General features: G+C 70.8%; 54 protein-coding genes (2 of these 54 only partly in view). 26 read left to right on the plus strand and 28 right to left on the minus strand.

Annotation, left to right across the window (positions count from 1 at the left end):
- A protein-coding gene (locus E4T13_RS05270; protein ID WP_137177154.1) for a UPF0262 family protein crosses the window boundary here: on the plus strand, positions 1-212 show its 3' portion. Its footprint begins 256 nt before the window's first position; 212 of the gene's 468 nt are visible here — the last part of the coding sequence; its start codon lies beyond the left edge, outside the window; it ends in the stop codon at positions 210-212.
- A gap of 17 nt (positions 213-229) precedes the next feature.
- On the opposite strand, the gene E4T13_RS05275 is transcribed toward E4T13_RS05270, so the two are convergent.
- Positions 230-484, minus strand: coding sequence for a PepSY domain-containing protein (locus E4T13_RS05275; protein ID WP_137177155.1), 255 nt, complete (start codon positions 482-484; stop codon positions 230-232).
- 82 nt (positions 485-566) lie between these two features.
- Between E4T13_RS05275 and mtnA the strand changes: the two genes are divergently transcribed.
- Together mtnA and E4T13_RS05285 are read left to right on the plus strand one after the other, a co-directional pair.
- A complete protein-coding gene (gene mtnA / locus E4T13_RS05280) occupies positions 567-1,664 on the plus strand; it encodes an S-methyl-5-thioribose-1-phosphate isomerase (RefSeq protein WP_137177156.1) in 1,098 nt (365 codons plus the stop codon).
- A gap of 47 nt (positions 1,665-1,711) precedes the next feature.
- A complete protein-coding gene (locus tag E4T13_RS05285; protein ID WP_137177157.1) occupies positions 1,712-2,392 on the plus strand; it encodes a hypothetical protein in 681 nt (226 codons plus the stop codon).
- On the opposite strand, the gene E4T13_RS05290 is transcribed toward E4T13_RS05285, so the two are convergent.
- Positions 2,354-2,596, minus strand: a complete 243-nt coding sequence (locus tag E4T13_RS05290; protein ID WP_137177158.1) for a hypothetical protein — start codon at positions 2,594-2,596, stop codon at positions 2,354-2,356. The two genes, E4T13_RS05285 and E4T13_RS05290, sit on opposite strands and share 39 nt — an antisense overlap.
- Before the next feature lie 178 nt (positions 2,597-2,774).
- Here E4T13_RS05290 and E4T13_RS05295 point away from each other — a divergent pair, with 178 nt between their 5' ends.
- The 3 genes from E4T13_RS05295 (at position 2,775) to E4T13_RS05305 (ending at position 5,244) form a co-directional block, all read left to right on the plus strand.
- Positions 2,775-3,611, plus strand: coding sequence for a transporter substrate-binding domain-containing protein (locus tag E4T13_RS05295; protein WP_137177159.1), 837 nt, complete (start codon positions 2,775-2,777; stop codon positions 3,609-3,611).
- Between the two features lie 274 nt (positions 3,612-3,885).
- Positions 3,886-4,566: an amino acid ABC transporter permease gene (locus E4T13_RS05300; protein WP_137177160.1), complete on the plus strand. Its 681-nt coding sequence runs from the start codon at positions 3,886-3,888 to the stop codon at positions 4,564-4,566.
- 3 nt (positions 4,567-4,569) lie between these two features.
- Positions 4,570-5,244: an amino acid ABC transporter permease gene (locus E4T13_RS05305; RefSeq protein WP_137177161.1), complete on the plus strand. Its 675-nt coding sequence runs from the start codon at positions 4,570-4,572 to the stop codon at positions 5,242-5,244.
- 9 nt (positions 5,245-5,253) lie between these two features.
- Here the strand turns inward: E4T13_RS05305 and radC are convergent, their stop codons facing one another.
- The 3 genes from radC to E4T13_RS05320 form a co-directional block, all read right to left on the minus strand.
- On the minus strand, positions 5,254-6,012 hold the full coding sequence (gene radC / locus E4T13_RS05310; protein ID WP_408906388.1) for a DNA repair protein RadC: 759 nt from the start codon (positions 6,010-6,012) through the stop codon (positions 5,254-5,256).
- 231 nt (positions 6,013-6,243) lie between these two features.
- Positions 6,244-6,708: a DUF3237 domain-containing protein gene (locus E4T13_RS05315; protein WP_137177162.1), complete on the minus strand. Its 465-nt coding sequence runs from the start codon at positions 6,706-6,708 to the stop codon at positions 6,244-6,246.
- Positions 6,708-7,124 carry a rhodanese-like domain-containing protein gene (locus tag E4T13_RS05320; RefSeq protein ID WP_137177163.1) on the minus strand — a complete coding sequence of 139 codons (417 nt, stop codon included), beginning with the start codon at positions 7,122-7,124 and terminating at the stop codon, positions 6,708-6,710. The genes E4T13_RS05315 and E4T13_RS05320 overlap by 1 nt, the downstream gene beginning before the upstream one ends.
- A 119-nt stretch (positions 7,125-7,243) precedes the next feature.
- On the opposite strand from E4T13_RS05320, the gene E4T13_RS05325 reads away from it, so the two are divergent.
- On the plus strand, positions 7,244-7,681 hold the full coding sequence (locus E4T13_RS05325) for a hypothetical protein (RefSeq protein WP_137177164.1): 438 nt from the start codon (positions 7,244-7,246) through the stop codon (positions 7,679-7,681).
- 1 nt (position 7,682) lies between these two features.
- Here the strand turns inward: E4T13_RS05325 and E4T13_RS05330 are convergent, their stop codons facing one another.
- From E4T13_RS05330 to E4T13_RS05375, 10 genes are all read right to left on the minus strand, one after another.
- The gene (locus tag E4T13_RS05330) at positions 7,683-8,855 is read right to left on the minus strand and encodes an isovaleryl-CoA dehydrogenase (protein WP_137177165.1); all 1,173 of its coding nucleotides are present in this window, start codon (positions 8,853-8,855) and stop codon (positions 7,683-7,685) included.
- Positions 8,856-8,857: 2 nt separating this feature from the next.
- Positions 8,858-10,465, minus strand: coding sequence for an acyl-CoA synthetase (locus tag E4T13_RS05335; RefSeq protein ID WP_137177166.1), 1,608 nt, complete (start codon positions 10,463-10,465; stop codon positions 8,858-8,860).
- Between the two features lie 145 nt (positions 10,466-10,610).
- Positions 10,611-11,840, minus strand: a complete 1,230-nt coding sequence (locus E4T13_RS05340; RefSeq protein WP_137177167.1) for a phenylacetate--CoA ligase family protein — start codon at positions 11,838-11,840, stop codon at positions 10,611-10,613.
- Positions 11,837-12,676, minus strand: coding sequence for an ABC transporter ATP-binding protein (locus E4T13_RS05345; RefSeq protein WP_137177168.1), 840 nt, complete (start codon positions 12,674-12,676; stop codon positions 11,837-11,839). Before E4T13_RS05345 ends, E4T13_RS05340 begins: the two co-directional genes overlap by 4 nt.
- Entirely contained in the window at positions 12,673-13,959 is a 1,287-nt protein-coding gene (locus E4T13_RS05350; protein ID WP_137177169.1) for an ABC transporter substrate-binding protein, read from the minus strand. The genes E4T13_RS05345 and E4T13_RS05350 overlap by 4 nt, the downstream gene beginning before the upstream one ends.
- A gap of 23 nt (positions 13,960-13,982) precedes the next feature.
- The gene (locus tag E4T13_RS05355; protein ID WP_137177170.1) at positions 13,983-15,056 is read right to left on the minus strand and encodes a branched-chain amino acid ABC transporter permease; all 1,074 of its coding nucleotides are present in this window, start codon (positions 15,054-15,056) and stop codon (positions 13,983-13,985) included.
- Positions 15,056-15,949 (minus strand): branched-chain amino acid ABC transporter permease, encoded by an 894-nt coding sequence (locus tag E4T13_RS05360; protein WP_137177171.1) that lies wholly within the window; start codon positions 15,947-15,949, stop codon positions 15,056-15,058. The genes E4T13_RS05355 and E4T13_RS05360 overlap by 1 nt, the downstream gene beginning before the upstream one ends.
- Positions 15,950-15,958: 9 nt before the next feature.
- Entirely contained in the window at positions 15,959-17,863 is a 1,905-nt protein-coding gene (locus tag E4T13_RS05365) for an AMP-binding protein (protein WP_137177172.1), read from the minus strand.
- Positions 17,860-18,669 carry an ABC transporter ATP-binding protein gene (locus E4T13_RS05370; protein ID WP_137177173.1) on the minus strand — a complete coding sequence of 270 codons (810 nt, stop codon included), beginning with the start codon at positions 18,667-18,669 and terminating at the stop codon, positions 17,860-17,862. The genes E4T13_RS05365 and E4T13_RS05370 overlap by 4 nt, the downstream gene beginning before the upstream one ends.
- Before the next feature lie 79 nt (positions 18,670-18,748).
- Positions 18,749-19,486: a glycerophosphodiester phosphodiesterase family protein gene (locus E4T13_RS05375; protein ID WP_137177174.1), complete on the minus strand. Its 738-nt coding sequence runs from the start codon at positions 19,484-19,486 to the stop codon at positions 18,749-18,751.
- A 103-nt stretch (positions 19,487-19,589) separates the two neighbouring features.
- Between E4T13_RS05375 and E4T13_RS05380 the strand changes: the two genes are divergently transcribed.
- Positions 19,590-19,889, plus strand: coding sequence for a hypothetical protein (locus E4T13_RS05380; RefSeq protein ID WP_137177175.1), 300 nt, complete (start codon positions 19,590-19,592; stop codon positions 19,887-19,889).
- 14 nt (positions 19,890-19,903) lie between these two features.
- On the opposite strand, the gene E4T13_RS05385 is transcribed toward E4T13_RS05380, so the two are convergent.
- The 13 genes from E4T13_RS05385 to E4T13_RS05445 form a co-directional block, all read right to left on the minus strand.
- Positions 19,904-20,875 (minus strand): ABC transporter ATP-binding protein, encoded by a 972-nt coding sequence (locus E4T13_RS05385; RefSeq protein WP_137177176.1) that lies wholly within the window; start codon positions 20,873-20,875, stop codon positions 19,904-19,906.
- On the minus strand, positions 20,872-21,768 hold the full coding sequence (locus E4T13_RS05390) for an ABC transporter permease (protein WP_137177177.1): 897 nt from the start codon (positions 21,766-21,768) through the stop codon (positions 20,872-20,874). The genes E4T13_RS05385 and E4T13_RS05390 overlap by 4 nt, the downstream gene beginning before the upstream one ends.
- On the minus strand, positions 21,765-22,706 hold the full coding sequence (locus E4T13_RS05395) for an ABC transporter permease (RefSeq protein WP_137177178.1): 942 nt from the start codon (positions 22,704-22,706) through the stop codon (positions 21,765-21,767). Before E4T13_RS05395 ends, E4T13_RS05390 begins: the two co-directional genes overlap by 4 nt.
- Positions 22,707-22,860: 154 nt before the next feature.
- Positions 22,861-24,414 carry an ABC transporter substrate-binding protein gene (locus E4T13_RS05400; protein WP_137177179.1) on the minus strand — a complete coding sequence of 518 codons (1,554 nt, stop codon included), beginning with the start codon at positions 24,412-24,414 and terminating at the stop codon, positions 22,861-22,863.
- Positions 24,411-25,568 (minus strand): FAD-binding oxidoreductase, encoded by a 1,158-nt coding sequence (locus tag E4T13_RS05405; RefSeq protein WP_137177180.1) that lies wholly within the window; start codon positions 25,566-25,568, stop codon positions 24,411-24,413. Before E4T13_RS05405 ends, E4T13_RS05400 begins: the two co-directional genes overlap by 4 nt.
- Positions 25,568-26,926, minus strand: a complete 1,359-nt coding sequence (locus tag E4T13_RS05410; protein WP_137177181.1) for an FAD-dependent oxidoreductase — start codon at positions 26,924-26,926, stop codon at positions 25,568-25,570. The genes E4T13_RS05405 and E4T13_RS05410 overlap by 1 nt, the downstream gene beginning before the upstream one ends.
- A complete protein-coding gene (locus tag E4T13_RS05415) occupies positions 26,923-27,195 on the minus strand; it encodes a (2Fe-2S)-binding protein (protein ID WP_137177182.1) in 273 nt (90 codons plus the stop codon). The genes E4T13_RS05410 and E4T13_RS05415 overlap by 4 nt, the downstream gene beginning before the upstream one ends.
- A complete protein-coding gene (locus E4T13_RS05420; protein WP_137177183.1) occupies positions 27,195-27,887 on the minus strand; it encodes an SDR family NAD(P)-dependent oxidoreductase in 693 nt (230 codons plus the stop codon). Before E4T13_RS05420 ends, E4T13_RS05415 begins: the two co-directional genes overlap by 1 nt.
- Complete coding sequence (locus tag E4T13_RS05425) at positions 27,880-28,860, minus strand: ABC transporter ATP-binding protein (RefSeq protein ID WP_137177184.1); 981 nt, start codon at positions 28,858-28,860, stop codon at positions 27,880-27,882. The genes E4T13_RS05420 and E4T13_RS05425 overlap by 8 nt, the downstream gene beginning before the upstream one ends.
- On the minus strand, positions 28,857-29,966 hold the full coding sequence (locus tag E4T13_RS05430; RefSeq protein ID WP_137177185.1) for an FAD-binding oxidoreductase: 1,110 nt from the start codon (positions 29,964-29,966) through the stop codon (positions 28,857-28,859). The genes E4T13_RS05425 and E4T13_RS05430 overlap by 4 nt, the downstream gene beginning before the upstream one ends.
- Positions 29,963-31,309 carry an NAD(P)/FAD-dependent oxidoreductase gene (locus tag E4T13_RS05435; RefSeq protein WP_240790992.1) on the minus strand — a complete coding sequence of 449 codons (1,347 nt, stop codon included), beginning with the start codon at positions 31,307-31,309 and terminating at the stop codon, positions 29,963-29,965. Before E4T13_RS05435 ends, E4T13_RS05430 begins: the two co-directional genes overlap by 4 nt.
- On the minus strand, positions 31,306-31,605 hold the full coding sequence (locus E4T13_RS05440; RefSeq protein ID WP_137177186.1) for a (2Fe-2S)-binding protein: 300 nt from the start codon (positions 31,603-31,605) through the stop codon (positions 31,306-31,308). Before E4T13_RS05440 ends, E4T13_RS05435 begins: the two co-directional genes overlap by 4 nt.
- Positions 31,589-32,722, minus strand: a complete 1,134-nt coding sequence (locus E4T13_RS05445) for an FAD-binding oxidoreductase (RefSeq protein WP_137177187.1) — start codon at positions 32,720-32,722, stop codon at positions 31,589-31,591. The genes E4T13_RS05440 and E4T13_RS05445 overlap by 17 nt, the downstream gene beginning before the upstream one ends.
- A 59-nt stretch (positions 32,723-32,781) precedes the next feature.
- On the opposite strand from E4T13_RS05445, the gene E4T13_RS05450 reads away from it, so the two are divergent.
- The 18 genes from E4T13_RS05450 to E4T13_RS05530 all read left to right on the plus strand — a co-directional run.
- A complete protein-coding gene (locus tag E4T13_RS05450) occupies positions 32,782-34,290 on the plus strand; it encodes an ABC transporter substrate-binding protein (RefSeq protein WP_240790993.1) in 1,509 nt (502 codons plus the stop codon).
- A 293-nt stretch (positions 34,291-34,583) separates the two neighbouring features.
- Complete coding sequence (locus E4T13_RS05455) at positions 34,584-35,153, plus strand: DUF4255 domain-containing protein (protein ID WP_170984816.1); 570 nt, start codon at positions 34,584-34,586, stop codon at positions 35,151-35,153.
- Positions 35,150-35,992: a carboxypeptidase-like regulatory domain-containing protein gene (locus tag E4T13_RS05460; protein WP_137177189.1), complete on the plus strand. Its 843-nt coding sequence runs from the start codon at positions 35,150-35,152 to the stop codon at positions 35,990-35,992. The genes E4T13_RS05455 and E4T13_RS05460 overlap by 4 nt, the downstream gene beginning before the upstream one ends.
- Before the next feature lie 12 nt (positions 35,993-36,004).
- Entirely contained in the window at positions 36,005-37,852 is a 1,848-nt protein-coding gene (locus tag E4T13_RS05465) for a phage tail sheath subtilisin-like domain-containing protein (RefSeq protein WP_137177190.1), read from the plus strand.
- A gap of 83 nt (positions 37,853-37,935) precedes the next feature.
- Positions 37,936-38,391 carry a phage tail protein gene (locus tag E4T13_RS05470; RefSeq protein WP_137177191.1) on the plus strand — a complete coding sequence of 152 codons (456 nt, stop codon included), beginning with the start codon at positions 37,936-37,938 and terminating at the stop codon, positions 38,389-38,391.
- 7 nt (positions 38,392-38,398) lie between these two features.
- Complete coding sequence (locus E4T13_RS05475; protein WP_137177192.1) at positions 38,399-40,555, plus strand: phage tail sheath C-terminal domain-containing protein; 2,157 nt, start codon at positions 38,399-38,401, stop codon at positions 40,553-40,555.
- Positions 40,552-41,046 (plus strand): phage tail protein, encoded by a 495-nt coding sequence (locus E4T13_RS05480; RefSeq protein WP_137177193.1) that lies wholly within the window; start codon positions 40,552-40,554, stop codon positions 41,044-41,046. The genes E4T13_RS05475 and E4T13_RS05480 overlap by 4 nt, the downstream gene beginning before the upstream one ends.
- Complete coding sequence (locus E4T13_RS05485) at positions 41,043-42,347, plus strand: hypothetical protein (RefSeq protein WP_137177194.1); 1,305 nt, start codon at positions 41,043-41,045, stop codon at positions 42,345-42,347. Before E4T13_RS05480 ends, E4T13_RS05485 begins: the two co-directional genes overlap by 4 nt.
- 3 nt (positions 42,348-42,350) lie before the next feature.
- Positions 42,351-42,548 (plus strand): hypothetical protein, encoded by a 198-nt coding sequence (locus tag E4T13_RS05490; RefSeq protein ID WP_137177195.1) that lies wholly within the window; start codon positions 42,351-42,353, stop codon positions 42,546-42,548.
- Positions 42,545-43,633: a phage late control D family protein gene (locus E4T13_RS05495; RefSeq protein WP_137177196.1), complete on the plus strand. Its 1,089-nt coding sequence runs from the start codon at positions 42,545-42,547 to the stop codon at positions 43,631-43,633. Before E4T13_RS05490 ends, E4T13_RS05495 begins: the two co-directional genes overlap by 4 nt.
- The gene (locus tag E4T13_RS05500) at positions 43,630-44,319 is read left to right on the plus strand and encodes a phage baseplate assembly protein V (RefSeq protein WP_137177197.1); all 690 of its coding nucleotides are present in this window, start codon (positions 43,630-43,632) and stop codon (positions 44,317-44,319) included. The genes E4T13_RS05495 and E4T13_RS05500 overlap by 4 nt, the downstream gene beginning before the upstream one ends.
- Entirely contained in the window at positions 44,319-46,799 is a 2,481-nt protein-coding gene (locus tag E4T13_RS29765; protein ID WP_170984817.1) for a hypothetical protein, read from the plus strand. Before E4T13_RS05500 ends, E4T13_RS29765 begins: the two co-directional genes overlap by 1 nt.
- The gene (locus E4T13_RS29770) at positions 46,796-47,191 is read left to right on the plus strand and encodes a GPW/gp25 family protein (protein ID WP_170984818.1); all 396 of its coding nucleotides are present in this window, start codon (positions 46,796-46,798) and stop codon (positions 47,189-47,191) included. The genes E4T13_RS29765 and E4T13_RS29770 overlap by 4 nt, the downstream gene beginning before the upstream one ends.
- Positions 47,192-47,194: 3 nt before the next feature.
- A complete protein-coding gene (locus E4T13_RS05510; protein ID WP_137177199.1) occupies positions 47,195-49,462 on the plus strand; it encodes a putative baseplate assembly protein in 2,268 nt (755 codons plus the stop codon).
- A gap of 2 nt (positions 49,463-49,464) precedes the next feature.
- On the plus strand, positions 49,465-51,942 hold the full coding sequence (locus E4T13_RS05515; RefSeq protein WP_137177200.1) for a phage tail protein: 2,478 nt from the start codon (positions 49,465-49,467) through the stop codon (positions 51,940-51,942).
- Positions 51,939-53,306 (plus strand): hypothetical protein, encoded by a 1,368-nt coding sequence (locus tag E4T13_RS05520; protein ID WP_137177201.1) that lies wholly within the window; start codon positions 51,939-51,941, stop codon positions 53,304-53,306. The genes E4T13_RS05515 and E4T13_RS05520 overlap by 4 nt, the downstream gene beginning before the upstream one ends.
- 13 nt (positions 53,307-53,319) lie before the next feature.
- Positions 53,320-56,139: a hypothetical protein gene (locus E4T13_RS05525; RefSeq protein WP_137177202.1), complete on the plus strand. Its 2,820-nt coding sequence runs from the start codon at positions 53,320-53,322 to the stop codon at positions 56,137-56,139.
- 7 nt (positions 56,140-56,146) lie between these two features.
- On the plus strand, positions 56,147-56,201 hold the 5' portion of the coding sequence (locus E4T13_RS05530) for a contractile injection system tape measure protein (RefSeq protein WP_137177203.1). Its footprint extends 1,466 nt past the window's final position; 55 of the gene's 1,521 nt are visible here — the first part of the coding sequence; it begins with the start codon at positions 56,147-56,149; the stop codon falls past the right edge of the window.

Raw genomic sequence — 56,201 nt, forward strand, 5'->3', positions numbered from 1 at the left:
AGGACTATCACCTCGTGGTGGAAAGCCACGAGAAGGCCGTCGCGGAAGGCGCCAACGAGGCGCGCATCCAGGCGATCGACATGGGCCGTCGCGGCCTGCACAACGAAGGTGCCACGGTGCTGATGGAGCGCCTGGCAGGGCGGGTGGAACTGGATTTCGAGACGGCGCGGCGGCTTTTCACGCTGGTCTGCGCGCTGCATCAGCGGATCTGACGCAGCGCGCATGCGCGTTACCGCCGCGGGCGCGGCTCGCCGCTGCGGGGATCGAGGCGCAACTCCACGCGACCGCCGTCCCGCGTGGCGTATTCCACCTCCCAGTAGCCATCCTCATCCCATTCGAACTCGCGCACATGCCCGAAATCCGGTCGCTGCTCGACGGCGCGCAGGATCTCGGAGGCGGGCCGCGCATCCGGCGGCGGGGCAGCGAAGGCAGGCATCGCCATCATCAGGGCAGTGGCGGCGGTGGCCAGCAGGGTGCGAGGCATGGCATGGGCTCCCGGATCGTTCGTTGTCGCCCAACAACCGGCCAAGGCGGGCAGGGTTGCCCAGGCCTGACAGGAGCCCCGGATGAAGATCGACGGCATCCACTACCGCAGTGTCTGGGTGGACAAGGATGACGGCTGGTCCGTCCGGATCTTCGACCAGACCAGGCTGCCCTGGGCCATCGACATCCTGCGCCTGACGGATGTGGATCAGGCCGCCCATGCCATCCGTTCCATGCAGACGCGCGGCGCCCCGCTGATCGGCGCCGTCGCGGCCTATGGCGTGGCACTGGCGATGCGCGCGGATGCCTCGACCGCGCATCTGGATCGCGTGGTGGAGATGCTGGGGAAGACCCGTCCGACCGCGATCAACCTGCGCTGGGCGCTGGATCGCATGCGGGCCGTGCTGCACAACATGGCGCCGGCCGACCGCGTCGCGGCGGCGTACGCCGAGGCTGCGGCGATCTGCGACGACGATGTCGAGACCTGCCGGAAGATCGGCGAGAACGGCCTGGCCCTGCTGCAGGAGATCGCCGCGCGCAAGGGCCCGGATCAGCGCGTGAACGTGCTGACCCACTGCAATGCGGGCTGGCTCGCGACGGTGGATTACGGCACGGCGCTCAGCCCGATCTTCCAGGCGCATGATGCCGGGATGAAGGTGCATGTGTGGGTGGACGAGACGCGGCCGCGCAACCAGGGCGCCGCGCTGACCGCCTTCGAACTGGTCAAGCACGGCGTGCCGCACACGGTGGTGGCCGATAATGCCGGCGGGCACCTGATGCAGCATGGCGAGGTCGATATCTGCATCGTCGGCACCGACCGCGTCACCCGCCAGGGCGACGTCGCCAACAAGATCGGCACCTATCTTAAGGCGCTGGCGGCGCGCGACAACGGCGTGCCCTTCTGGGTGGCTCTGCCGCATTCGACCCTCGACATGCGCGTGCGCGACGGGGTCGCGGAGATCCCGATCGAAGAGCGCGCCGGGGCCGAGGTGACCGACCTGACCGGCCGCACTGCCGATGGCCGGATCGAGACGATCCGCGTCGTCGCCGAAGGCAGCCCGGCCGCCAACCCGGCCTTCGATGTCACGCCGGCACGCCTCGTCACCGGCCTGATCACCGAGCGCGGCCGCACGGAGGCAAGCGAGGCGGCCCTGCTGGCGCTCTATCCGGAGAAGGCGTGACGCCCGGCGCGCGCCAGGCATAATCGGCGCGGATGCCGGAGGAGCGGATGTCGGGTGCGTTGCTGACCCTGGAAGGGCTCGCGGCGATCGTGCGCCAGACGAGCGGGCTCGTCACCGGCCTGGTCGACGGCGTGGCGCATGCAACGCGCACGGGCCTGGCGGGCTACGACGCGCTAAGGGCGCGGCAGCTCCGCTCCCGCCTGCTCGACCTGCATGCCGAGGTCGCGCGCTTCCAGATGCTGATGAACAGCTCCGTACGCCGCAGCCTGGCGGACTACCTGCGCGAATGGGCGGAGACGGCGCGGCTGCATTCGCGCTCCGACCTGCTGGACGCCGCGGCGCGGGACGCGGCCCTTCACAAGGCCTTCGCCGCGAATCGCAGCCGCGGATTGCCGGTGCCGAGCCAGGCCGACTTCGACGCGCGCCTCGATGCCGCCTGGGGAAGGCTTCGCAAGGCCATGGCCGAGGCCGGCGCAGAGGCCGCGGCAATCCTGAAGGACATGGAGGCCGAGCGGAGCGACGCGATCCTGGATGCGAGCTGGACGGCGCTGATGCGTGGCTTCCACCAGCGCATCGGGATCTATGAGGAGCTCGCCGCCCTGCCCCCGCCCGTCACCAAGGCCGAGATCGGACGGCTGACCGAGGTGGCCGAGGCCTATGAGGCGCTGATCGCCAATCTCGAATCCGCCTCAGCCCGGCTGACCGCGCTGCTGCGCGAGGCCGGGTGAGAGATCCCGCCGACGCGGCTCGAGCAGCCAGAGGCCGCAGACCAGGGAGATGCCGCCGGCACCGGCGAGCAGCGCCGCAGCGAACAGCGGCAGGCCGCCCGGGAGGGTGGCATCCCCCATCACCAGGATCACGGTGAGAAGGATCGAGGCCAGGCCAAGGACGACGAGGCCGAGGGCGAAACGGGGCATTCCGGCGAATTCCATGGCAGTGGCTTCCTGCGATGCTCTGCCTTCTACGCAGGCAGGCTGGCGCCGAAGCGACGCGGAAAAGGCCGGATTGTGGCGCGTCGCGGGTGAATTCTCTGTAATTTCCACCCTGGGCGCGTGGCGCCCGGCCGGGCGGGGTGGAATCGTGCCGCACCGTTCGAACAGGGAGACAACGATGCGGCAGACACTCACCGCGGCCCTTCTGTCCATGGCCCTCGCCGGCCCCGCCTTCGCCCAGGGGCAGGCGCCGCTGCGCTGCGCGGTGGACGGCACCTTCGCACCGCACGCCTTCCCGACGCTGCAGGGCGGCGTGCAAGGCTTCAACGTGGATCTGTTCCGCGAGGCGGCGAAGCGCATGGGGCGCGAGCTCACCATCGACAGCGCCAGCTTCTCGGGCCTGATCCCCGCGATGAATGCCGGCCGCTACGATTTCCTCTGCGCGCCCACCACGGCGACCGCGGAGCGGGCCGCGAACATGCTGTTCACCGAGGGCTACCTGTTCACCGCCTTCCAGTTCGGCATCCGCCGCGGCTCCGCACCGATCACCAGCCTCGAGGATCTCCGCGGCAAGGCGATCAGCGTGAACAAGGGCAGCGCCTATGACGCCTGGGCGCAGGCCAATGCGGCGCGCTACGGCTTCACCGTGCAGACCTACGACACCCAGCCCGATGCGGTGCAGGCGGTGGTCAGCGGCCGCGCCTATGCCAATCTCGGCGGCAACACGGTGGTGCGCTACGCCGCCACCCGCACGCCGCAGCTGGTGCCCGATTTCGTGATCCGCGAGACGCGCGCGCATTGGTCGGCGCCGCTGCCGATGGGCGCCACGGCCCTGCGGGTGCAGTTGGAGAACGCGCTGGAGTGCATGAAGAAGGACGGCACCATCGCGCGGCTTTCGGAGAAGTGGTTCGGCGTGGCACCGGCGGCCGACGACGCCGAGAACACGGTGTTTCCCGGCACCGGCGTTCCCGGCCTGGCCGGCTACGACGCCACCCCGCGCGAGCCGAGGTGCTGAGCGTAGCAGCGGCGTCATGAGAGCTGGCGGCCCGCCGCACTTTCGGCGGGCCGAGGCCGCAACGGGTTCCCGCCAGCGTTGCTCCGCAACGCGTGCGGGGTCCCGGAACGCGGCCCGCGCACAAACCGACCGAGGAGCCGGGCTGAACAGTGACCTGCGCGAAGCCAAGGCCGCGGAGCGGCCGCGTCAGGCCGGAGGCGTGCCTTCGGCCGCGGAGCGGCCGCGTCAGGCCGGAGGCGTGCCTTCGGCACGACGCGTCTGAGGGCAGCAAGAATTGACCGGCTGGGAAGGCTTCGCGTTTTCCTTCCTGAACGCCCGGGTCGCGGCGGAGTACTGGCCGAAGATCCTGGAAGGGCTCGGCGTCACCATCGCGCTCGCGGCGCTGATCATCGTGAGCGGGCTGGCGCTCGGGCTGCTGCTCGCGGTGGTACGGACGCTCGGCATCCGACCGCTGAACTGGGCGATCATCTTCGTGGTGGACCTGTTCCGCGCCCTTCCGCCGCTGGTGCTGATCGTCCTGATCTATTTCGGCCTGCCCGCCGCCGGCATCGGCTTCTCCGGCTTCGCCGCCACCTGGCTGGCGCTGACGCTGGTGCTGATGGCCTTCGCCGAGGAGATCTTCTGGGGGTCGATCTGCGCCGTGCCGAAGGGGCAGTGGGAGGCTGGGCGCGCGCTCGGCCTGCATTTCCTGCCGACGATGCGGCTTATCGTGCTGCCGCAGGCGATCCGCATCGCCATCCCGCCGCTGACCAACCGCACCATCGCCATCACCAAGGGCACTGCCCTGGGCTCCGTCGTGGCGGTCTCCGAGATCCTGGGCGCCGCGCAATCGGCCATGGCCTTTTCGGGCAACCCGACGCCGCTCATGCTCGGTGCCGTCGCCTATCTCGTGCTGTTCTTTCCCGTGGTCGTCCTCGGCCGCTGGATCGAGACGCGCTTCGCCTGGCGGCGCTGAGCCATGAACGAGTTCGTCCAGGCCTTCCTCAACCCGGAGATCGCCGCCGCGGCGCTGCCGATCCTGTGGATGGGTTTCCAGCAGACGCTGCTGCTGTCCCTGCTGGTGGTGCCACTCGGGCTCGGCGCCGGATTCGGCTTCGCGCTGCTGTCCACCCGCAGGGAGCGCTGGCTGCGCTGGCCGCTGGTGGTGGTGATCGACATCTTCCGTGCCATCCCGCCGCTGGTGCTGCTGATCCTGCTCTATGCCGGGCTGCCCTTCGCCGGGCTCGATCTCGGCGCGTGGGGCGCCGTGGCGCTCGCCTTCATGCTGAACACCGGCGCCTATTACGCGGAGATCCTGCGCGCGGGGATCGAGGCGGTGCCGGCCGGGCAGCGGGAGGCGGGACGCGCGCTGGGTCTCAAGCGCTGGCAGATCTGGGTGTTCATCGTGCTGCCGCAGGCGGTGCGCAACGTGCTGCCGGACCTGATCGGCAACACGCTGGAGGTGGTGAAGCTGACCTCGATCGCGAGCGTCGTGGCGCTTCCGGAACTGCTGTTCCAGGCCCGCCAGGCGCAGAGCATCACCTTCAACGCGACGCCGATCGTGGTTGCCGCTGTGGCGTATTTCCTGCTGCTGTGGCCCTGCGTGCGGCTGCTGTCGCGGCTGGAGAACCGCCAGCTCGCGGCGCGGCGATAGGCCGGGCAATCAGCCCAGCAGCCCTTCCCGGCGGAAGCTGAACCACTGGCCGTTGCCGACGATGACATGGTCGTGCAGCACGATGGAGAGCACGGCGCCGGCGCGCTTCACCTCCTTGGTCATCTCGACATCCGCGGCCGAGGGCGTTGGGTCGCCGGAGGGGTGGTTGTGCACCAGGATCAGCGCCGTCGCGTGCAGCTCCAGCGCGCGCTTCACCACCTCCCGCGGGTAGACCGGCGTGTGGTTGACGGTGCCGCGCGCCTGCGCCTCGTCGGCGATCAGGCGGTTCTTCGTGTCGAGGAACAGCACGCGGAACTGCTCGATCCGCTCGCGGGAGATCGCCGCGTTGAGATAGGCCATCAGCCGGTCCCAGTTGTTCAGCACCGGCGCCTCGATCAGCTCCGCCTGCTGCATGCGCAGCGCCGCCGCCTGCACCAGCTTCAGGGCCGCGACGGAATGCGGGCCGAGGCCGCGCGTTTCCATCAGCTCGCGCTGCGGCGCCGCGAGCACGCGGGCGAAGCTGCCGAAGCGGTTGATCAGCGACTTGGCCAGGGGCTTGGCGTCGCCCTTCGGCATGGCGAGGAACAGCAGCATCTCCAGCAGCTCATAGTCGGCCAGGGCATCGGGGCCGCGGCTGAGCAGCTTGTCGCGCATGCGCCCGCGGTGGCCGTGCGGGCCGGTGCTGGGAAAGGGGAGCTCCGCCGGCGCAAGGCCGCCGGCCGGCGCGGGTGACGGCCGGGTCACGCCCTGCGGGAGCGCCGGGGCGATCGGTGCCCCAAGGCTGCCTTCGTGGAAGCCACGGCCTGGCCCGATGGAATGCGGCGCCTGCACCCAATCCTGACCGGCCTCCGCCGGGTGCCCGCGGAAGCGGTTCTTCAGTCGGTCAAGCCACACGCCCCCGGAACTCCCCGGTATGCATTGTGCATTCAACTACCGGAGATTGATAAAGCGATCAACAATCAACCAAGGATTGCCAAACGGACGAAAGCGACGGACGGGTCAGAGGATCGCGTAGACGTCGTAGATCGGGCCTTCGGGCGGGCGCTGGCCGACAGCGACCGCGAGCACGCGGTTCAGCCACTCCAGCGGCCCGGGCCCGGTCTCGAAGCGGATCGCGGTGCGCATGTAATAGGCGGAGGCGTCCACTGCCTCGCCCACCGCCAGCTTCGCCAGCACATCGGGCGCGCCGGCGCGAATGCCGGTGTAGGTGATGCCGATGATCTGGCCATCCTCGGCCTGCAGCATCGCGCGCACATCCAGCCGCGTGCCGCCATCCGTGCCGGTTGTCATCCAGTCGGCGCCGCCGGGCAGAACGATGCCGTTCGCGGCCGGACCGCGGAAGGTGCCGCTCCGCACCAGGCCGATGCGGCGGTCGCCGAGCGGCGTGGGATAGGCGGGGCCGGGCTCCACCGCGATCCGGATGCGGAACAGGAAGTCCGTGTTCAGCGGCAGGGGCGTGGTCATCAGCGCTGCCTCCAGGGAAGGCCATCGGCCTTCCAGCCGGCGACGGTGCCGCGATGGCCTTCGGCATCCACCGGCCCTTCGAATCCGTCGGCGACGTTGAAGGCGTGCGGGAAGCCGGCCGACTGCGCCGCCTGCCCCGCCGCCAGCGACCGCGCGCCGGAGCGGCAGATGAAGTAGAGCTTCGTCCCCGGCGTGGCGCCGGCGCGGTGCAGATGCTCGGCGAAGGCGCCGTTCACCTGCATGCTGGGATAGACCTGCCAGGGGATCAGCACCGTCTGCTTGCCGAGGGAGCCGAGGTCCGGCACGCCGACAAAGTTCCATTCGGCGTCGGTCCGCACGTCGACAAGCATTGAGTCCTGGTCCTGGGCGAGTTCCTGCCAGGTGGCGCGGGGGCTGACGTCGGGCACTCCGGGCATGCTGCGGACTCCTTTGTTCGGCGCGGAGGATGGGTGCTCCGGGCGGGCGGGACAAGGCGGGTGCTGACGCATCGCCGTGGACATCCGATAGTCAGGCCGTCGGAACGCAGGGGGCCGCCATGCTGCCGTCGCGCTGGGATGCGGTGAACATCGTCGTCACGCTCTTCGTCCACGGCACCTTCGCCGCGCTTGGCTGCTTCGTCATGGCGGCAACCTGGCAGACCGCGGCCGTGAACCTTTCCGTCCAGGGCGTGGGCATCGTGCTGGGGTTCTGGCTCGGCGTGTTCCTGGTGCCGATGTCGCGCAAGCAGCGCCAGGACCTGAGCAGCGCGGCCAAGGTGGTCACCGCCTTCCTCAGCGGCTGGGCGCTGTCGAAGCTCGACCCGCTCGCCACGCGGCTGGTGACGGAGAGCGTCGTTGCCAGCGAGCTTGCCACGTTCCGCACCGCCGCGTTCCTCTGCTCGGGGCTGATGCAGGCGCTGCTGATCTCGCTGATGGGCTGGTATCGCGTGCGCCCGATGCCGGACTTCGAGGAGGGGCGGGCCGAGCAGGGCTGAGCTACGCCGTCTCCCGGAAGATCTCGCGGCCGATCAGCAGGCGGCGGATCTCACTGGTGCCGGCGCCGATCTCGTAGAGCTTGGCGTCGCGCAGCAGGCGACCGGCCGGGTATTCGTTGATGTAGCCGTTGCCGCCGAGGATCTGGATCGCGTCGAGCGCGGCCTTGGTTGCGGCCTCCGCCGCGAAGAGGATGGCGCCGGCGGCGTCCTTGCGGCTGCCGCGGCCGCGGTCGCAGGCGCGGGCCACGGCATAGACATAGGCGCGGGCGGCGTTCAGCGCGGTGTACATGTCCGCCACCTTGCCCTGGATGAACTGGAACTCCCCGATGGACTGGCCGAACTGCTTGCGGTCGTGGATGTAGGGTACGACGAGGTCGAGGCAGGCCTGCAGGATGCCGAGCGGACCGGCGGCCAGCACAGCGCGTTCGTAGTCGAGCCCCGACATCAGCACGCGCACGCCGCCATTCACCTGGCCCAGAACGTTCTCCGCCGGCACCTCGCAATCCTCGAAGACGAGCTCGCTGGTGGGGCTGCCGCGCATGCCGAGCTTGTCGAGCTTCTGCGCGGGCCGGAACCCGCGAAAGCCGCGCTCGACGATGAAGGCGGTGATGCCCTTGGGGCCGGCATCGGCATCGGTCTTGGCATAGACCACCATCGTCTCGGCGTAGTGCGCGTTGGTGATCCAGAGCTTGGTGCCGTTGAGGATGTAGCGGTCGCCGCGCTTCTCGGCGCGCAGCTTCATGGAGACCACATCCGATCCCGCGCCGGGCTCGGACATCGCCAGCGCGCCGAGATGCTCGCCGGAGACAAGCTTCGGCAGGTAGCGGCGCCGCTGTTCCTCGGTGCCGTTGATGCGGATCTGGTTGACGCAGAGATTGGAATGCGCGCCGTAGGAGAGGCCGACGGAGGCGGAAGCACGGCTGACTTCCTCCATCGCGACGGTGTGCGCCAGGTAGCCCATGTCGGAGCCGCCATACGCCTCCGGCACGGTGATGCCGTGCAGGCCGAGCGCGCCCATCTCCGGCCAGAGATGGCGGGGGAATTCGTCGGTGCGGTCGATTTCGGCGGCGAGCGGCGCGATCTTCTCGTCGGCGAAGGCGCGGGTGGTGTCGCGCAGCGCGTCGATCGCGTCGCCGAGCTCGTGGTCGAGCATGGGCATCTGGTTGGCGGCCATGGTCACGGGTCCTTGGCGCTGAACTGCTTCCTGAGTACGCCACGCATGATCTTGCCGGTAGCGGTCTGCGGCAAGCTGTCCGCGAACTCCACCTGGCGCGGGTAGAGATGCGCGGCAAGGCGGGTGCGGACGAAATCCTGGATGTCGCGCGCGAGCGCGGCATCCGGCGTGATCCCGGGCTTCGGCACGATGACCGCCGTGACGCGCTCCGTGCGCAGCGGATCGGGCAGGCCGATCACCGCAACCGCCTGCACGGCCGGATGGGACAGGAGAAAATCCTCCACCTCGCCGGGGCCGATGCGGTAGCCGGCGGAGGTGATCACGTCATCGTCGCGACCGAGGAAGGTGAGGTACTCCTCCTCGTCCGCGATGCCGCGGTCGCCGGTGATCAGCCAGTCGCCGCGGAATTTCTCGCGCGTGGCGCCAGGCCGGTTCCAGTAGCCGAGGAACATGACGGGATCGGGCGCGCGGATGGCGATGGCGCCTTCGGTGCCGGGCGGCACTTCGTGACCGTCGTCGTCGAGGATGGCGACCTCGTGGCCTGGCACGGGGCGGCCCATGCTGCCGGGCTTCACCGGGAACAGGCCGGCGCAGTTGGAGACGACGAGGTTGCATTCGGTCTGGCCATAGAATTCATTGATCGTCAGGCCGAAGGCGGAGCGTGCCCAATCCAGCATCTCGGCGCCCAGCGTCTCGCCGCCCGAACCGATGCTGCGCAAGCGATGGCCGAAGCGGGCGGGATCGGGAACGGCGCGCATCATCTTGAGCGCGGTCGGCGGCAGGAAGGCGTTCCGGACGTTGTGGCGCGCCATCAGGGCGAAGGCGTGCTCGGGATCGAATTTCTGCATCCGGTGCGCGAGCACGGGCACGCCGTGGAACAGGCTCGGCAGCAGCACGTCGAGCAGGCCGCCGATCCACGCCCAGTCGGCCGGCGTCCAGAACAGGTCGCCGTTTTGCGGGAAGCGCTCCTGCGGCAGTTCCACGCCCGGCAGGTGGCCGCGGAGCACACGGTGGCCATGCAGCGCGCCCTTGGGGCTGCCGGTGGTGCCGGAGGTGTAGATGATCAGCGCGGGATCATCGGGGCCTGTCGCGGCGCGGGCATGTGTGTCCTTCGCGCGGGCCATCTGCGCAGCGAGGTCAGTGGACAGCACGCAGCGCAGCGTGGGCAGGCGCGCGCGGATCGGCGCGATCTTGGCGAGGCCGGCCTCGTCCGTGATCAGCGCGGCGGCGCCGCAATCGGCGAGGCGGTATTCCAGCGCATCGGCGCCGAACAGCAGGAAGAGCGGCACCGCGATCGCGCCCATCCGATAGGCGGCAAGATGCGCGACGGCGGCTTCCGGGCATTGCGGCAGCAGGACGCCGATGCGGTCGCCGCGGGCGATGCCCTGGGCTTCAAGGACATTCGCGAGGCGGCAAGCGCGACGGTGCAGTTCGTCGAAGGTGATCCGTTCCACCGCGCCGGTGTCGTGCAGATGGATAAGCGCCGTCCGGCCGGAGCCGACCCAACGGTCGCAGGCTTCCTCGGCGATGTTGCAGGCGGCAGGGATGCGCCAGCGGAAGGCGTCACGCAGGTCAGCGTAGGTTGCGGCCGGTGGGAGGAGCGCGGTCATGCGTTGTGCAGGGCAGGCCGCGCGGCCCCCACCCCGCCCCGCCCCCGCATGCGGGGGAGGGAGAAGAGGCGCATCCTGCTCCCTCCCCTGCGACGCGGGGGAGGGTTGGGGTGGGGGCGCGACGGAGCGTGCCGACCCGATGCCGTCACCCCGCCCTCGTATCCTCGATCACCTTGCCATCGTTCGGCAGCGCGCCGGGCTCCTCCAGCCGCACCTCGCCGCGCAGGCGCGTGATGCCCTGCAAGGACTTCGCCAGGCTCTCCACCAGCGCGGCGTCGCGCACCGGAGTCTCGACACGCAGCAGCATCGTGTCCCTGCCCTCCGCGCTGCCCACCACCAGCCGCGCGCGGCCGAGACCCGGATGCGCGCGCATCACCTCCGCCACCTGTTCCGGCCGAACGAACAGGCCGCGCACCTTCGTCGCCTGGTCGGCGCGGCCCATCCAGCCCCTGATGCGCGCGTTGGTGCGGCCGCAGGGCGACGTTCCCGGCAGGATTGCCGAAAGGTCGCCGGTGGCGAAGCGGATCAGCGGGTCGGGGCTGTCGAGCAGCGTGACCAGCACCTCGCCCACCTCTCCTTCCGGCACGGGGTCACCGGTGCCGGGGCGGACGATCTCCACCACCACGCCTTCGTCCACGATAAGCCCCTCGCGCGCTTCCGACTCATAGGCGATGAGGCCGAGATCTGCGGTGCCGTAGCTCTGCAGCACGGTCAGGCCGCGATCGGCGTAGAAGCTGCGCAGCCCCGGCAGATAGGCGCCGCCGGTCACATGGCCGAGCCTGAAGCACGACAGGTCCAGGCCAAGCGCATCGCCGGCCTCAAGGATCGCCTTCAGATACTCTGGCGTGCCGGCGTAGCAGACGGGACGGAGATGCGCCGCCGCGCGCGCCTGCGCCTCGGTATTGCCGGGGCCGGCGGGAAACACCGGGCAGCCGAGGGCGCGCGCGCCGAGATCCAGCATGAAGCCGGCCGGCGTGAAGTGATAGGCGAAGCAGTTGTGCAGCAGCAAACCGCGCCGAAGACCGGTGGCGTGCAGCGCGCGCGCGAAGCGCCAGGGATCGGTGCCCGCCGCCACGCCTTCGTGGATTGGTCCCGGCGAGGCGAAGACCCGGGCAAGGTCGCGCAGCGGCGTCACGTTGAGGCCGCCGAGTGGCGGCACTTCCGCCTGCAGGCGGATCAGTTCGGACTTCCGCGTGACAGGAAGGTGCGAGAGCACCTCGACATCCACCACGCCGGCCGCGTCCACATCGTGCAGCAGGTCGTGATAGGCCGACGCGCGCTGCGCGCGCGCGATGGCATGCGGCAGCGCCACCGTCAGGGCCGCGGCGCGCGCCGATGCACTGCGGCTTTCCAGCCCATCGTAGTGGTTCGTCATAGCCAGCGTTTCCGCCGCTTGTAGGATTTCAGGTTGCGGAAGGACTTGCGGTCCGCGCCATGGCCGCCGAGGTAGAATTCCTTCACATCCTCGTTGTTCGCCAGCGCCTCCGCCGTGCCGTCCAGCACCACCTTCCCCTGCTCCATTACATAGCCGAAGGAGGCGACGGAGAGCGCCATGCGGGCATTCTGCTCGACCAGCAGGATGGTGATGCCGAGTTCCTCGTTCAGTCGGCGGATGATTCCGAAGACCTCCTTCACCAGCAGCGGCGAAAGGCCCATGGAGGGCTCGTCCATCAGGATCAGCTTCGGTCGCGCCATCAGCGCGCGGCCGATGGCCAGCATCTGCTGCTCGCCGCCCGAGAGGTAGCCCGCAAGCCCCGTGCGTTCCTTCAGCCGCGGGAAGTAGGAATAGACCATCTCGATGTCGCTCTTCACGCCGCTGTCATTGCGCGTGAAGGCGCCGAGGCGCAGGTTCTCCAGGCAGGTCATGTCCGCCACGATCCGGCGGCCTTCCATGACCTGGAAGATGCCCTTGCGCACGATCCGGTGCGCCTCGATCCCGTTCAGGCGCTCACCCGCGAAGCGGATGTCGCCGCGGGTGACCTCGCCTTCCTCCGACTTCAACAGGCCGGAGATCGCCTTCAGGGTGGTGGACTTGCCGGCGCCGTTCGCGCCCAGCAGCGCGACGATCCTGCCCTTCGGCACGGCAAGCGACAGGCCGCGCAACACCAGGATGACGTCGTTGTAGACGACCTCGATGTTGTTGACCTCGAGCAGCGGCGGCTCCGCAGTTGCCTGCGGAGCCGTGCTGCCGAGTGCCGCGGCTTCGCTCACCAGCCCAGCCAGTCGTTGCGGCGGTCGAGCGTGATGGTTGTCACCGGCTCCAGCTTCATCGTGCCGTTCGCCATCAGCTCCGCCACCGTCCCGCTGGACGTGTCGCCTGTCACGCGGGCACGGTAGAGGCCCACGCGCATCGTGCCGCGATGGTCGGTGGCGGTGAAGGTGGATGGCACGCAGACGCCTTCGAAGCCCTGCGGCACCCAGTTCTGCCGCGCGTAGAAACCATCCCGGATGCGCACGCCGGTGATCTGGCCGTTGTTCGCCGCGGCAGTGTCCATCGCCTCCACCATCAGCATCGCCGCGCAGACGCCGGCCAGGTAGTGCACCGGGCGATAGGCGTTGCCGGCGGTGTCGGAGGTGCGGGAGATCGCCTGCATGGCCTGCATGCCCGGCGCGTCCTGGCCCCAGACCACTGCGGTGCGCACGGGGAAGACCACGCCGTTCGCGGCGGCGCCGGCGGCCTTCATCGCGTTCTCGTCCATGCCCCAGACATTGCCGAGGAACTGCACCTGCACGCCGGCCGTCTGGCATGCGCGCAGGACGGAGATGTTCGACCCCGCCGTGTTGCCGAGATAGGCATAATTGGCGCCCTGCTGGCGCAGCGTCAGGCATTGCGCGGTGTAGTCGCCCGGCGTCAGGGCGAATTGGATCGCGGGCAGTACCTCGAACCCGAGTTCCGCTGCGAGCGCCTCGCCAGCGGCTTTTGGCGAGTTCGGATACGGATGGTTGGCGCCCATGTGGACGTATTTCGGCCGCCCCTGCTGCCCCCGGCGTTCCCAATCCTGCTTCGCCCAGATCAGCATGCCCCGCAACGCGTCGGAGTAGGACGGGCCATAGAAGAAGTTGAACGGCGCGGCTTCCACGCCTTGCCGCCCGCTACGCCCGCCGGCGTCCGTCAGCGCCGCGGAGTAGGAGCCGGAGATGTAGGGAATGCGGTCGCGCGTGACGAAGCGGACCAGCGCCTCGGTATCCGCGGTGCCCCAGCCCTGGATGGCGACGACGTTCTGGCGCGACCAGGCCTGGTACTGGCTGACCGCGCGCGGCGCCTGGTAGCCATAGTCGAAGCCGAGCACGTTGAGCTGGCGGCCAGCCACGCCGTTGCGCGTGGCGTTCACCCAGCGCAGCGCGTCCGACACGCCCTGGCCGTAGGGAACGCCGACATCGCTGGTGGCGCCCGAATTGTCCATCAGGTGACCGACCGGGATCGGCTGCGCCGCGGCGGGCAGCGAGATGGCCAGCACGCCCGCGGCGGCCAGCAGGGTCTTGCGTGTGAGCATCACTCGGTATCCTCCCATGTCGTTCAGTGCGAGTACGGGTAGAGCTTCCAATACGCCTTCACCAGACGCCAGCGATGCGCCAGCCCATCCGGTTCGAAGATCAGGAAGGCGATGATCGCGCCGCCGATCGCCATCTCCCGCAGGTAGGAGATCGAGGCGCCGATCCGCAGCGTGCGGTCGATCGCGCCGCCGGCGAGGGCATCCGCGATGCTCTGCACCACCTCCGGCAACAGCACCATGAAGGCGGCGCCCATCAGGCTGCCCATGATGCTGCCCAGGCCGCCGATGATCACCATGCCCAGGAACTGGATGGAGAAGAGGATGTTGAACGCCTCCACGCTGACGAACATCAGGTAGTGGGCGTAGAGCGCGCCGCCGATCCCGGCATAGAGGCTCGCGATGCCGAAGCTGAGCGTGCGGTAATAGGCGAGGTTGATGCCCATGATCTCGGCGGAAAGATAGTGGTCCCGCACGGCGATCAGCGCGCGGCCATCGCGCGTGCGCATCAGGTTTGCGGCCCCGGCGAACATGACGATGACGAAGAACAGCACGACGTAGAGGTAGGTCTCCTCCCGGTCGAAGGCGAAGCCGAACAGGATCAGCGGTTCCGTGATGCGCCCGGCGACACCGCCGGTAAACCAGGCGGAACGGGCGAAGAAATCCTCCAGGATGAACTGCGCGGCGAGCGTCGCAATGGCGAGATACAGGCCCTTCAGCCGTGCGGCCGGTGCGCCGAAGACCAGCCCGACAACCGCGGTGATCACACCGGCCAGCGGGATGCAGGCCCAGACGGGCACATGGAAGCTGTCGTGCAGCCAGGCCGAGGCGAAGGCGCCGACACCGAAGAAGGCGGCATGGCCGATGCTGATCTGCCCGGTGAAGCCCACCAGGATGTTCAGCCCCAGCGCCGCGATGCCGAGAATGCCGATGTTGATGAGCAGCGAGAGCTCGTAGCGGCCGAAGAACAGCGGCGATGCTGCGACCAGCGCGATGCCCAGCCACAGCGCGATGCGGCTGTTGCGCGTGGGGAAGATCGTCGTGTCGGCGCGGTAGGTGGTGCGGTAGTCGCCGGCCGGTGCGAGGGAGACGGTCGCCATCAGACGCGCTCTATGTTGCGCGTGCCGAACAGGCCGTAGGGCTTGATCAGCAGGATCAGCACCAGCGCGTAGAAGGGGGCGATCTGGAACATGTTGCCCCAGTTCAGCCACTGGCTGTCCAGGTAGTGCGCCCAGTTCTCCAGCAGGCCGATGATCACCCCGCCAAGCACCGCGCCCAGGATCGAATCCAGCCCGCCCAGGATCACCGCCGGAAACACCTTGATGCCGTAGAAGGAGAGCGCCGAGGAGACGCCGTTCACCACGCCCACCACCACGCCCGCGACCGAGGACACCACCGCCGAGATCGCCCAGGACATGGCGAAGACCTTCGGCACGGAAACCCCGAGCGACTGCGCCACCTGCTGGTCGAAGGCGGTCGCCCGCATCGCCAGCCCGTGCTTCGAGCTGGTGAAGAACCAGGCGAAGCCGAGCATGATCAGCAGCGATATGGCGAGCGAGGCGAGGTAGACCGTCTGCACATCCAGCCCCAGCACCTGCACGCGCTCGGTGGCGAAGATCGGCGGGAAGGGCTTGGCGAAGACGCCGAAGATCCACTTCATCAGCGCCTGGAAGAAGATCCCGAGGCCGATCGTCGCCATGATCACGCTGATCACGGGCTCCCCGATCAGCGGCCGCAGCACGACCACCTGCAGTACCAGGCCGAAGACGGTCATGAAGGCCAGCGTGAACAGGAAGCCCATCCAGAAGGGCAGTTGCCACTCCGTCAGGAACCACCAGCACACCCAGGCGCCGACCAGCAGGAACTCGCCCTGCGCGAAGTTCACCACCTGGGACGCCTTGTAGATCAGCACGAAGCTCATCGCGACGACGCCATACAGCGCGCCGACGATCAGGCCATTCAGCGTTAGCTGGAAGAGCAGCGTGAGGTCCATCGTCTCGTCCTACTCCGCCGCCATCGCCGCGCGCGCCGTGCCGAGCCGCACCACGTCCAGCGTCGTGCGGATGCGCTGTTTCGTACCGTCCTGGAACGCGATCGTGGTGTCCACGGGGATCGCGGCATCGCCGCGGTAGATCGCGCTGATGATGTCGCCGTATTTCTGCGCGATGACGCCGCGCCGCACCTTGCGGGTGCGCGTCAGCTCCTCGTCGTCGGCGTCCAGCTCCTTGTAGAGCAGCACGAAGTCGCGCAGCTGCTGCGCAGGCGGCAAGGTGGCGTTGACCTTCTCCACCTCCGCCCGCAGCAGGTCGAGCACCTGCGGCTTTGCCGAAAGGTCGGAATAGGTGGTGAAGGCAATGCGGTGGCGCTCCGCCCATTTCGACACGATGGGGAAGCGGATGCAGATCATCGCCGCCAGGTGCGGCTGGCTGGCGCCAAGCACCACGGCTTCGGCGACGTAGGGGCTGAACTTCAGCTTGTTCTCGATGTATTGGGGGCTGAAGCGCGTGCCGGTGCTGGTCTCCGCGATGTCCTTGATGCGGTCGATCACCACCAGCCGCCCGGTCGGCGCGATGAAGCCGGCATCGCCGGTGTGCAGCCATCCCTCCCGCAGGTCGGGATTGTCGTTCACGCCGAGATAGCCGCTGAACATGTTGGGGTGGCGCGTCACGATCTCGCCCACGCCATTCGCGTCCGGCCGGTCGATGCGCAGCTCGATCGTCTCGTCGAACACCACGCCGACGCTGTCGAAATCCACCTCCTTCGCCCGGTGGAGCGTGTAGGCGCCGAGCAGCTCGGTCTGGCCGTAGAGCTGCCGGAGCGGAACGCCCATGGCCTGGAAGAAGCGGAAGGTGTCGGGTCCCAGCGCCGCGCCACCGGTCGCCGCCGAGGTGAGGTTGGAGAATCCGAGGCGGTCGCGCAGCGCGCGGAACAGCAGCGCGTCCGCCGCGCCGGAGCGCTGCCCCTTGTCCACCGCCTCCAGGCCCATCCTCATGCCGAGGTCGAACATGCGGCGCTTGAAGGCGGAGGCGTCCATCACCTTTGCGCGCACCTCGGCCGCCAGCGCTTCCCAGACGCGCGGCGCGAACAGGACAAAGGTCGGCCCTATCTCGCGGAAATCGGCCATCATCGTCTCGGGTTCCTCGACGAAGTTGACCTTCATGCGGCTGATCAGGCCCCAGCCCAGCACGTAGATCTGCTCCATGATCCAGGGCAATGGCAGCACCGAGACGTATTCGTCCCGCGGCCCCTTCGGATCGGCGGACAGGTACGACCGGCAATGCCGGATCAGCGCGCCGCCGGTCAGCATCGCGAGCTTCGGCCGCGCCGTCGTGCCGGAGGTGGTGCAGAGGATCGCGATCTCCTCGCCCTGCGTCGCAGCCACCATCTCCTCGTAGAGCCGCGGCTGCTCCAGGTTCAGATCCAGGCCGGAGCGGATCAGCGCCTCCAGCGGGACAAGGCGCGGATCGTCGTATTTCCGCATGCCGCGGGGATCGGCGTAGACAATGTATTCCAGCGTCTTCACGCGGTCGGAGACGTTGAGCAGCTTGTCCACCTGCTCCTCATCCTCCGCCAGCACGATGCGCGCGCCGGCGTATTCCAGCAGGTAGGCGACCTCGTCATCCAGCGCGTCGCGGTAGATGCCGAGGGAGCGCGCGCCCAGCGCATGCGCCGCGATCTCCCCCATTACCCATTCCGGCCGGTTGTCGCCGATCAGCCCGACAACGTCGCCGGCGCCGATGCCAAGGCGCTTCATGCCCAACGCAATGGCCCTCGTGCGTTCCTGGTAGTCGGCCCAGGTCAGGCTGCGCCAGATGCCGAACTGCTTCTCGCGCAGCGCGATCTCGTTCCCGTGCCGCGCGGCGTTGTGCGCCAGCAGCTTCGGCAGCGTGTCGAGGCCGGTCGTCACGCCACCTCCTCGGCCGGCTGGGTGACCTCATCCGCCTCGCCGAGATAGGCGCGCCGCACATGCGGATCGGCCAGCACCTCCTCCGGCTGTCCTTCCGCGATCTTCCTGCCGAAATCGAGCACCATGACGCGGTGGGAGATGTCCATCACCACGCCCATGTCGTGCTCGATCATCAGCACCGTCATGCCCCATTCCTCGTTGAGGTCGACGATGAAGCGGGCCATGTCCTCCTTCTCCTCGAGGTTCATGCCGGCCATCGGTTCGTCCAGCAGGATCAGCTTGGGCTTCAGCGCGACGGCACGCGCAAGCTCCACGCGCTTGCGCAATCCGTACGGAAGCGTGCCGGCCTGCGCCTTGCGCACATGCTGGATCTCCAGGAAGTCGATGATCTCCTCGACCTCGCGCCGGTGATCCAACTCCTCCTTCTGCGCGCCACCGATCCAATAGAGCATGCCGCGCAGGAAGCCCGCCTTCAGCAGGTGGTGGCGGCCGACCATGATGTTGTCGAGCACGCTCATGTGGCCGAACAGCGCCAGGTTCTGGAAGGTGCGGCCGATGCCGAGGCCGGCGCGGCGGTTCGGCCCCAGCCGCGTGATGTCCTGCCCCTCGAACTGCACGCGTCCCTCGGTCGGGCGGTAGCGGCCGGAAACGCAGTTGACCATCGAGGTCTTACCCGCGCCGTTGGGCCCGATGATCGAGAAGATCTCGCCGCGGTTCACGGAGAAGGAAACGTCGGTCAGCGCCCGCACGCCGCCGAAGCGAAGGCTGACCTTGTCGGCTGCGAGGACCGGCGCCGCTTCCGCCACGCGGACGTGCTCCCTGTCGTAACGTTATCGTCTTGTCGGCAAGTCTAGCGGCGGCGGCGCGCGGCCCGCAACGGGCCGTTCAGCCCCGCAGGCGGATGGCAAGCGGCGGATCGTCGGTGGCGAAGATGTCGACGCCGAGCTCGATCGTTCGCCGGATCGAGGCGGCATGATTGGCGCCCCAGGTGCCGACCCCGAGGCCTGCCTCCCGGAAGCGCGCGATCATCGGGGCGTTCAGAACGCCGGTGGTCAGGCCGATCTCGGCCACGCGGATCCGCTGCGCCACGGCGATCACGCCTTCCAACCCGATATCCATGAGGGTCGGGACCTCGACCAGCCAGGCGACGCCGGCGAGGCCACCGGCAGCCTGCGCTTCGGCCATGGTGTCGGCGTTGAAGCCGATGATCCAGCTCCGCTGCCGCTGGCCTGCCGTGTCGAGCCGCGCCAGGGTGCGCGGGACGATCCCGGGATAAGGTCGCCGGGCCGCGTCCGACTTGATCTCGATGCGCGGGGCAACGGCGCTCGGCGCCAGGATGGCCAGGTATTCAGCAAGGGTGGGCGGCGCCTCGCCGCCGGTGCCGCGCACCCGCACCGCCTGCAGTTCGGCGGCGGTGCGGGCGACCACCGGGCCACTGGCATCGGTGGTGCGGTCGAGCGTTGCGTCGTGCATCACCACCACCTCGCCATCGGCGGTGAGGTGGACGTCGCATTCCGCCTGCTCCACCGCCAGCCGGGCGGTCTCGCGGAAGGCCGTGGCACTGTTCTCGGGCCAGAGGAACAGGCCGCCGCGATGGGCGGCAATCAGGGGGCGTTGGCTCATGGGCGCATCCTGGCGCGGCGTCGGCGCCGAATCCAGGCGGGGCGGTTTCGATGTGGCTGCCGCCCGGCCTATAGTCCGGGGGAAGCGACGTTCCGGAGGGCGCATGACCCTGCACCTGGTTGTCCATCGTCCCGCTGCCGAGGGCGAGGCCGCGGAGGCCGAACGGGCCGCCTTGCAAGAGGCCGTGTGGGAAGTGGCCGATTCGCATTGGGCACCGGCCGAAGGGGCGCTCCTGGTCTCCTGCGACCTGTCGGCGGCTTATCTGGTCTCGCATTTCCGCGGCGGCATGGCACGCCGGGGCCACAAGGAGCCGGGCCTGCTGATGGTGGTCCCGATGAATGCCGAGAGCGCCTGGCTCGGCCTCCCGGAGGATGGCGAGGAGTGGGTGCGCGGCGCCCTGTGAGGCGCCCGCGCCCCTCAGCCGTGCAGGTGGCAGGCCACCCCGCCCTGCCCTTCCCCCGGTGCGATCGTCCAGCGCGGCAGGGTGGTTGAGCAGACTGGCATCGCCTGCGGGCAACGCGGGTGAAAGGGGCAGCCGGGCGGTGGGTTCGCGGCCGAGGGGATCTCGCCGATGATGCGCGGCAGTTCCGCCCGCCGCGCTGGATCGGGCAGCGGCGAGGCATCGCGCAGGATGCGGGCATAGGGGTGCATCGGATCGGCCAGGACACGGCCGGCCGGCCCTTCCTCCACGATGCGGCCGAGATACATCACGGCCACGCGGTCGCAGAACCAGCGGATCACCGAGAGGTCGTGGCTGACGAAGAGGAAGGCGAGCCCGCGGCGCTGCCGCAACTCCTTCATCAGCAGCAGCACCTGCGCCTGCACGGAGACGTCGAGCGCCGAGACCGGCTCGTCGGCGATGATCAGCTCGGGCTCCACGGTCAGGGCACGCGCGATGCCGATGCGCTGGCGCTGGCCGCCGCTGAACTCGTGCGGGAACCGCTCGAGCGCCGCGGGCGGCAACCCGACCTCCTCGAGCAGCGCGCCGGCGCGGCGGCGCGCCTCCGCGCCTTCGGCAATGCCGTGCACGCGCATCGGCTCCATCAGTGCGGAGCCGATGGATTGCCGCGGGTCCAGCGAGGAATAGGGGTCCTGGAAGACGATCTGCATGCGCCGGCGGAAATTCTTGAGTGCCGCGCCATTGGCCGCCCGGAAATCCTCGCCGCGATAGAGCACGCGCCCCGCGTCGGGCTCGATCAATCGCAGCAGGGCGCGCGCGACGGTGGATTTGCCGCAGCCGGATTCTCCCACCAAGCCGAAGGCCTCGCCCTCGCCGATGGTGAAGGAGACATCCTCCACAGCGCGCACGGTGACGGTCTTCGGCTTCGGAAACCCCTTCTTCGTGACGAAGTGCTTGCGCAGCCCTTCAACCTGCAGGACCGCGCTCATTCGTTGCGCAACTTTGGATCGGTGGCGTCGCGCAGCCCGTCGCCGACCATGTTGAGGCCAAGGACCAGCAGCAGGATCGCGATGCCCGGAAACACGGCGAGCCAAGGCGCGTCGAGGATGTTCTCGAAGCCGTCGCGGGTCATGCCGCCCCATGTCGGCGTCGGCGGCTTCACGCCGAGGCCGATGAAGGAGAGCGAGGCCTCCACCCGCACCGCCGTCGCCAGCCAGAGCGTCGCCATCACCATCACCTCCGAGGTGATGTTGGGCAGGATGTGGCGGAAGATGATGCGGGTGTGGCTGTAGCCCAGCGCGCGCCCGGCCTCGACGAAGGCGCGTTCCTTCAAGGCGAGCGTCGGGGCGCGCGCGATGCGCGCGAAGGGCGCGATGGCGGTCAGCGCGATGGCGACGATCAGGTTCACGAGGTCCGGCCCGAGCAGGGCCACAACGATCAGGCCGAGGATGAGCGAGGGGAAGGACAGGAGCACGTCCATCACCTGCATCACGAACAGGTCGAAGCGCCCGCCGATATAGCCGGAGACCATGCCTATGGCGCCCCCGATGACCATCGCCGCCAGGATCGCCGAGAGCGAGACGCTGAGCGAGATGCGCGCGCCCCAGAGCAGGCGGGAGAGGATGTCGCGGCCGAACTGGTCGGTGCCGAGAAGGTAATCCCCGCCCGGCGGCTGCAGGCGGTTGATGATGTCCTGGTCTGCCGGGTCGTATGGCGAGATCCACGGCGCCAGCACGGCACCCGCCAGGATCAGCAGGCAGATCAGCGCGCCGATCATCGTCGTGGGATTGCTGCGCGCCTTGCCCAGCGCGCGCTTCCAGGGGGATGGCGGCGGTGGCGCGACCTCGGCTGCCACCAGCGGATCGTCGGAGACGGCACTCATGCCGCCTGAACCCGCGGATCGAGCACGCCGTAGAGCAGGTCGGTCACGGCGTTCACCACGACGATGAGGAAGCAGTAGATCACCATCAGCCCCTGCAGCATCGTGTAGTCCCGCTGATTCAGCGCGCCAACGATGATCTTGCCGAGGCCAGGGCGGTTGAACACGATCTCGGTCAGCACCGAATTGCCGAGGAGTATGCCGACATAGAGGCCGACGACGGTCACGATCGGAAGCGAGGCATTGCGCAGGCCATGCACCCAGACCACGCGCCGCCAGGGCACGCCCTTGGCGCGCGCCGTGCGGATGTAGTCTTCCGACAGGGAGGCCAGCATGGCGCTGCGTGTCACCCGCGTGATGTAGGCCGCCATGATCAGGCCGAGCGTGACAGTGGGCAGCACCAGCTTGTGCAGCCGGTCCGGCAGGTCATCGAGGTTGGCCGAACCGATCACGGGGAACAGCCGCCAGTGCAGCGAGAACAGCAGCAGCGCGAAGATGCCGCTGACGAAGACCGGGAAGGACAGGCCGAACAGCGACAGGATGCGCGCCGCCACATCCACCGCGCGATTGCGGTGCAACGCCGCCCAGATGCCGAGCGGCACGCCGGTGGCGACGCCGAAGATCATCGACGCGACCGTCAGGTCGATGGTGTGCGGCAGCACGGCCGCCACCTCGTCCAGCACCGGGCGGCCAGTCACCAGGGACGTACCGAAATCGCCCGTCAGTGCGTTGCCGATGAAGCTCACATACTGCTCCCACAGCGGCCGGTCGAGGCCCAGCCGCTGCCGCAGCGCCGCCGCGGCCTCGGGCGTCGCCTGGTCGCCCAGGATGACCAGCGCCGGGTCGCCAGGGACGATGCGGACGATCACGAAGACGAGCGTCAGCACCGCCAGCAGCGTCGGCACGGCGGCCAGAAGCCGCCGTACGAAGAAGAAGAACATCAGTCTTGCATGCGCATCGACGCCAAGGCGTCGATGCCCTCAAGCGCCGGCGCGCGCCGCCGCGCGCTTGGCTCGCCGCATGCGCGGCGGGCCGCGTTCGCGACCTCGGCCCGCAACGCGGGTCGCGTGGCATTCGCCTTGCCAGAACGCATGCTCAGCGCAGCCGCGACTGCTCGGTGATGAGCGGCCCCAACGACATGGAGCCGTTCAGCTCGTAGCCGTAGTCCACGTTGTTGCGCCGGGCGAAGACCAGCAGGGTCTCGATCAGCGGCACGCCGCAGACATTCTGCACAAGGATCTTCTGCGCTTCCGCCCAGAGGCGGCGCTGCTCGTTGATGTCGGTGCTGACGCGCGCCGCGTCGATCTGCCGGTCGGCCTGGTTGCAGTGCGAGAAGTTCGTCACTGCGGTCGGCGTGCCGACAATGGACCGGCCGTGGAAGAACTGCGTCAGGTAGATGTCCGCCACAGGGAAGCGGGCCGCGGAGTAGTAGACCAGCGGCGAGAGGTCCTGTCGGATCTGCTGGTGGAAGGTGGCATGCTCCACCACCTGCAGGTCCAGGGTGATGCCGGCGCGGCGCAGCTGCTGCTGCACCACCTGCATCATGTTCAGCATCTCCGGCAGCTGCGTGTGGATCACGCGGATGGTGATGCCGTTGGGATGCCCGGCCTCCGCCAGAAGCTGGCGGGTGCGGGCTGCGTCGGGCTGCAGCAGCGGCACATCGGCGGTGAAGCCGAGATAGCCGCGCGGTACCACGCTCTGTGCCTCCCGCGCCACGTCCTGGCCGCGATAGCGCACCAGCTCCGCCCGGTTCACCGCATGCGCCAGCGCCTGGCGGACACGGATGTCATTGAAGGGCGGCGTGGTGGTGTTGAGATGGAGCACCGCAAGCTCGCCCGGCTCGAACACGTCCACGGTGGTGTTCGGCACCTGCCGCGTGCGGTTGATCCAGGTCTGGTCGGCACGGCCGTAATTCACGTCGAGCTCGCGATTCTGATAGGCCAGGTCGCGCGAGGCATCGGAGGGAATGAAGCGGTAGCTGATCCTGCCGATCTGCGGCGCGCCGCGGAAATACTGGGCATGCGCCGTCAGCTCCGCGCTCTGGTTCGGCGTCACGCGCTCCAGCGCGAAGGGGCCGGTGCCGATCGGCGAGCGGACGAAGTCGGCGCCGCGCTGCTCGACGGCGCGGCGGGAGACGATGTAGCCGCCGGAATAGTTGGTGACGATGCCGAGCAGGCTCGGCACGTTCTCCCGCAGGCGGATGCGCACCGTGTAGGGATCCACCGCCTCCACCGCCTCGAAGGCGCGGAAATCGGCGGAGAAGGCGGAGGTCGCGGCCGTGCCGGCCTTGCGCAGGCTGAAGACGACGTCATCCGCCGTCAGCTCGCCGAAGCCGCCATGGAACTGCACGCCGCGGCGCAGGTGGAAGGTCCAGGTCCGGCCATCCGGGCTGCTCTCCCAGCGCTCCGCCAGATCGGGCTCGATCTGGGCGGGATCGATGGAGCCGGGCTTGAAGCGCACCAGGCCGTTGAACATCCAGGCCACGACGACACGGTCGATGGTGGAGACAGCGAAATGCGGGTCGAGCCGCCCGACATCCTGCGCGGCCATGCCGACGCGCAGGGTCGGCGCGGTCTGCGCCGCAGCCGTCGCGGTTCCCGCCAGGGCCAGCGCGGTGCCGAGCAGTGCCGCGCGCAATGTCTTGATCATGCAGTCTCCCCTTCCTCTTGTCGGGCCGTCGAAGCCATCCCGCCCGTATCCTGCCGCGCGAAGCGCCCGATGTCGAAGGCTTCGAGCGGAACATCGGTGCGGCCGTCCATCACCAGTTCCGACAGCACCTGCCCGACGCCGGGCCCGAGCTGGAATCCCTCGCCGCAGAAGCCGAAGGCGTGGATCAGGCCCGGCGTGGTGCGCGAAGGACCCAACACCGGGAAGCCGTCGGCGAAGGTGCCATCCGTGCCGCTCCAGCTCCGGATCACCATGGCGCCGGCGAGGCGCGGCACCAATGCCGTCGCGGCCTCCATGCTGCCGAGCGCGGCTTCGGCCGAAGGGCGCGTCCGGCTGGGGTCTTTCACTGCGCTGCCGCGCCCGCCGCCGAAGATGACGTTGCCGCGGGCGATCTGGCGCATGTAGATCCCGCCGCCCACCACGCCGAGGCTGTGGCGCAGGAAATAGGGCAGCGGCTCCGTCACCAGCATGTTCGGGTGCAGCGGCGCGATCGGCACCGGCTCACCGAACTTTTCGGACAGCGTGCCGCCCCAATAGCCGGCGCAGTTCAGCAGCCAGGGCGCGGCGAAGGTCGCGCCAGCGGCTTCGATCACGAAATCGGAGCCATCATGCGCGGCCGCGCTCACAGCGTGATGTTCCAGGATCTCCGCGCCCGCGTCGCGCGCAGCGCGAGCCAGCGCAGGCGAGAGCAGGCGCGGATTGGCGCTGCCATCCTCGGCCAGCAGGCTGCCGGCGACGACCTGGTCGCCGAAATAGGGATGCGCCTCCCGGATGGCGTTGCGGCCGATCATCTGCGTCACCAGGCCGTATTCGGCGGCGACGCGGTTCCAGCGCAGCAGCTCCGCCTCATCCGCCTCGCTGCGCGCAAGCTTCAGGTGGCCGCAGGGATCGAACTCGGCATCGGTGCCGATGAGCTCCGGCAGGCGCGACCAGAGCGCCCGCGACTTGATGGCGAGCGGAATGCCCGCGGGATCGCGCCCCTGCTGGCGCACGCCGCCATAGTTCACCCCGGTCGCCTGGCTGCCGACCAGGCCGCGTTCCAGCAGCGTCACCCGCACGCCGCGCCGCGCCAGGAACAGCGCGGCGGAGCAGCCGGCGCCGCCGCCGCCAACGATCAGCACATCGGCGCGGCGCATCACGCGGCCCCCGGCAGCGGAATGGGCTTCACCGGCGGCTGCCCGCGCAGCCTGCCGACCTGCTCGACCGGCACGCCCAGCGCCGCCGCCAGCACCTCCGCCGCGGGCGGGCCGCAGACGCGGCCCTGGCAGCGGCCCATGCCGACGCGGCTCAGCGCCTTGGCGCGGTTGGCTTCTGACCCGCCATACCGCGCGACCGCGCGAAGCTCGCCCGCGGTAATGGCCTCGCAGCGGCAGAGCAGCGTGGCGTCCTCCATCCTGCGCGCGAGATGTGCGGGATAGGGGAAGGCGCGTTCCAGCGCGGCGCGGAAGCGCGCCTCGGTGCGAAGGCGGCCATCCAGATGCGCGCGCAGCGCGAGATCCGCCGGCAGCGCGTGATCCTCCAGCAGTGCAAGCGCGGCGCGCGCACCGGCAAGCTCCGCGACCTCCGCGCCGCCGATGCCCGCGCCGTCGCCGGCGAGATACACGCCGGGCACGGGCGTCCGGCCGGCGGCATCGCGTTCGGGCAGCCAGTTGTGGCCCGTGGCGTCGAAGCGGAACGGCACGCCGGCCAGGTCGGCAAGCTGCGCCTCCGGCTTCAGGCCCCAGCCCATCGCCACGGCGTCGCAGGGCGTCACATGCTCGCGCCAGCCGGAATCGCGCCAGCGCAGCGCCATGACCTTACCCTCGCCCTCGATGGCTATGGGCGTGGCATCTTCCGCCACCGCCACGCCCTTCATGCGCAGCGCGGCGGTGTAGCGCAGCCCGCGCAGGAAGGTCGGCAGGTTCCACAACAGGCCCGCCGCCGCCATCGCCTTGGTGAGGAAGCTGGTGGTGTCCAGCACCAGCGCGGGTGGCGCGCCGGCCTTGGCGTATTGCAGCGCGGCCAGCACCAGCAGCGGCCCGGTGCCGATGAAGACCGGGCGCGCGCCGATGCCCACGCCCTGTGCCTTCAGCGCGATCTGCGCGCCGCCGAGCGTGGTGACGCCCGGCAGCGTCCAGCCGGGGATCGGCAGGATGCGGTCCATCGCGCCGGTGCAGAGGATCAGCGCATCATAGGCCAGCGTGTCGCGGCGTCGGCCGGCGGTCTGGGTATCCAGCAGGCGTTCACGCGTGCGGATGTTCCAGACCAGCGTGTCGGGCCGCCAGTCGCAGCGCGGCTTCAGCGCTTCCAGCGTGGCATGCAGGCGCCGCGCGCGCCCGGCATCGGCGCCGTAGATGGCCCGATAGCCGCGCCGGAATCCCGCTGGCGGGCGCTGGTAGATGCGGCCGCCGCCATCGGGCGATTCCTCCAGCCAGGTCGGCTCAAGGCCTGCGCGGACAAGCTGCTCCACCGCGCGCACACCGGCCGGGCCGGCGCCAACGACCGCAACCTTCATCGGCGCAGCACCCGCATGCCCGGCTCGACAAGCGTGGTGCAGGCGCGCGACGTGCCGCGGCCTTCCACGATCACCCAGCAATCCTGGCACGCACCCATCCAGCAGAAGCCGGCGCGATCGCCATCGCCGAACTCGCTGTGCCGCACATGGCCGAGGCCCGCGGCGAGCATCGCGGTCAGCAAGGTGTCGCCCTGCTTCGCCGTGATCTCCTCCTCGTCCACCACGAAGGTGAGAGGCCGCCTGTTCTGGTCCAGCAGCCGCGTCAGCATCACATCAGCGCCTCGAAGCGGCAGTTCACGCGCACCTCGCCGACGGTCGCGGAGCTCGGCAGGCGCAGCACCGTCTCGATCAGGACGGCAACATCCTCCGGCCGGCTCATCTGCTCGCGCGGCCATTTCGCCTGCGCGGTCATGTCGGTGGCGACGAAGCCGGGGCAGAGCGCGGTGGCGCGGATGCCATGCTCCCAACCCTGGCGGCGGACCTCCTGCGTCAGCGCAACCAGGGCGAACTTGCTCATCGCGTAGCCGGTATTCTCGTTCGCCACGCGCTTGCCGGACAGGGAGGCGATGTTCACCACCCTGCCCTCCCCGCCCGCAACCAGATGCGGCCAGGCGGCGCGGATGACGCGCATCGGGCCCTTCACATTGACCCGCCACATCGCGTCATGCGCGGTCTCGTCGGCATCCAGCATGCGCGCCATCGGGTTGATCCCGGCGGCGTTCACCACCGCATCCAGCCGACCGAAGCGCGCGACGGTGGCGGCCACCCAGGCTTCCGCGCTGCCGGCCTCCTCCGCCTCGTAGCGATGCGCCAGCATGTCCGGCGCCTCCGGCAGCTTGCGCGGATCGCGCAGCCCCGCGCTGACCAGCCAGCCGGAGCCGTGCAGCCGGCGCAGCACCTCCCGCCCGATGCCGCGGGCGGCGCCGCTGACCATCACGACCCGGCCGACCGGATCAAGCATCGGCAAGCACTCCTGTGGCGACATGGCAGCGTGCGGCGTGGGCGGGCGCGACCTCGGCCAGCACCTGCTCGGCCTCGCAGCCCGCGCGCTTCAGCGGGCAGCGCGGCGCGAAGCGGCAGCCTGGCGGCATGCCGTCAAGCGGCGGCACGCGGCCGGGAATGGCCGACAGCGACTGCTCCGGCGCATCCAGACGCGGAATCGCGGAGAACAGCGCGCGCGTGTAGGGGTGCTGCGGATCGGCGAAGATCGCGCCGACCGGCCCCTGCTCCACCACCTCCCCGGCGTACATCACCGCGACACGATCGGCGATCTGCGCGACGACACCGAGGTTGTGCGTGATGAACAGAACCGCCGTGCCGTGCTTCGCGCGGAGGTCCGCCAGCAGGCCCAGAACCTGCGCCTGGATGGTCACGTCGAGTGCCGTGGTCGGCTCGTCCGCCAGCAGCACGGCAGGGTCGCAGGCCAGCGCGATGGCGATCATCACCCGCTGGCGCATGCCGCCGGAGAACTGGTGCGGGTACTCGCCAAGGCGCTGCGCGGCGGACGGGATCTTCACCTCCTCGAACAATTCCCGCGCGCGTTCCAGCGCGGCCTTGCGATCCATGTTGCGGTGGATGCGCAGCGCTTCCGAGACCTGGTCGCCCACCGTCATCACGGGGTTGAGGCTGGTCATCGGCTCCTGGAAGATCATCGCCATCCGGTCGCCGCGGATGTGCTCCATCTCGGATTCCGGCAGTCCGCTCAGCTCGCGCCCGTCCAGAATGATCTGTCCGCGCGCGACGCGGCCATAGGGCGGCTGCACAAGGCCCATGACGGACAGCGCCGTGACCGACTTGCCGCAGCCGCTCTCGCCCACCAGCGCCAGCGTCTCGTCGCGCATCAGGTCGAGCGACAGGTCGCGCACCGCCGCGTGCCAGCGCTTGTCGATGCGGAATTCCGTGCGCAGGCCGCGGATGGAAAGCGCCGGGGTCATGCGTCGAACCGCGCCTGGGTGAAGGGCGCGACCGGCAGGTTGGTGGCGCCGCGCGCCATCAACTCCGCCACCGCCGCCCCGGCCGCGGGGCTCAACTGGAAACCGTGGCCGGAATAGCCGAAGGAATGGAACAGGCCGGGCATGGTGCGGCTTTCGCCGATCACGGGGATCTCGTCCGGCGTGCGCGCCTCGGTGCCGGTCCAGCTTCGCATGATCCGCGCGCCCTTCACGCAGGGAAACAGCTCGCCGGCGATGCGCGCGGCGTGCGCCAGGCTGCCGAACAGCACGGTGGAGGTCTCGCGCTCCGGGTCGTTCAGTCCCTGGTGGCCACCGCCGATCACCACGGTGCCGACTGCGGTCTGCTTGAAGGACAGCGGGCGCCCGGTAGGGCCGACGGTGGGCGTGCAGAAATGCGGCAGGCGCTCGGTCACGATCATCATGCTCGCCTTCACGCCGCAGGGGATCTCCTCGCCGGCCATGCGGGCGATCCGCGTGGCCCAGGCGCCGGCGCAATTGGCGACGCGTTCGGCCTCGTAGCTCGCTTCCTCCGTCACCACGCGCAACGTGCCGGCGGCGCTGCGCTCGATGGCGGTGACGCCGCTGCCTTCCACGATGGCGGCGCCGGCTTCCTGCGCGGCGCGCCGAAAGGCCATGACGGTGCGCATCGGATCGGCCGAGCCATCGCCCCGGCATACCAGCGCGCCCACAACATGCGGCGCGATGGCCGGCAGCAGGCGGCGGACCTCTGCCTGGTCCACCACCTCCTCATGCGTCCAGCCGAGGTCGCGCACCTGCGCGGCGCGGCCTTCCAGCTTGCGCAGTTCGGCCTCGTTCTCCGCCACCTTCACCTGGCCGCCTGGCTGGAAGCCGCAATCGTCGCCGACCAGCGCGACGATGTTCGACCACATCTCGAAGGCGACGGCGGACAGCGCGATCTCCCTGACGTCGCGCCCGAGCCGCCGCACGCCGCCGGCATTCACGCCGGAGGAATGCCGCCCGACATGGCGCCGCTCCAGCACCGTCACCTGCCAGCCAGGCGTGCGCGCCAGATGCAGCGCGGTGGAGAGCCCGTGCAGCCCGCCGCCGATCACCACGGCCCGGTTCATGAGGCGAGCGCGGCGAGCTCGCCCAGCGTCAGCGGCTTGGTCGGGAAGCGCGTGCGGAACGGGTCCACCTGCGCCGGGTCCACGCCGCGCGCCGCGGCGATCACCGCATGCACCGCCGGGCCGCAGACGCGGCCCTGGCACGGCCCCATGCCGGTGCGAGTGAAGGCCTTGGTCTGGTTCGACCCCAGGCAGCCCAGCGTCACCGCCTGCCGCACCTTGCCGGCGGTCACTTCCTCGCAGCGGCAGAGGATGGTCTCGTCCGGGATGGAAGCGGCCGGCCGCGGCGGGAACAGCGCGTCGAGGAACGGCCGCACGGCAAGCTGACGGTTCAGCGCCAGGCGTTCCGTGCCCGCCTCCGCGTTGCGCTGATCGGCGGTCATGCGCCCGAGCGCCCGCGCGGCTTCCAGCGCAGCAAGCCGGCCGGCATGCGCCGCGGCGCGCGCGCCGCCGATGCAGCCGCCATCGCCGGCCACCATCACGCCGTCGACGGTGGTATTGCCCCACTCGTCGAGGCGCGGCTTCCAGCAGCCCTGCACGGGATCCCAGTCATGCGCGCAGCCGGGAATGGCGCGCGTCACCTGGGTGTTCGGCACCACGCCGTCATGCAGCAGCAGCAGGTCCGCGGGATGCTCCGTGCCGTCCACGACGATGCGGGCGAGCCTGCCCTCGCCTTCCGCACGGATGTCCTCGGCCTGGATCACACGCAGGCCGGTGCGCTTCACCGCGCGCTGCCAGCGATATCCCTTCAACAGATAGCCCGGCGCCATCAGCGCGCGCGGCAGGTGCCGCAGCGCGGCTGGCGGGATGCCATGCGAGATATCCACGATGCCCGCGATGCGCCCGCCTGCGTCCAGCGCCTGTTTCGCATAGAGCCACAGCAGCGGCCCCTGCCCCGCGATCCAGACATCGCCCTGCGGCGTCAGCCCCGCGGTCTTCAGCGCGATCTGCGCGGCGCCCACCGTCATCACCCCCGGCAGCGTCCAGCCGGGAATCGGCAGCGGCCGTTCCGTCGCGCCCGTGCACAGCAGCAGGCGGCCGGCGACGGCGCTGCGCGCGCCGCCCTCCTCGCTCCAGAACACCTTGCCGCCCGGCTCCACCGCCCAGAGCGTCGCGCCGAAGCGCGTTTCCACCGCGCTGGCGCGGAGCGCGGCGGCGAGCTTCGCGCCGTCCTCGTCCTGGTCGTCCTTGGGCGAGCGCCGCTCGATCCCGCGATGCACCTGGCCGCCGGGCCCGGCATTCTCATCCAGCACCAACACACTGAGGCCGCGGCCGCGCGCCGTCACGGCGGCCGCCATGCCGGCGGGCCCGGCGCCGACGATCAGCAGGTCCACATCGATGCTCACGCCGCTTCCACCTCCGGCAGGTCGCGCACGCCGTGCTGCGGCGCGGCGCGCAGCCCCGGGCGTACCGGCGTCATGCAGGCCTGCACGTTCTGCTGGCCTTCGACCTCCACCAGGCAGTCGAAACAGGCCCCCATCAGGCAGAGCGGGCCGCGCGCCGCGCCGGTGACGGGCGTCTCGCGGAAATCCAGCACGCCGGCGGCGAGCAGCGCGGTGGCGAGGCTCTCGCCGCTGCGCGCCGGCAGATCGCGCCCGTCCCAGGTGATGGTGATGTCGGGCGGCTCAGATCGCTGGAACATGCTGGATCGGCATCCGTGCGAAGCGGTCGGGGTGAAGCTCGGCCGCGAGTTCGTGCATTCCGCCACCCATCACCGCCTCGGCCATCGGGCCGGCATGCACGGCGGCGAGCGTCACGCCGGAATGGCAGACGGCGACGAAGCAGCCGGGATGCGTGGCGCTCTCGGCGTAGGCGGGAAAGCCATCCGGCGTCATCGGCCTGAGCGCCGCCCAGCTTCGCACCATCCGGGCATTCGCGAGCGGCGGCAACACGCGGATGGCCCGCGCTGCCATCTTCGCCAGCGCGGCGGTGGTGGTGGGCGTCTCCAGGATGCCGTCATCCTCGCTGGTGACACCGATCTGGATGGTGCCGTCGCCAGTCTGGCGGATGGCGCTGGCCGGCTTCGGCAGGATGGGCGCAAGCCGCTCCGTCACGATGTTCTGGCCGCGCACGGGCCGCACCGGCACATCGAGGCCGACCATCGCGGCAACGCGGCTGGTGGCGACGCCGGAGGCGACGACGATGCGCTCGGCGTACAGCCTCTCGCCATCCGCGCGCTCGATGCGGTAGTGCCCGCCGACCGGGTCGATCGCGACAACCGAGGCGCCGGGCAGGTGCAGCCCGCCAGCGGAGCGCAGCCCCGCATGCAGGCCACGCAGCAGAGTCAGCGGATCGACATGGCCATCGGTCGGATCGAAGCTGGCGCCCACGACCTCCGGCCCCAGCGGGCAGCCCGGCATCATCTCCTGCAATTCGCGCCGGTCCACGATGCGGACGGTGTTGTGGCCCTGGTTGTGGCGGCGATGGACGAAGTCGCGACGCTCCGCCAGCTCGGCCTCGCTCAGGCAGAAGGTCAGGCCGCCCACAGGGCGATAGCAGACGTCGCGCCCGGCGAAGCCCGAGACGCGCTCCGCCAGCGCAGGCCACAGCGCGATGCTCAGCCGCGTCCAGGCGCCATAGGCGGGCATGCCGTCGCCCTTGGACTGCCCCCAGACCAGGCCGAAATTGCCGCGTGCGGCGCGCAGCGCGACATCGCCTTCGTCCAGTACGACGACGCGCGCCCCACGCTCGGCACAGCCATAGCCGATGGCGGTGCCGACCATGCCGCCACCGATCACCGCGACATCGTAGCGTTCCATGGGTTGCGAGCGTGGCGCGCCTAGGCTCATCCTGCAAGCCGCAGGAAGGAGAAAACGGCATGCGCCGCACGATAACAGCCCTGGTCATGGGCGTGCTGGTGGCGGGGGCAGCGCAGGCGCAGACGCTTCGCGTCGGCCAGATCGCGCAGGACATGGGCACGACGGACCCGCACAAGGCGACGGCCACGCAGGACAAGGCGACGGCATCCTGGGCCTATGACGGGCTGGTGCGCTTCCCGCCCGGCAGCGCCGACCCGGCGAAGCTGGAGCCCGACCTGGCGGAATCCTTCGAACGCTCCGCCGATGGCCGCACCTTCACCTTCCGGCTGCGTCAGGGCGTGCGCTTCCACGACGGCAATCCGCTGGAAGGCGAGGACATCGTCTATTCGCTGCGCCGTTCCGCCGACCGCCAGCGCAGCGCCTTCGCCGGCGACTACCGGGCGGTCACGGGCGTGGACCTGGTGGACCCGATGACGGTGCGCGTGACGCTGAGCCAGCCGGTCGCCGGCGCGCTCGGCCTGTTTGCGAACTACCATGGCGGCATGATCGTCTCGCGCCGCGCCGATGCCGGCGGGCAGCCGCCGGGCACGGGACCTTTCCGGCTGGAGCGCGCCGGCGGCGGCGCGGCACGGCTGGTGGCGTTCGACGGGCATTTCCGCGGGCGCCCGGCGATCCGTGCGATCGAGCTGCGCTTCATCACCTCCGACGCGACGCGCGAGCTTGCGTACAACGCCGGCGAGCTCGACCTGATCATCGGCCGGCGCGAACAGCGTTGGGTCGAGCGCATGCGCGCGCAGCCGAACACGGCCGTGGAGGTCTTCGCGCCCGGCGAGTTCCGCACCGTGCTGATCAACACGCGGTCCGCCCCGCTGAACGATCTGCGCGTGCGTCGCGCGATCCAGCACGCGATCGACCCCGGCGCGATCGCGCGCTTCGTCGGGCTGGACGTCGCGACGCCCTGGCCCAGCCCGGTGCCGCCCGGCTATCTCGGCAGCACGGACCAGGTGCCGCGCTTCGCGCCGGATGCGAACCGTGCGCGCGCCCTGCTGGCGGAAGCCGGGCACGCCGATGGCGTGACGATCAAGGCGGTGGTGTCCTCCAACTCGGCGCAGCTTCCGATCATGGAGGTGATCCAGGCGCAGCTCCGGCGCGCGAACATCCGGCTGGAGATGGATGTGGTGGAGCATGCCACCTATCACGCGCGCATCCGCGAGAACCTCTCGCAGATGACCTTCTACGGCGCCGCGCGCTTCCCGGTGGCGGACAGCTATCTCTCGCAGATGTACCATTCGCGCAGCGCGCCGGGCCAGCCGACGGCCTCGCTGAACTTCGCCCATTGCGACGCGGCGGACGCCGAGATCGACGCCGCCCGCGCCGAGCCGGACGAGGCGAAGCAGATGGCGCTGTGGGCCACCGCGCAGCGCAAGATCCTGGAGGCGGGCTGCAGCGTGCCGCTGTTCGACCTGCGCCAGGTGTGGGTGCGGCGTGGCACGCTCGACCTCGGCTACCGGCTGGAAGGCTCGATGAATCTCGGCCCGCCGATCACCCATGCGACGCGGCTGAACTGAGCACCGGCCCACGCGAATCGTGCAGCGCAGCAAGCGCTTCACGATTTCGCGATATGGGACGCAGGCGCCTGCATTTCTCTCGATCGCACGAGCCCGTGCGCGCGGAAACCGCGCGCGTGAAGGCGTGCGGCGCAGCGCAACCCGCAGAGGACAGTTCGGGAACGTGGAAAGATTCTTGGTTGCGCCGCGTGAACACCGCGCCGTAACCTTGTAGCGCACGACGAGGAAATCCTCTCGCGCCGCGCGCCCGGGTTTCCGGCGCGCGGGATGGCAGCAGAAAGGCGTTGCGGGCCGTGTCCATCGCCGGCGCCACCGACAGCCTGGTGCAGCTTCTCCGGACGCGCCTCACCGAGGGTGGCGGACTGGATGGCTACACGGTGCAGGCGATGTCCTCCCGCGACGTGCGCCCCACGCTGCAGAACCGCGTCGGCCTGATGCTCTATCGCGTCGGGCTGGATCAGACGCGCCGGCATCTCGACCTCCCGCGGCTGTCGCCCACCGCGCCGGCGCGCACGGCGCTCGGGCTCGAACTGCATTATCTGCTGATCGTCTGGGGGTTGAACTCGGCGGAAGGCGAGCAGGTGATGCTCGGCCGCTGCATGCAGGTGCTCGACCGCTTTGCCGTGGTGTCCGGGCCGATGCTCTCGACCTCCTATGCATGGGAGCCCGGCGTCGCGCTGCAGATCAGCCCCGAGCCTTTGGAGAACGAGGATTTCCTGCGGCTGTGGGACGGGTTCGAGGGGCCGCCGCTGCTCTCCATGCCTTATCTCGTCCGCACGGTGCGTCTCGCGCCCGTCGAGCGCACGGATGCGCCGATGGTGGAGACGCGGACACTCGTCGGCATACCGGCCGTGCCGACATGAGCACCGCCCTGGCCTTCGCCGCCGGCCATCGCGTGGACCGCATTGTCGCGCTCGGCGTGCTGGCGCTGCGCCCGCTGCGCCATGTCGCGATGCTGCGTCCGCCCGCCGGTCCGGCGATCGAGGGGCTGAGCGTCAGCGCCGCCGAATCACCGGAACAACCGGGCTGGCATGCCGAGACGGGTCTCTACGGCTTCCTGCGCCTGCCGCCCGGCCCGCGGCGGCTGCTGGTGACCGACCCAGCCGGCCGCTTCCTGCCTGCAGCCTTCACCGTGACGGTGCCCGACCGGAGGGCGGTGCGGCAGCGCCTCGAAGCCGGGATCGCGCAGCCGGACATGGCGCCGCGCCCGCTGCTGCGCGAGGTCGAGTTGCACGTTGCGCCCACCGCCCCGCTGGTGCCCGGCACCACCGCCGCCTGGGGCCAGGTGCGCGATGCGGCAGGGCGCCCGATCGGGCTCGCGCGGCTGATGATCACCGCCTATGTCGATGGCGTCGTGCGCCGGCACCTGACCTGGAGCGCGGCCGACGGCAGCTACGCCCTCCGCCTGCCCGGCGAGCGGCCGGATACGATCGGTGGCGACCCGCCCTGGCGCGCGACGCGGCAGCTTGTGGTGCATGCGCCGCGGGCGCCGCTGGCCGCGGCCTTGGCGGAGGATTTCCTGGCCGCGCTGCCGGCGGAACGCGACGCCATCAATCCTGACGCGCCCGGCGCAGTGCTGGAACGCCGTCCCTTCTCGCTGCGGGATTCGCGTGGCGTCCCGCGCGTCGGCCCACCCGGCGACGACCCCACGCTCCCGATCTTCGGCGGTACCCAGACCCGCTGGGACATCGAACTGGCCTGAGGAGGCACGCGCATGCCCGAATACCTGGCCCCTGGCGTCTATGTGGAGGAAACCTCCTACCGCGCGAAATCCATCGAGGGGGTCGCGACCTCCACGGCGGGATTCGTCGGGCAGGCACGGTTCGGGCCGGTTTCCGGCGCGCCGCAGCTCATCACCTCCTTCGAGGAGTTCCAGCGCTACTTCGGCGACAGCCAGGACCTGGTGCTGACCGAGGGGCTGACGACGAACCACCTCGCCTTCGCCGTGCGCCACTTCTTCGAGAATGGCGGCAAGCGCGTCTATGTCTCGCGCATCTTCAGCCCGCTCGCCGGGCAGGATGCGGACGACGCGCGCGCCTCCTCCGCGGCATTGTCGGTACTGGCGGCGGATCGCTTCATCCGCGCGCGCTTCCCCGGCCGTGCCGGCAATGTGGTCGTGCGCGTGACGGGCACGCGCAGCGGCAACCTGCTGACCGGCGCGGCGCCGAACCGCAGCCTGGCCGGCGTGCGGCCGGGCGACCTGGTGGAATCGAACAACACCGCCGCCAAGGACCGCACGGTGGCGGCGACGGGCACGCAGTCGCTGACGGCGAATGCGCTCTGGGCCGTCTCGCTGGATGCCACCGGCAGGCCGGTGCTGACCGGCGCGGGCGGCACGCTCGACCTGAACGCGGCGGGGCTGGTCAGCGTGCAGAAGGTCACGCTGTCGCTGCTGGTGCAGCCGAATGGCGACGGCTCCACCGGCGACCGATCCGACAACCATGCGGGGCTGTCGCCGCATCCGGACTCCGACGTCTTCATCGGCCGCGTGCTGCGGCATGAGGACCACGATGCCGGCGTCGGCCCGCCGCCCGACCGCACCAACCGCATCTTCTTCGACGCGGGCACGCTGCCCACCACGCCGGCGCAGCGCGCCGAATTCGCCGGTGGGCTGGCGGCCGCGATGATCAGCGCCTCGCCCATCTCGCTGACCGGCGGCGTGGATGGCGGGCTTGCCGATTCCGAACTCTTCACCGGCGAGGGCGCGGGGCACGAGGCCACCGGCCTGGTGGCGCTGGAGGAGATCGAGGACATCGCCATCGTCGCCGCCCCCGGCGGCGCCGCGCTCGACGACGACGAGGCGCAGCTTGTGCGCGGCGCGGTGATCTCGCATTGCGAGCGCATGCGCTATCGCTTCGGCATCGTCGCCGGCCCGTCCGACGCCGATTCCGCTGCCATCCGGGAAGCACGCGGCCAGCACGACAGCACCTATGCCGCGCACTACTACCCGTGGCTCGTCGTGCCGCGCCCGGCCGGCCTCACCGGCGAGACGCTGCTGCTGAGCCCGGAAGGCGCCATGGCCGGCATCTACGCCCGCAGCGACATCGAGCGCGGCGTGCACAAGGCGCCCGCGAACGAGGTGGTGCGTGGGATCCTGCGGTTCTCCCGCCCCGTCAACAAGGGCGAGCAGGACGTGCTGAACCCGGAGGGCATCAACTGCCTCCGCTTCTTCGAAGGCCGCGGCTACCGCGTGTGGGGCGCGCGGACGATGACGAGCGACCCGGAATGGACCTACATCAACGTCCGGCGGCTGTTCATCTTCATGGAACACTCGATCGACCGCGGCACCCAGTGGGCCGTGTTCGAGCCGAACAACGAGACGCTGTGGCTGAAGATCCGGCTGACCATCGAGAGCTTCCTCTACGACGTCTGGCGCAGCGGCGCGCTGATGGGAACGAAGCCGGAGGAAGCGTACTGGGTGCGGTGCGACCGCTCCACGATGAGCCAGTCCGACCTCGACAATGGCAGGCTGGTCTGCCTGATCGGCGTGGCGCCGACCAAGCCGGCCGAATTCGTCATCTTCCGCATCGGCCAATGGACGGCCGACGCCTCGATCGTCTGACGGGCTGCGGTCCGATGACCGGAGGGCCGGATGGCCCGGAGGTCTGAATCGGGCCGCGACATGGAAACGGGGGACTACGCATCATGGCTGTGACACGCGACGACCCCTATGGGGCGTTCAACTTCAAGGTCACGATCACGCCGAGCTCGGGCACCGAGATCAAGGCGGGATTTTCCGACGTGTCGGGGCTTTCCACGGAAATGACCTACGCCGACTACCGCGACGGCACCGACGCCGCGAACCGGCCGCGCAAGGTGGGCCTGATGTACAAGGCCGGCGACGTCACGCTGAAGCGCGGCCTGATCGGGCGGCTCGATCTCTACCAGTGGATCGACCAGGCCCGGCAGGGCCGCCAGGACGCGAAGGCGACGGTGGTGGTGGAACTGCTGAGCGAGGACCGCTCCGACGTCGTGATGACCTGGAAGCTGATCAACGCGAAGCCCTCCAAGCTGACAGGACCGACGCTCGCCGCGAAGGGCGGCACGGACGTGGCGATGGAGGAGTTGGCGCTGGTCTGCGAGGACATCAGCATGGAGTGAGGCTGCCATGAGCGCCTCCCTTCGCCGCGCGGACTTCGCTGCGGGCGCGTTGTACCGGCCGGGCCTTCCGCCTGGCGTGTACGAAGCGCGCGCGACCGCGGCGGTGCCGCGCATCGTCCGGCTCGACACGGCCTGCCTGATCGGCTTGGCGGAGCGCGGGCCGGTGAACACGCCCGTGCCGCTGGAGAGCTTCGCCGAGTTCACGCGGTTGTTCGGCGGCGCAGTCGGCGGGCTCAAGCTGCCTCAGGCGGTGCGCGCCTTCTTCGCCGAAGGCGGGCGCCGGTGCATCGCGATCCGCTGCATGGACCACCGCAACGCCCGCACCACGCGGTTCATCCTGCCGGGCGTCGCGGTGTACAGCGCAACCCCCGCCCGCCGCGCTGTGCGCATCGCCGCCCGCAATCCCGGCAGTTGGGGCAACCGGATGCTGCTGCGCCTGGCCGCGCGCCGGCGCGCGCTGCCGCTGGTGCGCGACTTCGGCTGGGTGACACCCCAAGGCGGCGGCGCGCCGGTGTGGCAGCGCCGCTGGCTGGCGCCGGCGCATCGCGGCCTGCCCGGCACCACGCTGCGCCTGCCCGGCACGCGGTTCGGCGTGCGAAGCTGGCATGTGACGCGCGTCTCTGCGGTTGAGCCCGCGGGACGTGGGACGGTGCGCCTGACGCTCACACCCGAGCCACCCGCTGGCTTCCGGCAGGCGGCCAGCGCGACCGGCGCGGAGGAGGTGCTGCTCTCGCTTGCCATCACGCTGGATGGCCAGGTGGTGGAGTCCTGGGACGAAGCAGGGTTGCACGCGGACCATCCGCGCTTCCTGCCGCGCCTGATCGGGCGCCGCGCCGCGTCGGAGATGCTGTTGCCTCCGCCCGTCGATGGCAGCGACCCCGAGACGGAAGCCGGCTCTCCAGACCGCATCTGGGGTGGACCCGAGGATCCCGCCGGCTCGGAGTTCCTGCGTCCTTCCGCGTTGCAGCGCGACGCCTGGCTGTACCCCAGCGAGGATCTGCTCGCCGCGCCCGAAGGCCTGCTCGCCGCCGGCGCCGACCTGCCGCCGGTGCGCCGGGGACGGGACGCGGCGGAGACGACGCGGCGTCATCACTTCCTGGAGCCGGCGGGCATCACGCCCTCGCATCTCGCGGGCGACGCGGATCATCGCTTCCTCGTCTTCGCCAACCGGCCCGCTGCGCTGGATGCGCTTGGCGAATGGGATTCGAAGCAGCCCTTCTCGCCGGCCGCGCTGATCGTCCTGCCGGACCTGCTGCACCCGGCCCCGGCGGAGCCTGCCGCGTCCGATCCCGCACCGGAACCTGGCGCACCCTGCTTCGGCGTCTGCATCCCGCCGGCCGCAATCGTCGCGCGGCCCGTGCTGGACTATCGCTGGCTGGGCCAGGACCTGGACGATCTGCGGCAGACCCAGGCGGCGGTGGTCGCGGCGTGCGAGGCGCATGGCGCGCGTGTCGCGCTGCTCGATCTGCCGCCGCGGCTGACGCCGGGCGACATCGGCGCGTGGCGGCGCGCGCTCGCCTCCGACCGCGCCGCGCTGTATGCGCCCTGGCTGCTGGCGCCGGATGCGGGCGATCCGCGCGCCGCCCCGGTCGTGCTGCCGCCGGCCTGCGTCGCCGCGGGCATCGCCGCGCGCGTCGAGATCGCCGGCCACCCCTGGAGCGCACCGGCCAACCAGCAACTGCGCAGCGCCTTTGCGGTCGCGGACGATCCCGGCCTGCCCGATGCCGGCTTCCTGCATGAGGAACGAGTGGACGTGATCCGCCCGACCGAGCGCGGGCTGATGCTGCTGGGCAGCCGCACCACCTCGCTCGACCGCGACTGGACGCACATCTCCGTCCGCCGCCTGGTGGACTGGCTGAAGCTGCAGATCGCCCGGGACCTGGAGTGGGCGCCCTTCGAGCCGAACAACCATGTGCTCTGGGCCGGGCTGGTGCGCACCGCGACGCAGCGGCTGCGCGCGGTCTTCGACGCGGGCGGGCTGGCGGGCCGCACTGCGCGGGAAGCCTATTTCGCGCGCTGCGATGCGATGACCACGCCGCTCAACGCACGCGACAGCGGGCAGGTCATCCTGCTCGTGGGCGTGGCGCCGGCGGTGCCGGCGGAGTTCATCGTCTTCCGCCTGGTCCGCGCGGGCCTCGGCGCGGCGCTGGAGGTGGAAGGATGAGTGATTCCTTCCTCACGCGCTTCAACTTCACCGTCGAGATCACCGTCTCCGGCTTCGGTGGCGACGAGGGGTTGGCCGATGGCAGCCCGGCCGCCGCACGCGGCGCCTTCAGCGAGGTGACGGGCCTCGAGCTCAACATCGAGATGACCGCGCTGCGGGAAGGCGGGTACAACCTCGGCGTCCGGCAATTGCCGGGCAAGGTGAGTTCGCCGGCGCTGGTGCTGAAGCGCGGCGTCACGCTGGACGATGCGTTCTGGGCGTGGATCCAGCGCTGCACCGACGGCACTTTCCCCCTGCCCTATGTCTCCGGCGCTATCACCGTGTTCGGACCCGAAGGCCCGCGCGGCGATCCGCAGGCGGTGTGGTCCTTCACGCGCGGCCTGGTGACCAAGGTGAAGTCGGCCGACCTGGCCGCCAAGGGCGCGACCGACGTCGCGATCGAGGAGCTGCACATCGCGCATGAAGGTCTTGCGCGGGAGCTCGCGTCATGACCGCGCAGTTCCGTCGCGCCAGCATCGTGCCCTTCAACGACGCCGGCACCGAGCCGCAGGACGACCTGGCCGTGCCGCTGGACTTCAATCCGGAGACGCTGACGCTCAAGACCAGCGCCGGGCAGTCGCGCGACCGGTCCCGCCAGGGGCGGCAGCAGGTGCAGAATGTCGGCGCCTCCTCGGCGACGCTCTCCTTCGAGGCCACCTTCGACAGCACGCGCCCGCGCGACGGCGAGGATGGCCGCGCGCCGATCCAGGAGGAGGAGCTGGATGTCCGCCTGCGCACGCGACCGCTCGCGCTGCTGATCCAGGCGGCGGAGAGCGAGCAGGGCAGCGGCGGCAACAGCCAGCCGGCGCCGAAGCGCGTGCAGTTCCGCTGGGGCAGCATCATCTTCAACGGGCTGATCACGCAGTACCAGGAGACCTTCGACTATTTCTCCCCGGGCGGCGTGCCGCTGCGCAGCAAGGTGCAGATCACGCTGACAGAGCAGGAGTTCCGCTACGAGATCGACAGTCAGGACCGCGCGCGCGCGCAGGCTGCGGCGGGACCAAGCCCCAGCAGCATGCGCGATGCGGCCAGCGCGGCCGGCGCGGACAGCCTGTTCGACCTGAGCGGCGGCTTCTCGCTCGGGCTGTCGGCGGGCTTCTCGGCAGGGTTTTCCGCCAGCTTCTCGGCGGGCTTCTCCGCGGAATTCTCCGCCGGGTTCTCGGCCGACATCTCGCTCCAGGCGGAGCTCGGCCTGTCGGTCGATGTCGGGCTTTCCGCGGGTGCGGGCGTATCGCTCTCGGCGGATGCGGCGGTGGATCTGTTCGGCGCCTCGGCCCTCGGCACCGGCGGCGCGACCGCGGGCAAGGCGGGCATCACTGCCTCGACACCATCGGGCAGCAGCGGTTCCGGCGGCGGCGGCACCGCCGCGGCGGTGAAGGGAGCCATCCCTGCCGCGCCGAGCCCCTGGGCGCCGGAAGGCCCGGCGCCCGGCAGCCAGGCTGCGGGCCTGGCGGCCATCGTGCTGTCGCAGCGTGCCGCTGGTATCGCGCTGGCCGCGCCCAACACGCCGGACGCGGTGACCCCGCTGGCGCCGCGCGGCTCGCCACCGCCCGTGCTGCCGCGCGCGCCGACCGGCATCGCCCCGCAGGCGATCCGCAGCGTGCCGCGCGAGATGGATATCACCGGCGATCGCCGCCCGCGCTGGGAAGCGCTCGGCACCGCCGCCCCGCGCTTCGTCGCCGTGGCGGCCAGCAGGACCTCCGGCTGCGGCTGTGGCGGTGGCTGCGGCTGCGCGCGCTGCGGCGGGGGCTGAACCATGCCCGTGATCATCGGCCAGGTGGATACCGACATCAGCGTGGACCGCGGCGCCGCTTCCTCCGGCGGCGGCACGCAGACCGCGGAGGCCGGCAGCCAGCCGCTGGAGGTGCAGGTGGAGGAGTTGCGCGCGGCCATCCGCGAGATCATCGCGGAGGAGCTTGAGCGCGAACTCCGCCGCAGGCTGCCGCAGCGATGACCGACGGCCCGCCCCTGCTGGTCGGCGCAAGGCCCGTCATCTCCGTGGACGGGCGGGAGGACAGCGCGCTGGTGCGCGACCTGATCCGGCTGGAGACGCGCGCGGACAGCAACGGCGTGGACGAGCTGGAAGCGGTGTTCCTGAATTTCGGCGCGGCGGAAGGCGCCAGCAGCCCCGGCTTCGTGCATTTCGACCGCAGCCGCCTGGACTTCGGCAAGTCCATCGCCATCGCCTTCGATGTCGGCGGAAGCCGCGAGACGGTGTTCGACGGCACCATCAACGCCATCGGCGCGCTGTATCCCGAACAGCGCCCGCCGGAGATCACGATCCTGGCCGAGGACAAGCTGGCGCAGCTTCGCCTGAAGCGCCGATCCCGCGTCTTCGAGCAGAGCAGCGATTCCGACATCCTGAACCAGCTCGTCCAGGATGCTGGGTTGCGCGCCGATGTGCAGGCGGATGGCCCGACCCACACCCAGCGCTGGCAGGTCGGCCAGAGCGAGCTGTTCCTGCTGCGCGAACGCGCCCGCGCGCTGGATGCGCGCATCACGCTGCGGGACGGCGCGGTGAAGGTGACGACGCAGAGCGACGGCGCCCGCCCGGTGACGCTCACCCGCCTGAACGAGCTGATCCGCTTCGAGCTGAAGGCCGACCTGGCCGAGCAGCGCAGCGCGGTGCGCGTGCATGGCTGGGACGTGGCGGGCAAGCAGGCGATCACCGAGGAAGCCGGCACCGACACCGCCCGCGCCGCCGCCGAGGGCCAGGGCCGCACCGGCGCCGAGATCGTGCAGGAGGCCTGGGGCGAGGCGCCGGAGGACCTGCATCTCGACGCGCCCGCCAGCACCGACGAGGCAAGGCGCCTCGCCGAGGCCCGCATGCAGCATCGCGCCCGCAGCTTCATCCGCGGCCGCGGCGTGACGCGCGGCACGCCCACGCTGCGCGTCGGCGGGCGGGTGGAACTGCTGGACCTCGGTGCCTGGTTCTCCGGCGTGTGGGAGGTGACGGCGGTGCGCCACAGCTTCGACCAGGCATCGGGCTACCGCACGGAATTCGAGGCCTGCCGCGCCGCGCTGGAGGCTGGCGCATGACCCCGCTCGACTTCGGCGGCTTCAGCCGCCCCGTCCTCGCCGGCGTCTATCCCGCACTGGTGCGCGACGTGCAGGACCCCGACGGCCAAGGCCGCGTGAAGGTGGAACTGCCCTGGCTCGGCGCCGATGCCGCCAATGCGCAGGCCTGGGCGCGGCTGGCCACGATGATGGCCGGCGCCGACCGCGGCACCTGGTTCGTCCCGGAACCCGGCGACGAGGTGCTGGTGGCCTTCCACGGCGGCGACGCCAGCCGGCCCTATGTGATCGGCGCGCTGTGGAACGGCGTGGACGCGCCGCCGGAGACGATGGACGGGCAGAACAACCTGCGCTCCATCACCTCGCGCTCCGGCCACCGCGTGCTGCTGGACGACACCGCCGGCGCCGAGAAGGTGGAGGTGGAGACGCAGGGCGGCCACACGCTGACGCTGGACGACGCTTCGGGCGGCACCGTGACGCTCACGCACACCAACGGCGTGACGCTGAAGATGGATGCGGCGGGCAATGTCGAGATCACCGCCAACACGAAGGTGACCATCAACGCGCCGGCGCAGCTTTCGGTCAGCGCGGGCATGGTGCAGGTGGATGCGGGGATGAGCCGCTTCTCCGGCGTGGTGCAATGCGACACGCTGATCACCAATGCGGTCATCAGCTCCAGCTACACGCCCGGCGCCGGGAACGTCTGGTGATGCCGCTAGACCTCGCCCCCCGTGCGCGACGGCGCCTGATCGTTCCCGCGGTGAAGCACCAACCGCGCGAGACACTGGTCGCCGCGACGCCCTTCTTCCTGCGCGGCACGGCGATGCCGCAGGCCGCAAGGCCGCCGCTGCTGAGCTTCGACGGCACGAACTTCGTCGAGGATTTCCTGGCCGCTGTCGGCAACGCCGAGAAGCTGCCGAAGCTGCTGCCCTGGCGGGACTGGTCGGAGCCGCCCTCCGGCGTGCTCGATGCCGCGGGCGGCGCGCTCTATCCAGCCACGCTGACACGCGCCGAGCCGCTCGCCATCGAGGATGATGGCCTCCCAGGCGACGGCATCCCCGCGGGCAACCCGCCCTGGCTGCGCAAGCTCTACCTGCCCCTCCACCAGCGCTTCACCTTCGTCGCCTTCGACCTGGTCTGCCGGCGCCTCGGCTTCCCGCCGGTGGACCGCGGGCGGATCGTCGCCTCCGGCGCGGTCGTGCGGCGGCTGCGGCCGGATCGCACGCGCGAACGCTGGGAGGACTGGATCAGTGCCGATGGCAGGCGCGGCGTCTGGACCGAGCTTGCGCTGCCTCTGGCTCAGCTCGATCCGCAGGCGGTGGCCGCGGGCGCCTTTGCCGGGCAGGAGGTCGCGCTGCGCGCGCGGCTCGGGCTTGCCGCCGACGCCCCGCTGCCGGCGGCGCTGGACAGCGCGAAGCTCGCCTTGCTGCAGCCCGACGCGGCCGATGGCACGGCGGCACGACACTGCACGGTGTACGGCTATCTGCCGGTCTTCTCCTCAGCCGAGCAGGCCGGCGATGCGGCCCCGCTCTCGCCCACCGAGACGGTCGCGGCCCTGCAGCAGCGCGCGGCCGACACCGTAGCGGAGGCCGCGCTTGCCGCACCGACGATGGCGACGACGATCAATGATGCGCTGACCGATCTGCTGGACGCCACCATCCTGCCGGCTGCGCCGACCTCTGCCGAGATCGCCAACGCCTGGAACATCGTGGACGGCTTCATCGGCAGCGGCGGACCGCCGGCCGGCACCGCGGACCAGGCGGTCGCGACCGCGCTGGATCGGATGCTGGGCGCCATGCTGGCTGCCGGCTTCACGGTGCTGGCGCCGGCCAGCGTCGACGCGGATGCGCTCGACGCGGATGATCCTGAGACCGCCGGGCTCTGGCTGGGCCGCGCGCGCGACCTGCTCGGAAGCTGGGCCGGCGATGGCAGCCTTCGCGCGGAGCGCTTCGGCTCGACCTGGGGTGCCGAGAACTACACCGCCAACCGCCCGTCCTGGCGCATCCTGCTCGATGACCGGCTGCGGCAGGTCGCGGCGGCCTTCCGCGACGGCACGCCGGTGCCGCCGGCGACCGGTGGCGTCACCGTCGGCGTGAACCCCGAGGATGCCGGCGTGCTCTGGGCCTGCGCCCTGCTGCGGCTGCGCGTGATGCGCATTGCGCTCGCCGCCTCGCTCCGGCGGCAGATGTTCGGGCCGGACGCCGAGACCGCATCGCTGATCGCCTTCCAGACCGGCGTGCCGGCCGGCACACCCGGCGCGTTGGGCGAGGAGATCGCCGCCTCGCTCGGGCTCGAGGCATGGCGCGGCACGCCGGATGCGCCGACGTGGCCGCCGCTGGACCAACGCACGCCGCCGGCCACGGGCGATCTTCGCGCTGCCAACGCGCATGCGGCCGCGCGCCGCCTGGAGGACGCCTTCGCCGACTTCGAGACCGCCGTGGCCCCCGCCGGCACCGCCTTCGACGAGGAACAGACGCAGCGCCTGGGCACGCGCGCGACGAACATCGCCAGCCGCATCGGCCAGCTCACCGGCGGGTCCTCCGCCGCGACCATCCTGCGCGCGCAGGGGCTCGAAGTGCTGGAACAGCCCGCGCGCGGCCTGCTCGGACTGCCCGGCGCGGCGCCGAACGCCTTGGCTATCGCCTCGCTCGGCATCTCGCTGGCCGCGCGCTACGCAGACCAGGCGGTGGCGCTGCGCGTCGCCCGCGACGAGGCGCGCGTCCCGCGCAAGCGCTACGACCATGACAGTCTCTATGCCGTCTGGTGCTGGGCGCGCGTGGCCGGACGCGACAAATGCGAGAGGGAGACGATCGTCTGGACGCTCGGCAGCGAGCCCTTCTCCATCGCGGAACCCACGGACATCCTCGGCGCAAAGCCCGCCACGGTGCAGTTGCCGGACATCCCCAAGCTGATCCGCGACATCCCCCGCATGGCGAAAGCCCGGGCAAAACCCTTCGCCGCCTTCGCCGCGCCGCCGAACAGCAGCTACATCACCGGCGAGGAGCCGGAGGACACCAAGCGCGCCTGGGGCATCGGCTGGATCTGCAGCTTCGGCATCCCCGTGCTGACCATCTGCGCCTTCATCCTGTTCAGCATCATCTTCTCCATCCTGATCATCCTGCCGGGCTTCTTCTGGATGCTGCTGCTGAAGTTCTGCATCCCCATCCCCGTGCCGAAGAAATCGTCATGATCGGAACCCAGGCCAAGCCGCTGCGCGGCGTCCGTCTGCCACTGGTCGGCCCGACCGGCTGGGGCTGGATCGCGGACCCCGAGGCCGCCGACCAGGCGGTGCGCGCGGTGCTGCTGACCGAACCCGGCGAGCGCATCGGCCGTCCCCTCTTCGGCGCAGGCCTGCGCCGCTTCCTGTTCCAGCCGAACAGCCTGGAAACGCGGACGCGCATGCGCCTGACGATCGAGGAGGCGATGGCGCGCGACCTGCCGCGACTGAAGCTGGAAGGCGTCGAGATCATGACCGCGCCGCGCGAACCCGAGCGGTTGGAGATCACCGTGCGCTTCCGCATCCCCGGCAGCGCGGTGCCGCAGGCCGCGACGGTCGGGCTGAACCTGCAGGGAGGAGGCTGAGGCATGGCGATCCAGCCACCCCGTCTGGACGACCGATCCTGGCAGGATCTGCGCGAGGAGCTGGTGCGGCGCATTCCCGTGCATGCGCCGGAATGGACGGACCACAGCCCGACCGATCCCGGCGTCACGCTGATCGAGCTTTTCGCCTTCCTCGGCGACAACCTGCTCTATCGGCTGAACCGCGCGCCGGAAGCGGCGAAGCTCGCCTTCCTCAAGCTGCTGAACCTGCCGCCGCGGCCTGCCATTCCGGCGCGGGTGCAGCTCCGCCTGATGCTGCCGAAGGGCGGCATCGATGCGGAGACGCCGGATTTCTCGCCGACCGCGCCGCGGCTGGAATGCGCGGCTGGTCCCGTCTCCTTCGAGGCCGACGAGGAGATCACCGTCCTGCCGCTGGAGGTCGCGGGCTTCGTGAAGGCGCGCCACGACGAGGCGGTGCCCGCCGAGGGTACGGAGGCCGTCACGCAGCTTCTGGAATCGCATCTCGGCAGCGCGCCGGGCACGCTCTCGGCCTATCAGACGGTGCCGATGCCGGCGGTGCAGGGTGGCGTGCTGCCGGCGCCGACCAGCAGCGCGGGCACGCTGGACGGGCGGCTGTGGCTGTGCCTCCTCGCGCCCGAGGATGCGCTGGCAGCGCTCGCCCCGCGCACACCGGCGGAGGCGCTCGCGGTGTTGCGCGAACGCATCTCGGGCCGCATCCTGAACCTCGGCGTGCGCACCGATGACGCGTTGTGCGGCCCGGCCGACGTGCTGCGCTGCCCCGATCCCGGCACGGCCGCCACGCCCTGGCCGGTACGCGCGGAAATCTCAACCGGCCGCTTCCACGGCGCCTCGAAGCGCGTGGACCGCGCGGCGTTCGAGCGGCTGTCCATCGTGGACGACAGGACCGAGGGGCTGACGCGCTCCGGCACGCTGCGCCTGCGCCTGCCGGACATGCGCGGCGGCGTGCCGGTTCTGGGCGACTGGACGGAGGACAGCTTCGATCCGCCTGATCCGGACCTGCTCGGCGTCGGCCCGCTGCCGCCCCGGCTGGATGATCCGAAGCAGGCCGCGCGCGTGCTGGCCTGGGTCAGCCTGCGGCGTATCGAGGCCGCGCATCCGCCGATCCGGCTGCGCCTGGTAGAGGGCAATGGCCTCTCCGCCACGCAGGCCGTCACCGCCGCGCCCGAACTGCTCGGCCATGGTGATGGACGGCCGGCGCAGATGGTGCGGCTCTCCAAGGCGCCGATGCTGCAGGACAGCGAGCTGGTGCAGGTGCGCGGCACGCTGGGCTGGGAGAAGTGGACGCGGGTCGACGATCTCGCACTCGGCGGTCCGGACGATCCCGTCTACCTGCTCGATCCGGTCGAGGGCACGATCACCTTCGGCGACGGGCTGCATGGCCGCATGCCGCTGCCCGGCGAGGCGATCCGCTGCCTCGGCTACCGTGCCGGCGGCGGGGCGCGCGGCAATGTGCCGGCGATGGCGGTCAGCCGCGTGAAGAACGCGCGCGTCGGGCTGCGTTGCGAGAACAGCCTGCCCGCGGAAGGCGGCCAGGATGCCGAGACGATCCCGGAGGCGACCGCGCGCATCCCGCGCACGCTGCGCACGCATGACCGCGCCGTCGCCGCCGAGGATTTCGTGGAGATCGCGCTGGAGACTCCGGGCCGCAAGGTCGGCCGCGCGCATGTCTTGCCGCGCCACAAGCCGCAGCAGCGCGCCGATGGCGTGCCGGGGACCGTGACGGTCGTCGTGCTGCCCGCGCATGATCCGGTCACCCCCGACACGCCGACGCCGGATCGCGAGATGCTGCGCCGCGTCTGCGCGCATCTGGAACCGCGGCGCCTGGTGACGACGGAGCTCTACGTCACGCCGCCGGAATACGTGCCGGTGGACCTCTCCGTCGCGGTCGAGGCCGAGCCCGGGACGGGCGGAGAGACGCTGAAGCGCTGGGTGGAGCTCGCGCTGCGCCAGCATTTCGCGCCGCTGCCGCCCTATGGCCCCGACGGCGCTGGCTGGCCCTTCGGACGCGCCGTGCGCGACCGCGACGCGGAAGCCGCGGCGCTGCGCGTGCAGGGCGTGCGCCTGGTGAACGAGGTGCTGCTGGAAGGCGAAGCGATCGGCGCCGATGGGGAGAACACGCCGGTCACCGGCAGCGTGCCGATGCTGGCCTGGCAGTTGCCGGTGATCCGCAGCGTGCGCGTCGCGATCGGTGAGAAGGCCGAGGAGATCGCGCCGGAGCCGACGCCGCCGGTGGACGGCATGCCGGTGCCTGTCGAAGTCGAGAAGTGCTGAGCATGCGCCAGCCCGCCATGCTCCACCTGACCGGCCGCCGCATGTGGGAGCGCTGCGACCACGATGCGACGCGCATCGAGGGTATGCCGGCGCGGGTGACGCTGGCGACGGCGGTGTCGGTGGCGGGCGATGGCGGCGCCGTGAATTTCGGCGCCTGGCGCGCGGCGATGGGCGCGGCGGCGGTGGTGGAATGCCCGCCGGATCTCTGCGAGGGCAGCGCGGTGCTGCTGGCCGATCCGCGGCGCGGGCTTTTCGTGCTGCGGGATGGGACGTGGCGCGCCTTCGCGATGCCCGGCCAACCCCCACCCCAACCCTCCCCCGCTTCGCGGGAGAGGGAGTCCGGGCGCGCCGAGATTCCCTCTCCCGCTTCGCGGGGGAGGGTGGCTGAGCGAAGCGAAGCCGGGTCGGGGGCCCCTGGCGCACCCGTCGACTTCGCGCCATTGGCGCCACCGGCGCCCTCTGCCGTGCCACGAGCGCTGTCCCGCGACCCACACGGCCGGCTTTGGCTGCTCGATCACGCGCCGCCTGCGGTCCGCCTGCTCGGCCGCGACTTCCGGCTCTCCGCGCGCATCCCCCTCCCCGCCGACGCGAACCCCATCGCGATCGGCTGCACCGCTTGGGGCGTGATCGTTGCGGATGGCGCTTCGCCGCGCCTGTTCCTCCATCCCTGGGGCGGCGCGTGGATCGGCGTGACCTTGCCCGCGCCGCCGCGCGCCATCGCCGCCGATCCGCGCTTCGCCACCGCGGTCGTCGTGCTGGACGGGCCGCGCGTGGCGATCCTCAACGGCGCGGCCGCTCCCGCCATCCACCGCCTGCCCGCCATCGCCAACCCGCTGCACGCGCTGATGACCGCGGCCGACCGCGTACTGATCGCGGATGTCGCGGGCAAGCCCGGCGCGCAACTGCCGACGCGCTTCACCGAATACCTGCTGACCGCGAGCGGCCCTGAAGCCGAAGGCGGCTTCGCCGTGCGCGGCTTCGACGGTCGCGCGATCTGGATCGGCGCGGATGGCCGCGTCATGGCCTCCACCGCCAGCGGCGCGCGCGCGCTCTACGCGCAGGAGCCGCGCTTCGCGACGGATGGCGTGGTCGAGACCTTCGCACTGGATTCCGGCGTCTTCGCCTGCGTCTGGCATCGCCTGTTCCTCGATGCCTGCGTGCCGCCGGGCACGCAGATCGTCGTCGAGGCCCGCACCGCGGACACGCTGCCGCCGCTTGCGCTGCAGCGCGCGCCGCGCCCGCCCGCCGATCGCAGCGCGCCCCTGGCGGAAGACCGCGCCTGGCCGCCGCTGGGATCGCTGACGCCGGAGGAGCAGATCGGCTGGGCGCCCGTCGGCATCCTGGACAAGCGTCCGGCCTTTGCCGACACGCCGCTGCCGCCCTTCTCCACCGCGATCCCCAGCGAGGACCCGCTGGAGGACGCGCGCGGCAGTGCCGATCCGCCGCCGGAGGGCATGGTGACGCTGGAAGGCGTGATCAAGGCGCCGCCCGGACGCTGGCTGTGGCTACGCCTGCGGCTGACCGGCACCGAACGCCGCGCGCCCGCGCTGTTCGCGCTGCGCGCCACCTGCCCGCGGCCTTCGCTGATGGATCTGCTGCCGGCCTATTGGCGCGGCGATCCCGTCTCGGCGGACGCCACCGACCGCTCGCTCGCCCTGTTTGAGGGCTTTGTCACGGAGACTGATGCGCGCATCACCGCGCTGCGCCACCTGCTCTCCGCCACCACCACGCCGCGCGAGGCGCTGGAATGGCTCGCGAGTTTTCTCGCCCTCGTCTTCGACTCGCGCGTCGAGGAAGACGTCCGACGCAGCCTGCTGGCTGAAGCAATGACGCTCTGGCGGCAGCGCGGCACCATCCCCGGCCTGACCCGCCTGCTCTCCATCCTCGCCCGCGCGCCGGTGCAGATCATCGAGGGATTCCGGCTGCGCCGCGAAAGCACGGCGGTGCTCGGCACGGCGGATTGGGGCGTGCTCGGCCCCGGCCTGCAGATCGGCGACGACGAAGGGCCGGAGACCGCGCCGACCGAGCCGTGGGAACAGCAGCTCGCCCTGAAGCATGTCGCACTCACGCTGCGCCGCGCCGCGATCCGCGCGGAAGGCAGCACGCCTTGCCCCGAGGCCGATCCGCCCGATCCCCTCGCCGCCGATCCGCTGATCCGCTTCCATCGCCGATTCGCGCACCGCTTTACCGTGGTGGTGCCGGCGTGCCGCACGGATGACCTGGCGGCCGTCCTCGACCTCGCGACCGAGACGCACAAGCCCGCCCACACCATCCACGCCTTCTGCTGGCTCGATGCCGGCTTCCGGCTCGGCGCAGGCAGCCTGGTCGGAATCGCGCGCATCGGCCAGCGGCCGGGCTTCGCGCCCGCCATCCTGGAAGCCCCGCTCGGTGGCGGCCGCACCATCGGGCGCGCCCTGCCGGAAGACCGCCTGCGCCTCGGCGCAGTTCACCTGACCCAACACAGGACGCGATGGCCATGAGCGACACCGCCACGCTGTTCGCACCGCTCGAGGATGCGGACCCCGCGACGCCAGGCGATCCCTTCTCGCGGCTGCGCTACAGCTACGGCCAGTTGCTGGGCGCGGAGGATTTCGCGGCCGAGCAACGCTACCACCTGCTGCGCGAACGCCTGCTGACCGCGACGCTGCACGGCCACGGCACGGTCTGGGGCCTGCGCGTGACGGCTCGCGAGGATGCGACCAACAACACCGTGCAGCTTGTCTGCGCGCCCGGCCTTGCGGTGGACGCGCTGGGGCGGCTGATCCATGTCGAGCAGGAGGTCTGCCTGGACGTGACGGGCCTGGCGCTCGCGCCCTTCTGGTCCGACCTCGCGCCGCCGCCCACCCCGCCCGCGGCGGAGCAGCCCGAGGAGGAAGAACCGGACGAAGGCGGCGACGACACAACGTCGGGCGAGGAGACGACGTCCGGCGAGGACACGACGCCGGGCGGCGATACGATCTCCGGCGCGGATTCGGTGCCGGGCGGCGACGACGATGAAGCGGAGCCGACGCCCGAGACGCGCGTGCGCCGCGCCTATGTCGTGCTCTCCTACCGCGCCTGCCTCGCCGACGAGGTGCCAGCCATCACCCCGCCCTGCTCGACCAGCGGCGAGGCCACGGCCTATGCGCGCGTACTGGATCGCTGGCGGCTCTGCCTGATGGCGGAAGCGCCGCCCGATCCGCATCCGCTCGCCCGCGACTGGACGACCTTCGCCGGCAACGGCGACCTGCGCACGCGGTTGCTGAACTTCATCCTCGATCCGCCGGCGCAGCTCTCGCGCTTCTGGTCGGGTGCCGACGAAGCGCCGCTGCTGCTCGCCACCGTGGACCTCGAACCCGTCGGCGATCCGGCGGAGCGCACGCGCCTCGTCGCCGGGCCGGACAATGCCGTGCGCGCGCTGCTGCCGGATGTGCAGACGCTCGCCGCGATGACCACGGGCCTGCGCCTGCTCGGCCCCGGCGGCGCGCAGCCTTTCCGCCTGGTCTCCGTCGCGGCGCGCAGCGAGGGCGGGCAGGTGGTGCTGGATGCGCGCTTCACCACGCCACCCGACAGCACCAGCCTCTCGGCCGATGCCATCCGCATCTTCCGCCGCGACGGCACCGGCGCCTGGGTGCCCGCCACCTTCAACGGCTGGGCCGTGCCTTCCGACGGCAACGGGCTCGCCATGATCACCATCGGCGAGGACTGGACCGAGGCCACGACGTACCAGCTCCTGCTGCGCGGCGCAGGCGCGGCGCCGCTGCTGGATGCGAACGGCCAGCCGCTGTCAGGCCTGGATGGCGAGCCCCCGCTGCCCGCCGGCGCGGGGCGCGACGTCAGCCTGGTCCAACGGTTCGAGCCTTGAGAGGGCCGCCGCGATGAGCACCACCATGCAGTTCCAGCAGGCCAAGCTCTTCATGGCCTTCGCCAAGAAGGTGCAGAACCCCCAGGCGACGCTCTCCGCCAGTGAGGAAGCGGCGCTTGCCGCCTTCCTGCCGGCGACCGGCGGCAACCATGGCCTGCCGCAATCGGCACCCGGCGATGCGCGCGGGCAGAACGCGCTGCTGCGCACCAACTGGTTCAACGGCCGCTTCCTGACCGCCGAGGCGCTGCGCCGCCAGGACGTGTATTTCGACGCGCGCGAGCGGCTCAACGCGCATGCGCTGATGCCCGGCGTCGCGTATGGCCTCGGCATTACCGGCGCGGGCCTGAACGGGATGCCCGTCATGGAGGATCGGAACTCGCCGCCGACCTCCGGCGGCTTCGGCAAGGCACAGACGCTGACGCTCTCGCCCGGCCTCGCCTTCGACCATGTCGGGCGTCCCATCCTCGTCTCGCAGCCCTTCGACTTCACCATCGCGGACCTGATCGGCGCATCGCGCAACACGCCGCGCCGCGTCGCGCCGGGCGGGCTGGACTTCGCGCCCTGTGTCTGCTTGGTTCCCGATCCCGCAGGCCCCACCGGCGGCACGGCCGCGGTGCGCCCCGGCCCCTATCTGCTCATCATCGAGCCCGGCGAGGTGCCGCAGGGCGAGGCGAAGGTCTATGGCGAGGCCTGCGCCGGCCCGACGCCCACCACCTGCCAGTCCGAAAGCTGGCGCGGCGCCTTCGGGCTCTCGCTGGTGCGCGTGCCGCTGGAACTGCCGAACGAGGACGGGCTCACCTCCTCCTGGGCGCTGCGCGGCACCGCCTCGGCCTGGTGGTTCGACCTGTTCGAGCATTCGCTGCTGAAGCGCTGGGACCCCGACTTCGCCACGGATGACGGCTTCCGCAAGCCGGCCGGCGCCGCGCGCCACGAAGCCGGCGCGGTGGCGCTGGCGATGGTCTGGCTCGGCACCGACGGCTCCGCGTTGTTCCTCGATTCCTGGATCCCCCGCCGCAGCATCGTCGCGACACCGGGCGAGGACTGGCACCGCACGCGCTTCGGCGCGCCGCCGCGCGCGGCCGCCTGGGCGCGCATCCACCAGTTCCAGGCCATGCTGGCCGAGAACCTGGCACGCGAACCGCTGGTGCAGAACAACGAGATCCGCGCGCTGAACCTGTGGCATCGCGGCTTCCGCCATATCCCGCCGATCGGCTTCCTGCCGCTCGATCCCACCGCCATCGGCGCGCGCGGCGACCGAACCGGCTCCACCGGCAACGATGCGCTGGACCGGCTGATTACCGCGGCGGGCGGGCGCATCGCGCTGGTCTCGGGGCTGATCGCATCGGCGCGGCAGCAGGCCTTCGCCTATTTCCGTGGGACCACGGTAATCCCGTACTGCGTCGTCGCGCTGCATGACGACGATATTCTGGAAGACCTTTCTAACGTCTTCGACAAGGACCCCGTGCGTGTCGCGCGCCGCGTGCCGCGCGAGACTCCGGCGCCGAACCCGGACACGCCCGGCACCAACGTGCCGGTGAACAACTTCCTCGACCGTCTCGGCGATTTCTTCGAGATCATGGGGCTGGACGAGCTGGTGAACCGCCGCACCGAGATCGTGAAGGTGGTGATCCCGCTGCAGGGCCTGACACGGCCGCACCCCGTGATCGGCGTGGTGCCGGAGGATGCGCAGGCGCAGCTTGCCGACTGGCTGGGTTCCCAGCCGCCCTCCTGGTACACGACGGAATCGCGACTGACGAACGCCACCAACATGGCGGGCCTGCAGATGCGCATGGCGCTGGAGATGCTGCCGCGCCATTTCGCCGTCTATGTGAAGCAGCGCATGGTGCTGCTGGAGGTGCTGGTCATGGTGATCGAGCTGCTCCAGGCCATCGTCGTGCTGGCGCGCGACCTGCAACGCGGGGCGCGGCTGGCGCAATCGCAGAACCAGGCGATGACCACGACTGCGGCCTATCGCGCCGCCTACCAGCAGCAGCCTGCGGAAAAGCGCGCCCTGGCCGAGGCGGCGCTGGCGGAACCCGCGGTGCGGAACGCGATGGTCAGCGCCGCGGCGCTCTCCTCCTCCGACCTGCGCGTGCCCGCGCGCAACGCGGAATTCGTGCAGGCGGTCGCGGCGCAGGAAGCCGCGCTGGCGACGGAGATCGCCGATCCCGCGGAGCGCGAGCGCGTCGCGCTGGATCGCGTCGCCGATGCCTATGCCGCGGAATATCCCGGCTTCGAGGTGGTGCAGGTGATCTCCGCCGTGCAGCCGCCGGCGGCGGCGAAGGCGACGATCGCGGATCTGCGCTTCCAGGCCGCGCAACTGCCCCTGCGCGACCAGAACGCGACCGTGGCCGAGGCGACGGTCGGCGACCGCGTGCTCGCCGGCGGCGTGCAGACCTTCGACAAGGCGGAAGCGACCGTCGCCTATGGCGCGATGCGCGAAGCGGTGGCGGAGAAGAGCGCGAAGGAGTTCGTCGCCGACGCGCCCGAGAACGTCACCGTGAAGGAGGTGCTGGCCAAGCCGCCGCAGGAAGCCGCACGCCTGCTCGGCGGCGAGGACAAGCTGGAAGCCTTCACCGCCGCCATCACCAAGGAGCGCGAGGAGGCCGCGGTTGCCGCCAAGGCCGTCGCCGCCGCGCCGCCGCCCGCCGAGGTCGTCGCCAAGGTGACCGAGGTCGCCGCGCGCGGCGAGGACCCGATCGCTGCGCTGGAGAAGGCGCGCGATGCCGCGACCGATCCCGCGGCGCGCGCCTCGCTGGACGGCGCTGCGAAGCTGGTGCGCACGCTCGGCGTGGAAAAGACGCTGGCGCTGACGCGCATCAAGACGCTGTAGGCTTCGCATGGCGGCGCCCGAGGTCGCGATCCGCCGCCTCACCGCGCGCATCCGTGCGCCGG

The organism is Roseomonas sp. AR75 (assembly GCF_005222815.1).
In the GTDB taxonomy this organism is placed as follows: Bacteria; Pseudomonadota; Alphaproteobacteria; order Acetobacterales; family Acetobacteraceae; genus Falsiroseomonas.

Coding starts and splice junctions, on each gene's coding strand:
- E4T13_RS05295 (WP_137177159.1), top strand. CDS start 2,775: ATGCGGCAGACACTCACCGCGGCCCTTCTGTCCATGGCCCTCGCCGGC.
- E4T13_RS05315 (WP_137177162.1), bottom strand. CDS start 6,708: ATGACCACGCCCCTGCCGCTGAACACGGACTTCCTGTTCCGCATCCGG.
- E4T13_RS05495 (WP_137177196.1), top strand. CDS start 42,545: ATGACCGACGGCCCGCCCCTGCTGGTCGGCGCAAGGCCCGTCATCTCC.
- E4T13_RS05335 (WP_137177166.1), bottom strand. CDS start 10,465: ATGACCGCGCTCCTCCCACCGGCCGCAACCTACGCTGACCTGCGTGAC.
- E4T13_RS05275 (WP_137177155.1), bottom strand. CDS start 484: ATGCCTCGCACCCTGCTGGCCACCGCCGCCACTGCCCTGATGATGGCG.
- E4T13_RS05320 (WP_137177163.1), bottom strand. CDS start 7,124: ATGCCCGGAGTGCCCGACGTCAGCCCCCGCGCCACCTGGCAGGAACTC.
- E4T13_RS05510 (WP_137177199.1), top strand. CDS start 47,195: ATGGCGATCCAGCCACCCCGTCTGGACGACCGATCCTGGCAGGATCTG.
- E4T13_RS05420 (WP_137177183.1), bottom strand. CDS start 27,887: ATGCTTGATCCGGTCGGCCGGGTCGTGATGGTCAGCGGCGCCGCCCGC.
- E4T13_RS05325 (WP_137177164.1), top strand. CDS start 7,244: ATGCTGCCGTCGCGCTGGGATGCGGTGAACATCGTCGTCACGCTCTTC.
- E4T13_RS05465 (WP_137177190.1), top strand. CDS start 36,005: ATGCCCGAATACCTGGCCCCTGGCGTCTATGTGGAGGAAACCTCCTAC.
- E4T13_RS05330 (WP_137177165.1), bottom strand. CDS start 8,855: ATGGCCGCCAACCAGATGCCCATGCTCGACCACGAGCTCGGCGACGCG.
- E4T13_RS05520 (WP_137177201.1), top strand. CDS start 51,939: ATGAGCGACACCGCCACGCTGTTCGCACCGCTCGAGGATGCGGACCCC.
- E4T13_RS05415 (WP_137177182.1), bottom strand. CDS start 27,195: ATGCTGACGCGGCTGCTGGACCAGAACAGGCGGCCTCTCACCTTCGTG.
- E4T13_RS05515 (WP_137177200.1), top strand. CDS start 49,465: ATGCGCCAGCCCGCCATGCTCCACCTGACCGGCCGCCGCATGTGGGAG.
- E4T13_RS05470 (WP_137177191.1), top strand. CDS start 37,936: ATGGCTGTGACACGCGACGACCCCTATGGGGCGTTCAACTTCAAGGTC.
- E4T13_RS05445 (WP_137177187.1), bottom strand. CDS start 32,722: ATGGAACGCTACGATGTCGCGGTGATCGGTGGCGGCATGGTCGGCACC.
- E4T13_RS05490 (WP_137177195.1), top strand. CDS start 42,351: ATGCCCGTGATCATCGGCCAGGTGGATACCGACATCAGCGTGGACCGC.
- E4T13_RS05390 (WP_137177177.1), bottom strand. CDS start 21,768: ATGAGTGCCGTCTCCGACGATCCGCTGGTGGCAGCCGAGGTCGCGCCA.
- E4T13_RS05485 (WP_137177194.1), top strand. CDS start 41,043: ATGACCGCGCAGTTCCGTCGCGCCAGCATCGTGCCCTTCAACGACGCC.
- E4T13_RS05350 (WP_137177169.1), bottom strand. CDS start 13,959: ATGCTCACACGCAAGACCCTGCTGGCCGCCGCGGGCGTGCTGGCCATC.
- E4T13_RS05440 (WP_137177186.1), bottom strand. CDS start 31,605: ATGTTCCAGCGATCTGAGCCGCCCGACATCACCATCACCTGGGACGGG.
- E4T13_RS05305 (WP_137177161.1), top strand. CDS start 4,570: ATGAACGAGTTCGTCCAGGCCTTCCTCAACCCGGAGATCGCCGCCGCG.
- E4T13_RS05450 (WP_240790993.1), top strand. CDS start 32,782: ATGCGCCGCACGATAACAGCCCTGGTCATGGGCGTGCTGGTGGCGGGG.
- E4T13_RS05395 (WP_137177178.1), bottom strand. CDS start 22,706: ATGTTCTTCTTCTTCGTACGGCGGCTTCTGGCCGCCGTGCCGACGCTG.
- E4T13_RS05385 (WP_137177176.1), bottom strand. CDS start 20,875: ATGAGCGCGGTCCTGCAGGTTGAAGGGCTGCGCAAGCACTTCGTCACG.
- E4T13_RS05340 (WP_137177167.1), bottom strand. CDS start 11,840: ATGACGAACCACTACGATGGGCTGGAAAGCCGCAGTGCATCGGCGCGC.
- E4T13_RS05355 (WP_137177170.1), bottom strand. CDS start 15,056: ATGGCGACCGTCTCCCTCGCACCGGCCGGCGACTACCGCACCACCTAC.
- E4T13_RS05430 (WP_137177185.1), bottom strand. CDS start 29,966: ATGAACCGGGCCGTGGTGATCGGCGGCGGGCTGCACGGGCTCTCCACC.
- E4T13_RS05405 (WP_137177180.1), bottom strand. CDS start 25,568: ATGCGCCGCGCCGATGTGCTGATCGTTGGCGGCGGCGGCGCCGGCTGC.
- E4T13_RS05400 (WP_137177179.1), bottom strand. CDS start 24,414: ATGATCAAGACATTGCGCGCGGCACTGCTCGGCACCGCGCTGGCCCTG.
- E4T13_RS05410 (WP_137177181.1), bottom strand. CDS start 26,926: ATGAAGGTTGCGGTCGTTGGCGCCGGCCCGGCCGGTGTGCGCGCGGTG.
- E4T13_RS05460 (WP_137177189.1), top strand. CDS start 35,150: ATGAGCACCGCCCTGGCCTTCGCCGCCGGCCATCGCGTGGACCGCATT.
- E4T13_RS29765 (WP_170984817.1), top strand. CDS start 44,319: ATGCCGCTAGACCTCGCCCCCCGTGCGCGACGGCGCCTGATCGTTCCC.
- E4T13_RS05480 (WP_137177193.1), top strand. CDS start 40,552: ATGAGTGATTCCTTCCTCACGCGCTTCAACTTCACCGTCGAGATCACC.
- E4T13_RS05425 (WP_137177184.1), bottom strand. CDS start 28,860: ATGACCCCGGCGCTTTCCATCCGCGGCCTGCGCACGGAATTCCGCATC.
- E4T13_RS05360 (WP_137177171.1), bottom strand. CDS start 15,949: ATGGACCTCACGCTGCTCTTCCAGCTAACGCTGAATGGCCTGATCGTC.
- E4T13_RS05375 (WP_137177174.1), bottom strand. CDS start 19,486: ATGAGCCAACGCCCCCTGATTGCCGCCCATCGCGGCGGCCTGTTCCTC.
- E4T13_RS05285 (WP_137177157.1), top strand. CDS start 1,712: ATGTCGGGTGCGTTGCTGACCCTGGAAGGGCTCGCGGCGATCGTGCGC.
- E4T13_RS05290 (WP_137177158.1), bottom strand. CDS start 2,596: ATGGAATTCGCCGGAATGCCCCGTTTCGCCCTCGGCCTCGTCGTCCTT.
- E4T13_RS05380 (WP_137177175.1), top strand. CDS start 19,590: ATGACCCTGCACCTGGTTGTCCATCGTCCCGCTGCCGAGGGCGAGGCC.
- E4T13_RS05475 (WP_137177192.1), top strand. CDS start 38,399: ATGAGCGCCTCCCTTCGCCGCGCGGACTTCGCTGCGGGCGCGTTGTAC.
- E4T13_RS05525 (WP_137177202.1), top strand. CDS start 53,320: ATGAGCACCACCATGCAGTTCCAGCAGGCCAAGCTCTTCATGGCCTTC.
- E4T13_RS05500 (WP_137177197.1), top strand. CDS start 43,630: ATGACCCCGCTCGACTTCGGCGGCTTCAGCCGCCCCGTCCTCGCCGGC.
- E4T13_RS29770 (WP_170984818.1), top strand. CDS start 46,796: ATGATCGGAACCCAGGCCAAGCCGCTGCGCGGCGTCCGTCTGCCACTG.
- mtnA (WP_137177156.1), top strand. CDS start 567: ATGAAGATCGACGGCATCCACTACCGCAGTGTCTGGGTGGACAAGGAT.